The organism is Nonomuraea sp. NPDC049028 (genome assembly GCF_043197735.1).
GTDB lineage: Bacteria > Actinomycetota > Actinomycetes > Streptosporangiales > Streptosporangiaceae > Nonomuraea.
The window spans coordinates 445,100-500,291 of sequence record NZ_JBICTR010000007.1; the positions used below are offsets into that span (position 1 = coordinate 445,100).

Here is a 55,192-nt window from a genome sequence, read left to right on the forward strand (position 1 = left end):
CGCGCGGCGCTCAACGTCATGCTGTTCTTCAACCGGCGCTACGGAATCTAGGTGATGAGCCATGTACGTCATCCGGCTCGCTGACGGGACCCTGCGCGTGCCGCAGAGCCTGACCAGCGAAGACGGGCGTCTCATCGGCAACGCGTACGTGGAACTCGAACCTGGCGACCCCGACTACGACACGTGGCTTCCGGAGTCCCTGACGGAGGAGGAGGCGGCGGATCGCCGGGAGCGCTGGCTGATCGAGAACGACGACCTGGAGCAGGAGTTCTTGGCCTTCAAGGCGGAGCAGGAAGACGCCTAGGCCGGCCCGGGTCAGAGGTCGAGGGGCCGCTGATGACGTTTACAGACAGGGGGAGACGGCGACCCTGCGGGCAGGATCACCGTCTGATGGAACGTCAAACACGCGGGGACTCGCCCGACCTGTCGGCCGTTAGAACGTCCTCGCCTCGAAGAAGGGCATGCACTTCCGACTCGCGGAACCGACGATGCCCCCCGGGGGTGCGGATACTGCTGATGCGACCTGCCGCGGCCCAGCGTGTAACCGTCTTTGGGTCTACCCGGAAGAGGGCGGCAACCTCTCCTGGGGTCAGCAGACGCTCGCTGCTACTCTCCACCAATCTCTCCCCCTCGCATCCCGCTTCCTGCCAGCGGGCGGACAGGTAACCAGTGTGTCGAGCGAAGCCTGATTTATCCGTGGTTTTCGACAAAGATCACGGGTTGTTATCAGCTGACTGCCCGATTGTTATATGATAGAGCCTCTTTGGGGCTCTCGTGGGTGTTTCTTTACGAAACACCCTAACTGGGACACTAGCAGTGCTGGCGCCCGATGCGAAGAGCGACCGTGTCACACAGGGCGAGTAACCTCGATCTGTGCATCCCGTTCTCGTATACACCGCGTCGCGGATCGGCCTGTTTGTCGTGACACTCGGCGTCCTGCGACTGCTTGGCCTGCAAAACCCGATGCTACTGATCATCGTGTCTTTCTTGATCAGCGGCATCGCCAGCTACGTCTTGCTCTCGAAGCAGCGTGACGCTCTTAGCACTCGCATCAGCGACAAGATCGACCGGCCCAAGCCGCAGAGCGACTAGGGCAGGGGGAACATGCCAATCCGGGCATGGTACTCCCGTCCGAGTCTCGTTGTGTCGCTACCAACGAGTAGTCCGCCGCTGTACGCCAGAAATGCCTTGACCCCGATCCCGCGCTCCCTGCCAGGATTCCAAGTCAGCGCCATTCCGGTGACTGGATGAATGGCGGCGATGCCCTCGCGGGGCACCGCTCCAGGCCCGGCCGAGTCGTGGCCCAGCGGATTGTTCAGCCATCGCTGGTGGCCGCCGACGTAGACCGCCGCGCCGGTCACCGCCACTGCGTAGAGTGAGTCTCCGCCGGTCTTGTTGACCCAGGTGGGCGTGATCCGCTCGCCCCTGCTGTACGTCTCGAACCTGGCCGTGCTGTCGCACAGCCGCTTCCCGCGCACCGGTCCGCCGGTGGTGACGACGGCGAAGTAGCTGCCGTCGGGCGCGAAGTCCAGGCCGCGTACGTAGGAGGGGAAGGCGTCCATGCAGGTGGGGACGTACGCCTCGGTACGCCAGTCGGCCACCTTGGCGCCGCCGCCGCGTACGTCGATCAGCCCCAGCTGCGGCCTCGACAGCCCGTCCAGCGTGGTGAAGTTGCCGTCGACCGCGAGCCGTTCGGCGGTCAGGGCCAGTGCGTAGACCCGCAGCGTCGGCGTCAGCGGCGCCCCCGGCGTGATCGCGAACGCCGGGTCGGTCGCGCCGGTCGTCGCGTCGAGCCTGGCCAGCGCCGCGCGCGGCCTGGTGAAGTCGCCGCCCGCGTAGAGCTGCGCGCCACGCCTGGCCAGCGTGGTCACCATCCCGCCGGAGACGCCGGGCCTGAAGTCCCGTACGGCCGAGCCATCGAAGAGGTTGAGCCTGGCCAGCGCCCTGGTCGGCGTCCCGTTGACCGCGGGGAAGTCGCCGCCTACGTAGACCGTGCCGCCGTCGCCGGGGGCCAGGCTGTAGACGGGCCCGCCGACCTGCGGCGCGAAGTAACGCAGGATGTGCCCCGTCGCGAGGCTGTAGGCGAAGACGTTGTCCCGGGTGTAGGTGTGGGTCCGTGAGGCGTCGGCGACCTCGCTGAACGAGCCGCCGACGACGACCGTGCCGCCGACCAGGGTGATGGAGTTGACGATCCCGTCGAGCACGTGCGGAGTGGTGTCGACCGGGTCGGCCGAGACGACGCGCGAATGAGCGACCGGGGTCGTCGCGAGGATCGCCGCAAGGGCGACACGTACCAGCATTCGCAAACTTCTAGCAGACATTGGGTAATCACGCGGCTACTTTCTGTTGATTGTCGCGATGGTCATAGGCTTGGGCCATGACGCGTGCTCAGCTGGACAAGCAGCCGGATCAGGTCGCCGCGATGTTCGATCGCACGGCCCGGCGCTACGACTTGGTCAACGATGTGATCTCCCTGGGACAGGTGCGCTTCTGGCGCAAGGCGGTGGCCGCCGCCGTCGACGCCGGGCCCGGCGAGATCGTGCTCGACCTGGGGGCGGGCACCGGCACCTCCACCGACGCGTTCACCACGCTGGGCGCCCGCGCGATCGCCTCCGACTTCTCCCTCGGCATGCTGCGCACGGGCGTGCGCCGGCACGGCGGCAACGCGCTGAGCGGTGACGGAGTCCCGTTCATCGCGGGTGACGCGCTGCGGCTGCCGTTCGCCGACGACGCCTTCGACGCCGTGACGATCTCGGTGGCGCTGCGTAACGTGCACGACACCTCGCAGGCGCTGCGGGAGATGCTGCGCGTGACGCGGCCGGGCGGGCGGCTGGTGATCCTGGAGTTCTCGCACGTGAAGGTCAACGCCTTCGATCTGGTCTACCGCGAATATCTGATGAAGCTGCTGCCGCGAGTGGCCACGGTCTTCGGGTCCAATGACGACTCCTATGCCTATCTGGCCGAGTCGATCCGGGACTGGCCCGACCAGCCGACACTCGCGCGCACCATCCAGGAGGCCGGCTGGCAGCGGGTCGCCTGGCGCAATCTCACCATGGGGATCGTCGCGATCCACCGGGGATTCAAGCCCGCGTAAGCCCGTTCAGTGCTGCTCGATAGCCCGTTCTGTGCGGCGCGTAACCCCGTTCCGCGCTGCTCGATTAGGCGAGATGCCATTCACGCCGTCAAGTCCGCGATCCGGTCGGGGTTCCGTGTCCGGAGATATCGTTTATCGCGGGAATTATCCGTGAGGGCGGGCCGACCTACGGCGGGTTCGGCAACGCGGCGCTGGGCGAGGATGGTTCTCGACTAATTCCCGGCCGTACTGGTGTAGCGTTTTGCTTACGGAGCGTGACCGCACTGCTGTAACCCGCGTCACATTTCTCGCGATAGGCTCGGATATAACCGTGACGCTACGAAGGAGTCTGCCCGGTGGGCCCGATGCTCTGCTTCACGCCCGATGAGTGGCGCGCCTTCATCGAGGGTGTGCGCCGCCGCGAGTTCGCGGTCTGATCTCCTCGTGGCGACGACGCAGGGCCCTTCGTCTCGGACGGAGGGCTTTCGTTTGTGCGAAGACCGGCCCCCGACTGCCACTTTGTCCAAGAAAAGGGTTAGACTGCGGGCCGACAAGTTTGTGAAGGGGTTCACAAAGGAACGAAGGCGCCACACCCCGAGGCCTTCGAGCGTGTAGGACAGGACAGTCCAGTGACCGAGCCACCAGCCACACAGGCTGACGCCGATGTCATCGTCGTCGGCGCCGGTCCCGCCGGTTCCGCAACCGCTTTTTACCTCGCTCAGGCCGGCCTCGACGTGCTGCTCCTGGAGAAGACCAGGTTCCCCCGGGAGAAGGTCTGCGGCGACGGCCTGACCCCCCGAGCGGTCAAGCAGCTGCTCAACATGGGCGTCGACATTGACGCGCCCGGCTGGATCAGGAACAAGGGCCTGCGGGTCGTGGGGGGCGGGCACCGCTTCGAGCTCGACTGGCCGCAGCTGGAGCGCTTCCCCGACTTCGGCCTCGTGCGCACGCGCAAGGACTTCGACCAGATCGTCGCCGCCAACGCCGTCAAGGCCGGGGCGCGGCTGATGGAAGGCGTGAACGTCACCGGGCCTGTCCTCGACGACCGCAGCGGGCACGTGGTCGGAGTGACGACCAAGGACGGGCCGACCTACCGCAGCCGTCTGGTGGTGGCCGCCGACGGCAACAGCACCCGGCTGGCCCTGGGGATGGGACTCCACAAGCGTGAGGACCGCCCGATGGGCGTGGCCGTACGCACCTACTTCGAGAGCCCGCGTCACGACGACGACTACCTGGAGACGTGGCTGGAGCTGTGGGACGACAACACGCTGCTGCCCGGCTACGGCTGGGTGTTCGGCGTGGGCGACGGCACCGCGAACGTCGGACTGGGCCTGCTCAACACCAGCGACCAGTTCAAGAACATCGACTACCGCGACCTGCTCAAGCGGTGGTGCAAGGCGATGCCCGCCGAGTGGGGCTTCACCGAGGAGAACATGCGGGGCCCGATCCGCGGCGCCGCGCTCCCGATGGCCTTCAACCGCCAGCCTCACTACACCCGCGGCCTCGTCCTCGTCGGTGACTCCGGCGGCGCGATCAACCCGTTCAACGGCGAGGGCATCGCCTACGCCATGGAGACCGGCGAGATCGCCGCCGAGACCATCGTCAAGGCGCTGCGCCAGACCACCCCCGCGCAACAGGAACGCATCCTGCGCACCTATCCTCAGGTGTTGAAGGACGCCTACGGCGGATATTTCACGCTTGGCAGGTGGTTCGTCCAGGCGATTGGGAAGCCGGGAGTCATGAGCTTCGGAACGCGGCATGGGTTGCCACACCCGAGGCTGATGCGCTTCGCGCTCAAACTCCTTGGTAATCTCACCGACCGGCGAGGGGATGCGTCGGACAAGATCATCAATGCACTCTCGAAGGTCGCGCCACCAGCATGAACCTCAGACTCACCCATAGATCAGGCTGCGCGCCCGCGCGCGTGGCGACTCCAGAGGAGGCGTAGCGATGGACCTTTACGTGCCCATCCTGGTGCTCGCCGTTCTCGCGGGGGGCTTCGCGATCTTCTCGGTCGCCATCGCTCCCTTCACCGGTCCCAAGCGCTGGAACCGCGCCAAGCTTGACGCCTACGAATGCGGCATCGAGCCGACGCCCCAGCCGGTCGGTGGCGGACGGTTCCCGCTGAAATACATGATCACCGCGATGCTCTTCATCGTGTTCGACATCGAGATCATTTTCCTTTACCCCTGGGCAGTCTCCTTCGCGCCGCTGAAGAACGACGCGGGCAGCGTGCTCTCCTCGGGCCTCGGGGTGTTCGCGCTTGTCGAGATGCTGCTGTTCATCGTCACCGTGCTCGTCGCCTACGCGTACGTGTGGCGCCGCAAGGGTCTGGACTGGGACTAGAAATGGGACTTGAAGAGAAACTCCCCAGCGGGTTCATCCTCAGCACGGTCGAACAGGCCGCCGGCTGGGCGCGCAAGAACTCCGTATGGCCGGCCACATTCGGCCTCGCCTGTTGCGCCATCGAGCTGATGGCCACCGGCGGCCCCCACTACGACCTGGCGCGCTTCGGCATGGAGCGCGCTTCGGCGTCTCCCCGGCAGGCCGACCTGATGATCGTCGCCGGCCGCGTGTCGCAGAAGATGGCTCCCGTCCTGCGGCAGATCTACGACCAGATGGCCGAGCCCAAGTGGGTCATCTCGATGGGCGTGTGCGCCTCAAGCGGCGGCATGTTCAACAACTACGCCATCGTGCAGGGCGTGGACCACATCGTCCCGGTCGACATCTACCTGCCCGGCTGCCCGCCGCGGCCGGAGATGCTGATCGACGCGATCGTGAAGCTGCACGACAAGATCCAGAACATGAAGTTCGGCGCCCACCGCGCCAAGCAGATCGACGAGCTCGAGCTGCAGGCGCTGCGTACGCTGCCGCTGATCGACCAGGGGGCCGCGAAGTGACCTCGCCCGACAACCTCCCCGAGGTCCCCTCCGCCGAGGTCCCCGAGGTTCCGGCGGTCGTGGAGCCGCCCGTCGCCCGGCGCGGCATGTTCGGCACGACCGACTCGGGTGACACCTCCGGCTACGGCGGTCTCGTCGTACGGCGGGCCCCCCAGCTGTCCACGTCCCGCCCCTACGGCGGCTACTTCGACGAGCTGGTCGACACGCTGGCCCTCGACGACGCCATCGAGCGCGTGGTCGTGGACCGGGGCGAGCTCACCCTGCACGTGAAGCGGGAGCGGCTCGTCGAGGTCTGCCAGAAGCTCCGTGACGAACCGGCCCTGCGCTTCGAGCTCTCGCTCGGCGTCTCCGGGGTGCACTACCCGCACCTGAAGGGTGAGGAGCTGCACGCGGTCATCCACCTCTGCTCGATCACCCACAACCGGCGCGTCCGCGTCGAGGTGAGCGCCCCCGACGAGGACCCGCACATCCCCTCGACCGTCGGCGTCTTCCCGGGCCACGATTGGCACGAGCGCGAGGCGTACGACTTCTTCGGGATCGTCTTCGACGGCCACCCCGGCCTGACCCGCATCATGATGCCGGACGACTGGGAAGGTCACCCGCAGCGCAAGGACTACCCGCTCGGCGGCATCCCGGTCGAATACCGCGGCGCCACGATCCCCGCGCCCGACCAGAGGAGGTCGTACGCGTGAGCGTCATCGAGCTGGGCGTAGACGAACTAAGTGAGGTTCACTCGTGAGCACCGGATATGACGAGGCGACCGAGGGCAAGGTCTACTCGGTCACCGGCGCGGACTGGGACGAGGTCGTCAGCGGCGTCCGTGAGTCCGACGACGAGCGGCTGGTCATCAACATGGGCCCGCAGCACCCGTCCACGCACGGCGTGCTGAGGCTGGTCCTGACCCTCGACGGTGAGACGGTCACCGAGGCGCGTGGCGTCATCGGCTACCTGCACACCGGCATCGAGAAGAACCTCGAATACCGGACGTGGACGCAGGGCACCACGTTCGTCACCCGCATGGACTACCTCTCGCCGATCTTCAACGAGACCGCCTACTGCCTGGGCGTCGAGAAGCTGCTTGGCATCGAGGACCGCGTCCCGGACCGGGCGCAGGCCATCCGCGTGATGATGATGGAGCTCAACCGGATCTCCTCGCACCTGGTGGCGATGGGCACGTTCGGCATGGAGCTCGGCGCGACCACGCCCTTCCTGTTCGGCTACCGCGACCGCGAGCTGATCATGGACCTGTTCGAGTACATCACCGGGCTGCGCATGAACCACGCCTACGTCCGCCCCGGCGGTGTCAGCGTGGACCTGCCGGCGGGTGCGGTCGACAAGATCGGCGAGTTCCTCAAGATCATGCCACAGCGGATCAAGGACATCCGCAAGCTGCTCGACGAGAACCCGGTCTATCTGCGCCGCACCAAGGACGTGGGCTACCTCGACCTGACCGGCTGCATGGCCCTGGGCATCACCGGGCCGATCCTCCGCTCGGCCGGACTGCCGTGGGACCTGCGCAAGTCGCAGCCCTACTGCGGCTACGAGACCTACGACTTCGAGGTGGCGACCGAGCGCGGCTGTGACGTGTTCTCCCGCTACCTGGTCCGGATGCGGGAGATGGAGGAGTCGCTCAAGATCGTCGAGCAGGCTCTCGACCGCATCGCCGGGCCGCTCAAGGGCGACCCCGTGATGATCGAGGACAAGAAGATCGGCTGGCCCGCGCAGCTCGCGCTGGGCCCCGACGGCTTCGGCAACTCGCCCGATCACATCGCGCACATCATGGGCAGCTCCATGGAAGCCCTCATCCACCACTTCAAGCTGGTGACCGAGGGATTCCGGGTGCCGGCCGGGCAGGCGTACGCCTCGATCGAGTCGCCCAAGGGCGAGCTCGGCGCGCACGTGGTGAGCGACGGCGGCACCCGCCCCTACCGCGTCCACTTCCGCGAGCCGTCCTTCTGCAACCTGCAGGGCTTCCCCGCCATGGCGGAGGGCGGCCAGGTCGCGGACGTGATCGCCGCGGTGGCATCTATCGACCCCGTCATGGGAGGTGTGGACCGGTGACTTACTCACCGGAAGTCCGAGAGCGTCTCGAACGAGACGCCAAGGAGATCATCGGACGCTATCCGAAGACGCGGTCGGCACTGCTGCCGCTGCTCCACCTCGTGCAGTCCGAAGACGGTCATGTCTCCGACGACGGGCAGGAGTTCTGCGCGGAGATGCTGGGCCTCAGCAAGGCCGAGGTCGTCGGCGTCGCGACGTTCTACACCATGTACAAGCGCAAGCCGGCCGGTGACTACCACGTCGGCGTCTGCATCAACGCGCTGTGCGCCGTCATGGGCGGCGACCAGATCTGGGAAGAGCTGTCGGAGCACACCGGCGTCGGCCACGAGGAGACCACCGCCGACGGCAAGGTCTCGCTCGAGCGCCTCGAGTGCAACGCGGCCTGCGACTTCGCCCCGGTCATGATGGTCAACTGGGAGTTCTTCGACAACCAGACGCCAGAGTCGGCCAAGCAGCTCGTCGACGACCTGCGCGACGGCAAGGACGTCCGGCCGACCAGGGGGCCGAAGAAGCTCTGCACCTTCAAGGAGGCCTCGCGGGTGCTCGCGGGCCTGCCCGACGACCTGGCGGGCGACGGCCCGTCGGCCGCGGGCCCCTCGCTGGAGGGCCTCAAGGTCGCCAAGGCCAACGGATGGAAGGCCCCAGAGGCATGAGCACGACTCTCACCCCGGTCCTGACCGCGAACTGGGACCAGGCCAACTCCTTCACCCTCGCCGGCTACGGCGAGTATGAGGCGGCCAAGAAGGCGCTGGGGATGGACCCCGACGCGGTCATCCAGGCCGTCAAGGACTCGGGCCTGCGCGGCCGCGGCGGCGCGGGCTTCCCGACCGGCATGAAGTGGGGCTTCATCCCCCAGGGTGACGGCAAGCCGCACTATCTCGTCGTCAACGCCGACGAGTCGGAGCCGGGCACCTGCAAGGACATCCCGCTGATGATGGCCAACCCGCACTCGCTGGTCGAGGGCGTCATCATCACCGCCTACGCGATCCGGGCCAACCACGCCTTCATCTACGTACGGGGCGAGGTGCTGCACGTCATCCGGCGGCTGCACGCGGCCGTGCGCGAGGCGTACGAGAAGGGCTACCTCGGCACCGACATCCTCGGCTCCGGCTACGACCTCGAACTCGTCGTGCACAGCGGCGCCGGGGCGTACATCTGTGGCGAGGAGACGGCGCTGCTCGACTCGCTCGAAGGCTTCAGAGGTCAACCGCGGCTCAAGCCCCCGTTCCCGGCCGTGGCGGGCCTGTATGCCTCGCCTACTGTTGTGAACAACGTGGAGTCTGTGGCCAGTGTTCCCTCAATTGTGACCAACGGGGCCGACTGGTTCGCCGGGATGGGCACCGAGAAGTCCAAGGGCTTCGGCATCTTCTCGCTGAGCGGCCACGTCACCCGGCCCGGCCAGTACGAGGCGCCGCTCGGCATCACGCTGCGCGAGCTGCTCGACATGGCGGGCGGGATCCGCGAGGGCCACGAGATCAAGTTCTGGACCCCGGGCGGCTCGTCCACCCCGATCTTCACCGACGAGCACCTGGACGTGCCGCTCGACTTCGAGTCGGTCGGCGCCAAGGGCTCCATGCTCGGCACCCGCGCGTTGCAGATCTTCGACGAGACGACCTGCGTGGTCCGTACGGTGCTGCGCTGGACGGAGTTCTACGCCCACGAGTCGTGCGGCAAGTGCACGCCGTGCCGCGAGGGCACCTACTGGCTCAAGCAGGTGCTCAAGCGCCTGGAGAAGGGCCAGGGCACCGAGGAGGACCTGTCCACGATCACCGACATCGCGGACAACATCCTGGGCCGCTCGTTCTGCGCGCTCGGTGACGGCGCGACGAGCCCGATCCACTCCTCGGTGAAGTACTTCCGCGACGAGTACCTCAAGCACTTCGAGGTCGGCGGCTGCCCGTTCGACGCGAAGAAGTCCACTCTCTGGGGTGACCAGTGACAACAACCGCCGTAGAGACCAGCCTGGTGACCCTGAGCATCGACGGGTTCCAGGTCAGCGTCCCGAAGGGCACCCTGATCATCAGGGCGGCAGAGCTGCTGGGCATCCAGATCCCGCGCTTCTGCGACCACCCGCTGCTCGACCCGGCGGCCAACTGCCGCCAGTGCCTGGTCGACATCCCCGACGCCGGCAACGGCCGCGGCTTCCCCAAGCCGCAGCCGTCCTGCGCGATCGAGGTCGCCGAGGGCATGGTGGTGCAGACCCAGCTCACCTCGCCGGTCGCCGAGAAGGCGCAGCGCGGGGCGATGGAGCTGCTGCTCATGAACCACCCGCTGGACTGCCCGGTCTGCGACAAGGGCGGCGAGTGCCCCCTGCAGAACCAGGCGATGTCCAACGGCCAGGGCGAGTCCAGGTTCCAGGAGCAGAAGCGGACCTTCCCCAAGCCGCTGCCGCTGTCCTCGCAGGTCCTGCTCGACCGTGAGCGCTGCGTCCAGTGCGCCCGCTGCATCCGCTTCTCCGACCAGATCGCCGGCGACCCGTTCATCGACTTCTTCGAGCGCGGGGCCAAGGAGCAGGTGGGTGTCGCCGACGGCAAGCCGTTCGACTCCTACTTCTCCGGCAACACGGTGCAGATCTGCCCGGTCGGCGCGCTGACCGGCGCCGCCTACCGGTTCCGGGCCAGGCCGTTCGACCTGGTCTCCACGCCGAGCGCGTGCGAGCACTGCGCCTCCGGCTGCAGCCTGCGCACCGACCACCGGCGCGGCCGGGTCACCCGCCGCCTGGCCGGCAACGACCCGCAGGTCAACGAGGAATGGAACTGCGACAAGGGCCGCTGGGCGTTCTCCTACGCCACGCAGCCCGATCGGCTCAAGACGCCGCTGGTACGCAACGAGGACGGCGTGCTCGAACCCGCCTCGTGGCCCGAGGCGCTCAGCGTCGCGGCCCGCGGCCTGGCCGCCGCGCGCGGCAGGGCCGGGGTGCTGGTGGGCGGCCGGGTCACCGTCGAGGACGCCTACGCCTACGCCAAGTTCGCCCGGGTCGCCCTCGGCAGCAACGACATCGATTTCCGCGCCAGGCCGCACTCCGCCGAGGAGGCGCAGTTCCTGGCCCACGCCGTGGCCGGCAGGGGCATCGAGGTCTCCTACAGTGACCTCGAGAGCGCCCCTGCCGTGCTGCTCGTCGGGTTCGAGCCCGAGGACGAGTCGCCGATCGTCTTCCTGCGCCTGCGCAAGGCGTGGATGAAGAAGGGCCTGAAGGTCACGGCGATCGCTCCGTTCGCCACCAACGGCCTGGCCAAGATGGGCGGCACGCTCATCCGCACCGCGCCGGGCGCGGAGGCCGACGCGATCGGCGAGCTGGTCGGCTCGCTGGCCGAGGGCACGATCGTGCTCGCCGGTGAGCGGCTGGCCACTGTTCCGGGTGCCCTGTCCGCCCTCGTACGCCTCAGCACCGCGTCGGGCGCCAAGCTCGCCTGGGTTCCGCGCAGGGCCGGCGAGCGGGGCGCGATCGAGGCGGGCGCGCTGCCGAACCTGCTGCCCATCGGCCGCCCGGTCGGCGACGAGAGCGCCAGGGCCGAGGTCGCCAGGGCGTGGAACGTCGGCTCGCTGCCCGACGCGCCGGGACGCGACACCACGGGCATGCTCCTCGCGGCGCTGGAGGGCAAGCTCGACGCGCTGGTCGTGGCCGGTGTCGACCCCTACGACCTGGCCGATCCCGCCGCGGCGCTGGCCGCGCTGGAGAACACCCCGTTCATCGTCAGCCTGGAGATCCGCGCCAGTGCGGTCACCGACCGGGCCGACGTGGTCCTGCCGGTCGCCGCCGTGCAGGAGAAGGGCGGCACGTTCGTCAACTGGGAAGGCAGGGGCCGCTCGTTCGGGGCCCCGCTCAGGGTGCCCGGCCTGCAGAGCGACCTGGCCGTGATCAGCAACCTGGCCGACCGGATGGACGTCCACCTGGGCCTGCCCGACGCCGCGGCCGCCCGCCGCGAGCTGAGCGCGATGGGCTCCTGGCGCGGCACCCGCGTCGCCGCCCCCAGCACCGCCACCCGCTCGCAGCTCGCGCCGCGGACCGGCGAGGCGCTGCTGGCCAGCTGGCACCTGCTGCTCGACGACGGCCGCCTGCAGGACGGCGAGCCGTACCTCGCGGGCACCGCCCGGCCGGCCGAAGCGCTGGTCTCGGAGGCCACCGCAGCGGAGATCGGCGTCGTCGACGGCGACAAGCTGGTCGTCGGCGGTCAAGGACCCAACGCGGTCACGTTGCCGGTGCGCGTCGCCGACCTGCCGGACCGGGTGGTCTGGGTGCCGGCGAACTCCGGCGGCTGCTCGGTCACGCGCGATCTCGGCGCGGCGGCCGGCGACATCGTCACGATCGGGAGCGCCTCATGATCCCTGTTCTCCTGACTGATCCGACTCTTGCCGATTTCGGCAAGGATCCGCTCTGGATCACCATCATCAAGGCAGTGATGCTGTTCGCCTTCCTGATGCTCTGCATCCTGTTCGGCGTCTGGTTCGAACGGAAGCTGATCTCCAGGATGCAGAACCGCTTCGGCCCCAACCGGGCGGGCAAGTTCGGCCTGCTCCAGTCGGTGGCCGACGGCATCAAGATGGGCCTGAAGGAAGACCTCTTCCCGCGGACCGTCGACAAGCTGCTCTACCTGATGGCCCCGGTCATCATGGTGATCCCGGCCTTCCTGGCCTTCTCGATCACCCCGTTCGGGCCGATGGTCAACCTGTTCGGCGTGCGGACGCCGCTGCAGCTGGTCGACCTGCCGGTGGCCGTGCTGTTCATGCTGGCCATGGGTGCCATCTCGGTCTACGGCGTGGTGCTGGCCGGCTGGTCGTCGCGCTCGCCGTACGCGCTGCTGGGCGGGCTCCGGTCGGCGGCGCAGGTGGTCTCGTACGAGATCGCGATGGGCCTGTCGTTCGTCGGCGTGTTCCTGTTCGCGGGGACGCTGTCGACGTCGGAGATCGTCAAGTCGCAGGCGACCGGCGGCGAGCTGTGGGGCATGTCGATGCCCTCCTGGTACGTCGTCCTGCTGCTGCCGTCGTTCCTGATCTACGTGTTCTGCGCCTTCGGTGAGGCCGCGCGTATCCCGTTCGACCTGCCCGAGGGCGAGGGCGAGCTGGTCGGCGGCTTCCAGACCGAGTACTCCTCGTCGCTGAAGTTCGCGCTGATCATGATGGGCGAATACCTGCACACCTTCGTCGCCTCGGCGATGGCCATCACGCTGTTCCTCGGCGGCTGGCGGGCACCGTTCCCGATCACGTGGTTCTGGGCCGGCGCGAACGAGGGCTGGTGGCCGCTGCTGTGGTTCTTCGTCAAGTTCGTGCTGGTCTTCTGCTTCGTGGTGTGGGTGCGGGCCTCGCTGCCGCGCGTCCGCTACGACCAGCTCATGTCGCTGGGGTGGAAGGTTCTCATCCCGGTCAACCTGGCGTGGATCATGCTGGTCGCCACGATCCGGACCGTCATGTACGTCAAGAACGGCGAAGCCGGCTTCCAGGGCAGCCTGGCACCCGTCATGGTGGTCGCGGTGGTCGTCATCGTCGGCGCGCTCGCCATCTGGGCCCGGTTCGACACCGTGAACCAGCGCCGCAAGGAAGCGAAGAAGGCGGAGGTCGAGGCGGAGTTCGAGGAGCTGTCCAACGAGCCAACGGCCGGTGGCTTCCCTGTGCCGCCGCTCGACCTGCCGCACTACCACGGGGTGCAGCACAAGGAGATTCCCAGTGGGACTAACTGATTGGCTGAACCCCGTCAAGGGCTTCGGGGTCACCTTCCACACGATGTTCAAGAAGCCCGTCACGGTGAACTACCCGGAGGAGAAGAGGCCTACGGCGCCTCGCTTCCACGGGCGGCACCAGCTCAACCGCTGGCCTGACGGGCTGGAGAAGTGCGTCGGCTGCGAGTTGTGCGCCTGGGCGTGCCCGGCCGACGCCATCTACGTGGAAGGTGCCGACAACACCGACGCGGAGCGCTTCTCGCCGGGTGAGCGTTACGGCCGCACCTACCAGATCAACTATCTGCGGTGCATTCTCTGCGGTCTGTGCATCGAGGCGTGCCCGACCCGGGCCCTCACGATGACCAACGAGTACGAGCTGGCCGACACCAACCGCGAGAGCCTCATCTTCACCAAGGAGATGCTTCTCGCGCCCCTGACCCAGGGGATGGAGCAGCCTCCGCACCCCATGCGGCTCGGGGACACCGAAGAGGACTACTACCGGCTGGGACGGACCAATGGGTGAGACCATTACCTTCTGGGTGCTCGCCGTCGTATCCGTCGGTGCGGCACTCGGCATGGTGTTCAACCGGAAGGCCGTCTACTCGGCGCTGATGCTCGGCACCGTGATGCTCTGCCTCGCGGTCCTCTACGCCGTGCAGGACGCGCCCTTCCTGGCCGCGGTGCAGATCATCGTCTACACCGGCGCCGTCATGATGCTCTTCCTGTTCGTGCTCATGCTGGTCGGCGTCGACTCGTCCGACTCGCTGGTGGAGACGCTGCGGGGCCAGCGCTTCTGGGCCGCGATCGCCGCCGTCGGCTTCGCCGCGCTCGTCATCCTGGCCATCGGCAACGCCGTCTTCGCCAAGGAGGCCGGGCTGGCCTCGGCGATCGGGCAGGCCGGTTACATCCGCTCGCTGGCGCTGCTGCTCTTCACGAAGTACGTCTTCGCCTTCGAGATCACCTCGGCGCTGCTGATCACCGCCGCGCTCGGTGCGATGGTGCTGGCACACCGCGAGCGGCTGACCGTACGGCCTTCGCAGAAGGACCTGTCCCGCGCCCGGTTCCTCGGCGATCGCCCGTCGCCGCTGCCCGGACCCGGCACCTACGCCAGGAGCAACGCCATCGACATGCCGGCGCTGCTGCCCGACGGCTCGGTCGCGGAGAGCTCGGTCAACCGCTACATCGCGCGGTTCGACGTCGAGCAGGGTCATCTGCCCGAGGATCCGAAGCTCGCCGAGGCCATCAAGCACAGGGCCGCCGTCGAGTCGGCTGAGGAGGAGTCCAAGTGACCACTCATTACCTCGTCCTGTCGGGCCTGCTGTTCGCCATCGGCGCGATGGGCGTGCTGATCCGGCGCAACGCGATCGTGGTGTTCATGTGCGTCGAGCTCATGCTCAACGCCTGCAACCTCGCGTTCGTCGCCTTCGCCAGGCAGAACGGCAACCTCGAGGGCCAGATCATCGCGTTCTTCGTGATGGTGGTGGCCGCGGCCGAGGTCGTGGTCGGCCTGGCCATCATCGTGACGATCTTCCGAACCCGCAGGTCCGCGTCGGTAGACGACGCCAACCTGCTGAAGTACTAGAGGTGACTGGTGGAATCTCCTGCTGAGATCGTCCAGCACACCGCCGGCGGCATGATCGGGGCCTCTTGGCTGATGATCGCCTTCCCGTTGCTGGGTGCGGCGATCCTGCTGATCCTCGGACGCATGACGAACCGGTGGGGCCATCTGCTGGGCGTGGCCATGTCCCTCGCCTCGTTCGTCGTGGCGGTGCTGACCTTCTTCGAGCTCATCGGCCTACCGGAAGAACAGCGCCGTCAGGCCGTACATCTGTATGAGTTCATTCCCGGCATGGTCGACATGGGGTTGCTGATCGACCCGCTGTCGATCAGCTTCGCGCTGCTGATCACGGGTGTCGGATCGCTGATCCACATCTACTCGATCGGCTACATGTCGCACGATGCCGAGCGGCGCCGGTTCTTCTCCTATCTGAACCTCTTCGTCGCCGCGATGCTCCTGCTGGTGCTGGCCGACAACTACGTCGGGCTGTTCATCGGCTGGGAGGGCGTGGGCCTGGCCTCGTACCTGCTCATCGGGTTCTGGCAGTTCAAGCCCTCGGCGGCCGTCGCGGCCAAGAAGGCGTTCATCGTCAACCGCGTCGGTGACTTCGGCCTCCTGGTCGGCATGTTCATCATTCTGGCCACCTTCCACACGCTGACCTTCAGCGAGCTGGGCAAGCAGATCGCCGAGAACCCGCCGTCCGGCGGCGCGGTCACCGCGATCGGCCTGCTGCTGCTCCTCGGCGCCTGCGGTAAGTCGGCGCAGCTCCCGCTGCAGTCGTGGTTGCTGGACGCGATGGAGGGCCCGACCCCGGTCTCGGCCCTCATCCACGCCGCGACCATGGTCACCGCCGGGGTCTACCTGGTGGTCCGCTCCGGTGCGTTCTTCTTCCCGCCGGACTCAGCGCAGGCGCTCGCAGTCTCGATCGTCGGCGCGGCCACGCTGCTGGCCGGTGCCATCATCGGTTGCGCGAAGGACGACATCAAGAAGGGCCTGGCCGGCTCGACGATGTCGCAGATCGGCTACATGATGCTCGGCGCGGGCCTCGGCCCGGCGGGCTACGCCTTCGCGATCGGTCACCTGATCACGCACGGCTTCTTCAAGGCCGACCTGTTCCTCGGCGCCGGCTCGGTCATGCACGGCATGAACGACGAAGTAAACATGCGGAAGTACGGCGGGCTGCGCAAGCACATGCCGATCACCTTCGCGACGTTCTTCATCGGCTACCTGGCGATCATCGGCTTCCCCCTGCTGTCCGGATATTTCACGAAGGACGGCATCATCGAGACCGCCGTTCACCACCAGCCGATCCTCGGCTGGCTGGCCGTGCTCGGTGCGGGCATCACCGGCTTCTACATGTCGCGGATGGTCTTCATGACCTTCTTCGGCGAGAAGCGCTGGGAGAAGGACGCGCACCCGCACGAGTCGCCCGCCGTGATGACGTGGCCGCTGATGATCCTGTCGCTCGGCGCGCTCTTCCTGGGCGGCTACCTGATCCTGAGCAACAGGCTGTACGACTTCCTCAAGGTCGCCGTGGGCACCGCGGAAGAGCGGCCGGAGTTCGACTTCACCAGCACGGCCGGCCTGGTCACGCTGGCGCTGGTCGCTGTCGGGGCGGGCTTCGCGTGGGTCAGGTACGGCAGGGCCGAGGTGCCCGCCGTGGCGCCGCGCGGCTCCTTCCTCACCACGTTCGCCCGTCGTGACCTCTACGGCGACGCGCTCAACGAGTCCCTGTTCATGCGCCCCGGCCAGTGGCTGACCCGCTTCGCGGTGTACTTCGACAACCGCGGCATCGACGGGCTGGTCAACGGCCTGGCGGCGGGCATCGGCGGGACCTCGGGGCGTCTCAGGCGGATCCAGACGGGCTTCGCCAGATCCTACGCGCTGTCCATCCTGTTCGGTGCTGCCCTCCTGGCAGGCGCCCTGCTCCTCGTTGGGAACATCTGATGTCACCCTGGCTCCCGATACTCATGGCGGTGCCCGTCCTGGGCGCCATCGTGGTGGCCCTGCTTCCCAAGGGCAGTGACAAGCTGGCCAAGCAGGCCACGCTGCTGGTGTCCCTGGTCGTGCTGGTGCTGACGCTCGTGATGGCGGTCCAGTTCAAGACGGGCGGCCCCAGGTTCCAGTTCCAGGCGGTCTACGACTGGATCCCGAGCTTCGGCGTGAAGTTCGGGGTCGGCGTCGACGGCATCGCGCTCGTGCTGATCGCGCTGTCGGCGGTGCTGGTGCCGATCGTGGTGCTCGCCTCCTGGCACGACGCCGACGGCACGCAGAGCGCCGACGGCACGCTGATCACCCCGAAGCGGTCGGTCAAGACGTACTTCTCGCTGCTGCTGGTGCTGGAAGCGATGATGATCGGTGTCTTCGCGGCGACCGACATCTTCCTGTTCTACGTCTTCTTCGAAGCCATGCTGATCCCGATGTACTTCATGATCGGGTCGTACGGCGGCGCGCAGCGGTCGTACGCGGCCGTCAAGTTCCTGCTGTACTCGCTGTTCGGCGGCCTGCTCATGCTGGTCGCGGTCATCGCGCTGTACGTGGTCGCGGGCAAGGGCACGTTCATGTTCCCCGAGCTCGTCGGCGTCATCCAGGACCCCGCGACGCAGAAGTGGCTGTTCGCCGGCTTCTTCATCGCTTTCGCGATCAAGGCGCCGCTCTGGCCGGTGCACACCTGGCTGCCCGACGCGGCCGCGCAGGCTCCGGCCGGCGCCGCCGTGCTGCTCGTGGGCGTGCTCGACAAGGTCGGTACGTTCGGCATGCTCCGCTTCTGCCTGGAGCTGTTCCCCGACGCGGCCAAGGCGTTCACGATGCCCATCGTGGTCCTCGCGGTCATCAGCATCATCTACGGCGCGATCGTGGCCATCGGGCAGACCGACATGAAGCGGCTCATCGCCTACACGTCGATCTCGCACTTCGGCTTCATCGTGATGGGCGTGTTCGCCATGTCACAGGTGTCCCAGTCCGGCGCCGCGCTCTACATGGTCAACCACGGCTTCGCCACCGGCGCGCTGTTCCTGGCCGCCGGGTTCCTCATCGCCCGGCGCGGCTCGCCGCACATCGCCGACTACGGAGGCGTCCAGAAGGTCGCCCCGCTGCTCGCGGGCTTCTTCCTGATCGCCGGTCTGGCCGGGCTCTCGCTGCCGGGGCTGTCGTCGTTCGTCAGCGAGTTCATGGTGATGATCGGCACCTACACCAGCTCTGCCTTCGGGTCCGGCGCGCTCGCGGTCGCGGCGATCGTCTCCGCGCTGGCCGTGATCCTGGCCGCCGTCTACATCCTGTGGATGGTGCAGCGGGCGCTCAACGGGCCGACCGCCGAGCCGGTGAAGGCCTTCAAGGACCTGAACGTGCGCGAGATCGTCGTCCTGGCGCCGCTCATCGCGCTGATCATCGGCTTCGGCTTCTTCCCCAAGCCGCTGCTCGACGTGATCAACCCCACGGTCACCCAGACGCTGGTCAACGTGAAAGTGGACAACCCGGCTATCGCTGAGAAGGGGGCCGGCCAGTGAACGACGCTGTCGTGGCGCCGACCATCGAATACGGCACGCTGGCGCCGATGCTGCTGGTCTTCGGCGCGGCCGTCGTCGGTGTGCTCGTAGAGGCGTTCGCGCCGCGCTACATGCGCAAGTCGATCCACGTACCCCTCACCCTGCTGTCCCTGGCCGGCGCGTTCGCGCTGGTCATCGTGCAGGTGGTCAAGGGCGCCGTGCCGACGGCGCCGGTCGCCATGGGCGCGGTCGCGGTCGACGGACCCTCGCTGTTCATCTGGGGCGTCATCCTCGTCCTGTCGTTCGTCTGCGTGCTGATGATCAACGACGAGGGCCACTTCGTCGCCTCGGCGGCGGCCGTGCCCGGCAGCGCCGACGAGGAGGAGGCCGAGGCCGCCGGTGGCTCGCACACCGAGGTCTACCCGCTGGTCCTGTTCGCGGTGGGCGGCATGCTGCTCTTCCCCGCCTCGCACGACCTGCTGACCATGTTCGTCGGCCTTGAGGTCATGTCGCTGCCGCTGTACCTGCTGTGCGGCCTGGCCCGCCGGCGCCGCCTGCTGTCGCAGGAGGCGTCGATGAAGTACTTCCTGCTCGGCGCGTTCTCCTCGGCCTTCTTCCTGTACGGCACGGCCATGATCTACGGCTACGCCGGGACCGTGTCGTTCACCGGCATCAACAAGGCTCTGGCCACCGGCTCGCTGCTCGACCCGATCCTGCTGCTCGGAGTCTCGCTGCTCGGCGTCGGCCTGCTGTTCAAGATCGGCGCGGCGCCGTTCCAGGCGTGGAAGCCGGACGTCTACCAGGGCGCTCCGACGCCCATCACCGCGCTCATGGCCTCCGGCACGCTGGTCGCGGCCGTGGGCGCCGTGCTGCGGGTGTTCTGGGTGGCGCTGGGCAACCTGGACTGGGACTGGCGTCCGGTCATGTGGGCCGTGGCGGCTCTGACGATGGTGGTCGGCGCGATCCTGGCGATCACGCAGACCGACATCAAGCGCATGCTGGCCTACTCCTCGATCGCGCACGCGGGCTTCCTGCTGATCGGCGTCATGGCCACGTTCGACAAGAGCGCGCAGAACGCCAAGTCGCTGTCGGCGATCATGTTCTACCTGCTCGTCTACAGCATCACCACGGTCGGCGCCTTCGCGGTGGTCACGATGGTCCGCGACCCCGGCGGCGAGGCGGGCCACCTGTCGCGCTGGGCCGGGCTGGGCAAGCGCTCGCCGATCCTGGCGGGCATCTTCGCGTTCTTCCTGCTGGCCTTCGCCGGCATCCCGCTGACCAGCGGCTTCTTCGGCAAGTACGCCGTGTTCGCCGCCGCGCTGGCCAGTGGGTCCGAGGCCGGTGACTCGCTCGGGGGCTGGATGACCGGGCTGGTCGTGCTGGGCGTCGTCGCCTCCGCGATCGCCGCGTTCTTCTACGTGCGCGTCATCGTCCTGATGTTCTTCAGCGACCCGGCGGCCGACGGCCCCTCGATCGCGGTGCCCAGTATGGGGACCGTGGCCGTCATCGCCATCGCGCTGCTGATTACGGTAGGAGTCGGGCTCTTCCCGCAGCCCATGCTCGACCTCGCCAACCAGGCTGCATCCGGCCTGTTCATCAGATAAGGGGATCTGTATGTCCGCGCCTCCCGTGGTTGACCTTCCCATTGAGGACGAACGGTTGGCGCAGGACGTGGCCAACGGACTGGCCGCCGTCGAGAAGCTGCTGCGTTCGTCGGTGGAGAGCGAGGACGCCTTCGTCACGGAGGCGTCCAAGCACCTCATCGAGGCCGGGGGCAAGCGCTTCCGTACGCTGATGGTGCTGCTGGCGGCCCAGTTCGGGGATCCGTCGGCGCCGGGAGTCGTGCCCGGCGCCGTGGTCATCGAGCTGACCCATCTCGGGTCGCTCTACCACGACGACGTCATGGACGAGGCTCCGGTACGCCGGGGCTCGCCGTCGGCCAACGCCCGGTGGGACAACACCGTGGCCATCCTCACCGGTGACTACCTGTTCGCCCAGGCGTCCGACCTCCTGGCCGACCTCGGGCCGGAGCTCATCCGCGTACAGGCCCAGACCTTCTCCCGCCTCGTGCAGGGTCAGATCCGCGAGACCATCGGGCCGCGCGGCGAAGAGGACCCGGTGGCGCACTACATCAGCGTGCTCGCGGACAAGACCGGGTCCCTGATCGCGGCCTCCGGCCGGTTCGGGGCGCTGCTGTCCGGGGCGCCTTCCGACGTCGAGGAGCGGCTCAGCCGGGCGTGCGAGGCCGTCGGGGTGGCCTGGCAGCTGGGGGACGACCTGCTCGACGTGGCGTCCACCTCGACGGAGTCGGGCAAGACGCCGGGGACGGATCTTCGGGAGGGTATCCGGACGCTGCCGGTCCTCTACGCTCTGGCCTCGGACCCGTCCTCGCGGCTGGCGGAGTTGCTGTCGGGGCCGGTGGCCGAGTCGGACCTGGACGAGGCGCTGACGCTGCTGCGGGCGCACCCGGCCATGGGACAGGCGCGGGCCGAGCTGGATGCCTGGGTGAACCGGGCTCGTACCGACCTTTCCAGCCTCCCAGACATCCCCGCCAAGAACGCATTTCTGGCGCTATGTGACTACGTTGTCGAGCGTTCTGGGTGATCTCCGGATCGCGGCCCGTGTGGCGCGGGCCGTACGGATGCTGTCGTAAGTGAAGACGGCCAGGGCCAGCCACACGATCGAGAACCCGATCCAGCGGCTGGCCGGCATCGTCTCCTTCGCCACCAGCACCCCGCACAGGAACTGCAGGACCGGCGCGATGTACTGAAGCAGGCCGATCGTGCTGAGCGGCACCCGGATGGCGGCGGCGGTGAAGCACAGCAGCGGCACCGCCGTGATCACGCCCGCCCCGACCAGGAGCGCCGCGTGGCCGATCCCCTCGGTTCCGAACGTGGACTGCCCGGTCAGGCTGAGATAGAGGATGTAGCCCAGCGCGGGGGTGAGCAGCACCAGGGTCTCGACGGTGAGGCTCTCGGCCGCGCCCACGTTCGCCTGCTTCTTGACCAGCCCGTACAGACCGAAGCTGACGGCCAGCGCGAGCGCGATCCACGGCGGCCGGCCGTAGTCGATGGTCAGCACGAGCACGGCGAGTGTCCCGAACCCCACCGCCACCCACTGCAGCCGCCTGAGGCGCTCCTTGAGCAGCACAACCCCGAACAACACGCTGATCAGCGGATTGATGAAGTACCCCAGGGCGCTCTCGACCACCTGACCGGCGTTGACGGCATAGATGTACACGCCCCAGTTGACGGTGACGATCACGGCGGCCAGCGTCAGCAGCGCGAGCTTCCTGGGCTCCTTGAGCAGCTCTCTCATCCAGGACCAGTGGCGCCGCACGGCCAGCACCACCAGGACCGCGACCAGTGACCAGGCCATGCGGTGCGCGAGGATCTCAACGGCTCCTGACGGCTTGAGCAGCGGCCAGTACAGGGGGAACAATCCCCACATCGTGTAGGCGGCAGCCCCGAACAGCACACCGCGCCTCAGGTCAGGCATGTAGTCCAGTTTCGGGCATTACCACCTTTAAACACAAATGCGTATTGCTGTACGGAAATATTTAGGGCTTCTAAAAGGTGGCATAGCAGTCAGCAGGTGGTGCGATGGGTTGGCTGTTCGGCGGCATCAAGACATCGATGGTCAGTCCGGCGGACGCTCTGACGAGGCGGTCCCGCCAGCGTCGTAGTCCGGTGTCCTGCGTCATGCCGCCAACTTGGACGGACACGTCTCCGGCCGCAGGATCCCGACCGGCCGCCGCTAACTCAGCGCCGTCGACAGCCACTTGCCGCTTACTCGTACGTAGAGGCGTCTGTTGGTCGAGTCGACCGCAAGTGTCCCGTCGACCGGAGTGTGCGTGAATGAGGCGTCGCTGACCGCGCCCGCGACCATCCGCAGCGGCGGGTTCGGCTGGTTCTTGGTTGGGATGGTACCGCCGGCCTGCCCTCCGATGTTCGCGTAGCAGTTCTCCACCCGGAAGTCGCCGGTGCTTGAGGCTTCGTAGTAAATGTGAGTGCCGGTCGGCTTTGTGGAGTAGCGCCCCACGACGTTACGCAGGACGGCGGTCGAGCCGGAGCCGGAGTAGAGATCGATCCCGGAGTTGACGGTCGCCGCCGAGCTGTTGGCGATCAACACGTTCTCCAGGGCGCTGACGCTTCCCGCCCAGGCGATGATGTTCTGCGCAGTGGAATACCCGGAGGCAAAACCACCCGCGTAAGCGTAGATATTGGACGCATAGACATGCCTACAGGACGCGTCGACCTTCAGATGAGGACCGCCCTGCATCCTGGAGGTTTCGAATTTGCAGTCTGTCAGATAGATCCCATTGGGATTATTGTTCTTCGCGGTGCCCTGGGTGATCCACAAGGCACCGGTGCCGAATGCCTCCATGCGGCATCCGATGAAATGGATCTGGTTGACGTTGTCGGCACTGTATCCCCAGCCGGTCATGGCCGAGGAGTTCCGAAGCCACACGTTGGGCTGCGTAGCGCTGTTCGCTGTGCCGGTGCTCTCCTCGATCGCCAGATTGTAGAACCTGGAGTCCCAGAACTCGACGGCGTCGATGCACAGGTCGTTGTTGCTCGACATGAAAACATCACGAAAGTAGGAGTTGTCATTGTAGTAAAGCTCGAGCAGCAACCCGGTCTTGCCATTGCCGTTGAACCCGAGGTTTTCAATCGAACAGTAGCGCCGATGTTTCGACCCGCTCGTGTCGGTTGGGGCTCCGGACATACGCAACAGGATGCCGTTCGCCTTCTTGACCAGCGTGGAGGCCTTGCTGCTCGCGCCGACCAGCCGGATTCCGTTGCCACCGATGGACAAGGCCGGGACGCCGGCCGTCGGGGTGACCGCGTACGCCCCCGCGGGGAAGTACACGGTTCCGCCTCCAGCGGCCACCGCTGCATCGATCGCGGCCTGGATCTTCGGGGTGTCGTCATCGGCCCCGTTGCCGAGCGCCCCGTAGTTCTTGACATTGAACCAGTCCAGCGGGGCCGTCTCCGCCGCCGCAGACGGGGTTTTCGCGATCATGGCGGCACTCGCCAGTCCTGCGGCGGTGCCCCACAACGCTCTACGCCCCATGCTCGGAATCTTCGGCTCCGTCACGCCACAGTCCTCCCTAGAGATCAACTTGAGGATTAAATCAGCTCTAGACCGATCCGCACGCAAAATCAGGACGAACCGGGCGCATTTTCGGCCGTTCTCAGAACTGTCACAACGGACCATAATCGTGAGCCACTGATCGTCGCAGGGTCGTGACCTGTCACGGAGGACGCCAGGCTGTTCTGCCGGATGCGAGCGGCATCATCGGCCGAGCGACCCTGAATGGCGGGTGGACCGGGCGAGCGACGACGAGGCCGGTCTCTGTCAGTCGGCTGCGACTTGTAGGCCGATGGATGCGGTCGTGTCCGAGGAGTCGTTCAGGCCGACGTGCACGAGATAGTCCTCCGCGATCTCGGCCACCTGTGCGCGAATTACCCTGGCCATTCTCGCCCTGGCCTTCCTCGCCGCCATTGCCGCCGCCCAACCGCAAGGCGACGAGGAGCACATCGAACTGACCCTGCCCGAGATCCGCCGACTGCCGGCCGTTCTCATCCTGACCCGCTACCGCACCACCCGGCAGGTTCTGCACTGGTCGCACTGGCGCCGACGGCATCAAGCCACCGTCCGATCGAGGGGCAGGCGCGGACGGATCGCCACGATGGGGTAAGCGCTGGTGATGACCAGCCGCGGAACGGACAGGACGGTCATGGCGTCCATGATGACCTTGGCGACGGCTGCCGTGTGGTGCGGGCCGTGGCGGCCGGGAGGGCCGATGGCGGCGATGACCGCTGCCACACCCGCTATCGCCCGATGAACGGTGTCCGGGTCACGAGCGTCGCCGATCACGACGGCCGGTGGCCCGGCGGCGTAGCGGCGGCTCTTCGTGACAAGATCTTCCAGGGCCTGCGGACGCCGACCGCAGGCGGTGATGTCGTGTCCACGGCTTCGCCTACGACCCGGCTGCCGACGCCGCCCGTCGCCCCGAAAACGGTGATTTTCATGTGTCGTTCCCTACTCGCTGAGATCGGCGAAGACGCGCCGCTTGAGCGGGGGCACCGCGTCGAGCAGGCACAACGCGGTCCTCGTGACAGCGAGGCCGGCGCGGCTGTCCATCGACGTCTGCCGCTTGAGCTCGGCGAGCGAAGCGCGGACGGCGGCGAAGCCGTACTCGGTCATCTGCGCCTCGTACTCGCCGATCACCTCCAGCACCGGCTGTTCCCCGCGAGCGGCGGCAGGAAGGAGGCGGGTGAGCAGCGCGGCGTCGCGCAAGGCGGTGTTGGCACCGGTGCCGCGCGCCGGGGTCATGGCGTGTATGGCGTCGCCGAGCAGGATGATCGCGCTGGGGGACCACCGCGGGACCGGTACGGAGCTGCGGATGGCCGTCGCAGTCACCGTCGCCGAACGGGTACTGCGGAATCGGTGGGACGGGCGTGGCCTGCCCGGTCGGCTTGACGTTGGGTGAGGCCTGAGCAGTCCGTTACGGGACGCCTCAGGGCCCCCGGCGGTCTTCGTCGGCGACCTGGCGTGCGGGCTGGACGGCTCGTGCCGACCTACATCGCCGGTTCCACGCGGGCAGCGGTTACGAGGGCGGTCGTCACCGAGGAGTGCGTCCGGCGATGAGGCCGGGTAACGTGCGCCGTGCTCGCACAGCCGCCGCTCCACCGCCGGTCTGGCCCGCCGGTCGCTGTTCGTGGCGACGCAGGATGTGCACGGACAACCTGGCAGGACAGTGACTCGATCAGTACCAGATCGCCGACGTACCGCCATCAACTATCTCAACAGACACGTGATCCAGATCGTGGTGCGCGATCCTCAGCTCACTGCCTGCTTCACCAGCGTGCTGATCTGCGCCTCCACCTCGACGGTCACCTCGGTCAGGGCGAAACCGGCAGCCCACATCGAGCCGTCGTCCAGGTTCGCCTGGTCGCTGAACCCGAGGGTCGCGTAGCGTGCCTTGAATTTCGCCGCAGGCTGGAAGTGGCAGACGATTTTGCCGTCCAGCGCGTAGGCGGGCATGCCATACCAGAGCTTCGGCGCGAGGGCCGGGGCGCCGGCGGTGATGACGGTATGGATGCGCTCGGCCATGATCCGGTCCGATTCCTGCATCTCGGCGATTTTGGCGAGTACGTCCCACTGATCCTGCGCTGCCTTGTCCGCACGTGAGCTGCGGCGCACTGCCTTCTTCTGCTCTTGGGCGTGCTCCTTCATCGCGGCCCGCTCCTCAGCCGTGAACCTTTGGTAGGCGCTGCTTTCAGTGCTGCTCATGGCGAATCTCCTCCTTGAGGATCTTGATTTCGGAATTTGGATAAGGGCCTCACGGTCCTGCTGCTGAGATGCCCCACCGCGTGTCTCAGGCGGATGCCGTCTCCCATACGAACCCGTCAGGGTCGGTGAAGGGTCCGGCATCGCTGCCGATCACGATCCGGTGTGATCCGGTGCCCTCCTGGGAGACGCCGGTATCCTTGGCGAGGGCGCGGCGCGGGTAGAGCGCCAGCGTGGCGGCCGATGACGGGGTGTCGAACTCGACGTACTTGCCGCCGAAGCTCTTCGCCACACTCAGGCCGCGCTCGACGTAGAACCGCTTGCTCGCCTTGACGTCCGCGACTCCTAGCAGGAGGGCGACCTGGTCGATCTGCCGGGCGGCAGGTTCGGTGTCCTTCTTCTTCGAGGTCGCGATCTTGCAGATCGTCCCGTCAGGGGCGTGTACGACGCCGCCATAGCCCCAGAATCCCTTCGTGGCCGGCTTCAGCGTCGTGGCGCCGGCGTCGAGGGCGGCGCCGAGAAGGGCATCGACGTTGCCCGGCTGGGAGACCACGATGGACAGCGCGAACCCACGGAAGCCGGTCGTCGGTGCATCCGAGGCGCGTACGTTCACGAAGGGCCCAAGCCCGAAGGCCTGATAGAAGGCGTCCGAGGCCGTGGGGTCGTGAACTTCCAGGGTGACGGTTTCGAGGGAGGTCATGGCAGGTCCTTTGAGCGAGATGGGTTTGTCGTGGCGGATGCGGCAGGGACGGGTCCGCTGCTCACCGGTCCTGGATCAGCCCGAGGACGTTTCCGTCGGGGTCGATGACGGTGGCCACGAGGCGGTCGCCGCCGACCTCGTGCGCGGCCTCCTTCACGGTGGCCCCCACGGCGATCACCTCGGCCAGCTTCTCCTCGATGTCCGGCACGTGCCAGTAGGCCACCGGCGAGGTCATGTCCTGCGGTCCACCGCCCGGGACCAGCCCGATGTGCTGGCCCTCGGCATCGAAGCCGACGTAGTAGGGCGAGTCGTGCTGCGGCGGGATGCCGAGCAGCGCCGCATACACCGCTTTGGCCTTGGCCAGGTCGGACACGGGGTGCAGCACGGTCCTGATTCCCCGGGTGGAAGAGCCGATCATGGTCACTCCTGTAGTCGTGGGTCACATCGACCCGTTGTTTGCGGTGTTCCTAGCTTTTCTCCCGGCCTGGCTGGTCCACATCCGTGGTGACCACGGATCCCGGCCACGGATTGACGGCACGGATCGCGCACGGTGGCCACTGCGGATGGGGGATGCGGCAAACTGGGGCGGTGGGAACAGGAGTGGACATCTCGCCGCGGGAAGCCGAGGTGCTGCGACTGGTCGGGGCCCATCTCAGCAATGCCGAGATCGCGGCGAGGCTGGTCATCTCGGTGCGTACCGTCGAGAGCCACGTTTCCTCGCTGCTGCGCAAGCTGGGGGTGCCGGATCGGCGGGCGCTCGCCCAGCGTGCGCCCAAGTCGGCCGACGCTGCCCCGTCGCAGCCGGCAGCGGTTCTGCCGGCCCCGCTGACCTCGTTCGTCGGCCGGGTGAGTGAGCGGGCCGAGCTGGCCGGGATGATCAAGGCATACCGTCAGCTGACCGCGGTCGGTCCCGGCGGAGTGGGCAAGACCCGGCTCGCGTTGACGGTGGCCGCGGAAGTAGCCGGCGAGTACTCCGACGGGGTGTGGTTCGCCGACCTGGTCCCGGTCACCGATCCGGGCATGATCGCCACTGCGGTCGCCGGGGCGCTCGGCCTCGGCGAGCAGCCTGGACGCGACATGACCGACTCCGTGGTCGCCGCGCTGGCCGACCGTCATGCGCTGCTGGTGCTGGACAACTGCGAGCAAGTGGTGAACGGGGTGGCGCTGTTTCTCGAGCGGCTGCTGGCGACGTGCCCTCGGGTGACGGTGCTGGTGACCAGCCGGGCACGGCTGATGGTGCCGTTCGAACGGGTGTATGAGGTTCCGCCACTGTCGCTGCCCGGCGACGGCGAGTCGGACGCGGTTGCGTTGTTCATGGAGCGGGCGGCGGCGGTCGGTCGGCCACTCGACCCTCCACTGCGCGACCAGATCGCCGCGATCTGCGAGCGGCTGGATGGAATGGCGCTGGCGATCGAGCTGGCCGCCGCCCGGTATCCCGCGCTCGGGCTGGACGGCATCACCGCCGCCCTTTCCCATCCGCTGCGGATGCTGACCGGCGGCTCTCGTGCCGATCAGCGGCACCGGTCGGTGCGGGCGGCGCTGGACTGGAGCCATGCCCTCCTGGAGCCGGCCGATCGGGCGCTGCTGCGCCGGGTGTCGGTGTTCGTGGCGCCGTTCACCGCGGCTGCGGCGGCGGAGGTGGCCGGGTCCGAGGAAGGCCTCGTCGCCGACGGACTGGCCCGGCTCGCCGAACAGAGCCTGCTGGTGGTGACCGTGTCGCAGGGCGGGACGGAGTACCGGGCGTTGGAGACCATCCGCCAGTACGGCACGGAGCGGCTCGCCGAGGCCGGTGAACTGGTCGACGCTCGGTCCCGGCACCTTCGCTGGTGCCTGGCCAAGGCCGTCGCCCTGGCGGTGGTACGAGCGGACTGGCGGGCCCGGTTCGACCTGGTGGCCGACGACCTCCGCGCGGCCCTGGCGTGGGCGGCCGACCGGCCGGAGCTGCGCACGGACGCCTGCGATCTTGCCCAGCACCTGGCGGAGCTGACCTTCACCCGTAACCTGACTGGAGAGTCCCAGCGGCGCTATGAGCAGGCGGCCGCGCTCGCGACCGATCCCGCCGCCGGCGCGTCGATGCTTCGGCAGGCCGCGGCCGTGGCCGGCTGCCGGACCATTGGTGATGACATGTACCGCCTCCGCCGCGCGGCCGCGGAGGCCGCCCGCAGCTCCGGTGACGGCGCCGGCGCCGCCGCCGACCTGGCGACCGCCGCCATTATCGCGTTCCGGTTCTCGACCACGTTCGTGCGGCTCCCGCCCCGAGAGGAGGTGCTCGCGCTGATGACCGAGGCGCGGGAGCTGGCCGGCGACGATCCGGCCGCGCAGGCCGCGGTGGCGCTGGCTGAGGCCGCGGTGCTCACCGACGCGTTCGGTGCGGCCCAGGGCCCGCCCGGCAACGCCGTACCGGAGACGATCGCGCGCGCCGAGCACGCGGTCGAGCTCGCCCGCCGGACCGGTGACCCGCTCGCCGAGTCGGCCGCACTCGACGCGCTCACCGGCGCTCAGAGCTGGGCCGGCGACACGTTCGCCACCGCGGCCACGGCCCGGCGCCGGATCACGTTCCTGTCATCTCTGCCGATCTCGCCGGCCGGCACCCACGAGCTGATCGACGCGCTCGGTATGGTCACCGAGGCCTGCCTCGGCGCGGGGGATGTCTCAGGTGCCCGCCGATGGGCACGCCGGCTGGCCGACCATCCATCGCTGGCGGAGGTCGGTCACCGTGCTACGTGCCGGCTGCTGATGGTTGACGCGCTGGCAGGAAACGTTGACGAGGTGCTCACCGGCAGCGTCCGGTTCCTCGATGCGTGGCGGCGGGCAGACCGCCCCGCCCGCTCGCTCCTCCGCCCGGCGGTGGCCGCTGTGGCGATGATCCACGGCCTCCGCGACGACCATGACGCCCGGCGCGAATGGCAGCAGGTCCTGGATCAGCTCGGCACCCCAACAGGGCATACCTACGGCTACAAGGCGGTCTTCGACGCGATACTCCTGCTGCACCGCGGGCAGGCACCGGAGGCGCTGGAGCGGATGACCCTCGAGCCCAGGCAGGTGTGGAAGTGGGTCACCTGGATCTGGCACCACTGGTATGTCGCGCTACGCACCGAGGCCGCCGTACTCGCCGGGAGCCCCGACGCCCGCGACCGTCTGGCCGAGGCCCGAACGATCGTGGCTGGCAACCCGGTCGCCACAGCCTTTGTGGAGCGAGCCGGAGCCCTCCTCGTCGGCGACCAAGAGGCGCTGCTCGCCACGACGGATGCGTTTGACGCCGCCGGCTGCCGCTACCAGTCCGCACGGACCATGGTGCTCGCCGGCGACGACCATGCCGAGCGCGGCGCGGCCGCGCTGGCCGATCTCGGCTTCGCCCCGATCGCCCTGTCCCGGCACCCACGATGACCTCAGAGTGGTACGGGGTTGAGGAACGAGCAGGCAGCCGTTGCGGTGACCCGTCGCGCGTCGGACGGTCATCGGTCCGCGCTGCGGCTCGGGAGCGGTCGCGGTCAGCACTGCCACGCGAGGACCGGCATTTTGCTACTTCGGGTAGTAAACTGAATCCATGAGCATGCCAGAGCGAGAGTTCGCCCCGGGAGAGGGCCCGGCCGCCAAGGTCAGTGTGTCCCTGAGAACGGGCAATATTCGCGCTGTCCGAGAGCGAGTCGGGGCCCGCGGGTTTTCCGCCTACGTCGATGCCGCTGTGGAGCGTCAGATCGAGCGGGATCTCCTGGAGGAGGCCTTGCAGGCGAATGAGGCCGCTTCTGGGCCGATCCCGCGGTCCTTGCGTGATGAGGCGGCGGAGTTGTTCCGCCGTGTGAAGTCGGCGCCCGAACTCCAGGATGAGGACGGATGGCGCGCGCACGAAGCCGGTTGAGCGCGGGCACCGTCGTGCTCGATTGCGAGGGGCTCGTGAAGTGGTGCGAAGCCGACCAGCGAGTGACAGCGTTCGTACGGGAGGCGCAGGACAACGATTTTCGAGTCGTGGTCAGCGCCATGACACCGATCGAGGCGCAAGACGTTCGGGTCAAAAGCGATCGGCTCCGGTGGTATCTGTCCCGGTTGAAGATCGAGCCGGTGACCGAGGACATCTCCTCGCGAGCGATCGAGCTTCTTCGAGATGCCCGCCTGCACGGTCACAAGTACGCCATCGACGCTGTTGTCGCGGCCACAGCACTGCGCTCGGTGCGCCCCGCCGTCATCCTGACGTCTGACGAGGACGACATGAACAAATTGTGCGGCCAAGCAGTGCAGGCAGTCGCTGTCTAGGCTGCTTGAGAGCCGTGCGGGGGTCTCCGGACCTGGTGCAGGAGGTGAACCGTCCGGCCACACCTGCGGCCCTCCGCGGGTCGGTCCCCGCCCACCGCCGAGCCGCCTCGCGGTCAGCCCTCCGTGCGGGCGGGCAGCCGCCATCCCGGACGCGGGAAGTGGCAGGTGTAGCCGTTCGGGTAATGCTGCAGGTAGTCCTGGTGCTCGGGCTCGGCCTCCCAGAAGGGGCCGACCGGCTCCACCTCGGTGACGACCTTGCCCGGCCAGAGCCCGGAGGCGTCCACATCGGCGATCGTGTCCTCGGCGATCCGCTTCTGCTCGTCGTCCACGTAGTAGATCGCCGAACGGTAGCTGAGACCGATGTCGTTGCCCTGGCGATTCTTGGTGCTCGGGTCGTGGATCTGGAAGAAGAACTCCAGGATCGCGCGGTAATCGGTCGTCTCGGGGTCGAAAAGGATCTCGATGGCCTCCGCGTGCGTCCCGTGGTTACGGTACGTCGCGTTCGGCACGTCGCCTCCGGTGTATCCGACCCGGGTCGCCGTCACGCCCGGAAGGCGGCGGATCAGCTCTTCCATCCCCCAGAAGCATCCGCCCGCCAGCACGGCCCTCTGCGTCTGCGTAGCCATTACGGCCCCCTCCCAGATCCGTCAGTTCGGTCGTTCGGGCCGGCACACCACCGGCATCCCATGCCCGCTCTTCTCAACGCGCGAGGGTTCCACGCGATTCCGTGCCCGCGCGGTGGCAAGCCACGGACAAGGAGCCGGCGCGGTGGGTCGCGGCAACGGCAATCCGCACGGTCGCTCCGTCGCGGTGAACGGCCATCCGAAAATTCGCTGGCCGCCTGAGCCGACCGCCCCTCACGCTGTAGACCATGGATCAACCCCAACGCGAAATCCGTGCCGCCTATTCGAACTCAACGATCACCGTCTACCAGGCGTACGACCCGCAAATCGGCCTGCCCGCCGTCCGCGACGGCCGTTTTCCCGCCGCGTGGAAACGGAACAGGATGACGTGGATCAAGCCGTCGTTCCTGTGGATGATGTACCGGTGCGGCTGGGGCGCCAAGGCAGGACAGGAGACCGTTCTCGCCGTCGAGATCAACCGTGACGGCTTCGAATGGGCGCTGCGGCACGCGTGTCTGTCGACCTACGCTCGCGACGTACACCCCGACCGCGAAACCTGGCAGCGTCAGCTGAAGCGCGCCCCCGCCCGCGTGCAGTGGGACCCCGAGCGGGGCCTGCGTTTGCAGCCTCTTCCCTACCGATCCCTGCAACTCGGCCTCTCGGGCGAGGCCGTACGACGCTACGCCGACGAATGGACGGTCGCCATCCGCGACATGACCCCGCTCGCCCACGAGATACACGCCCTCGTCAGCGGCGGTGACCTGGACTCCGCCGCCCGGCTGCTGCCCCAGGAACGCTCATATCCCGTTGGAGACGAGCTTCTTGCTCACCTACGGGGGTGACACCTCCTCGGCGTGCTGATCGCCTCGGGCGACCGGCAGCTGTCCGACCTGCGGATCGAGCGGTTCATGCGCGGGATCATGCTGGCCGCGCGGCCGCGGTGGGCGCGCTGATGGGAGCCGTCCAGGCGACCGGGCTCGCCAGCCACAGCCTGGGCCGGTCAGAGGAGGAGGCTGTGGCTTCCTGGCGTCACGCCATCGACCTGATCATGCGGGGCCTGAAGTCCCTGTGATCACCCATGACACCTGATCCGGCAGGCGGCTGAGAATCTGGACACGGCCCGTTTCCCTCTTCTCGACGTAGGGTTGATGTCGTGCGGTTTCTTCGTGGGGTTATCGCCGCAGTCGTCCTCTACTTCGTCGTCTTCTACGCTGTGGGACTCGTGTTCGGTAGTGATCCGATCTTCATTCTCCTCGTGTGGGCCGCAGCAGTTGGCCTGCTCTTCGCGATCCCACCTGCCAGGAGAATGGTGATTGGTCTGCGGCGCACCTAACTGGGGTCGGTCCAATATGAGTGACGCGTTGGGATATTGCGGCAAAACGGCTACTGCGGGATCGGCGGGACGGGCGTGACCTGCCCCGTCGGTCTGACAATCAGCGACGGGGAGTAATGATTCGCCTTACGCGGCGTGGCAGTGAGACGGAGGCTCTGGCCGGAAGCCTCACTCCCGACGAACGTCAGATGATCAGGGTCCTCGATCTTCAGCGCCTCGCCGTGGAGAAAGAGGGCCGGACGCCCGAACAGGCGGCGCAGACAAGGGATCCAATCTATGGCGTTCTCTCCTCTTTCTCGATATGGGAGGACTTGATCAACGACATGGAGGAGGGGTGGCCAGGCCGGGACTTTGGCTACACGTACCTCAATGACCTGACTGTCCGGGATGGTCTGGAAGAGTATTGCGAGGCTCTGCAAGGAACGGCTCACACGAGGCTCACCCGCACGCTGGATCGCCTCGACGAGCGCTATCGCGCCGTGACGCACGAGGACGGCGGCGCTCAGCTCGCACGGTACTGGCGGCCCCTCGCAGTGGGGAACGAGACCCGATGGTGGTGGACTCGAGCGCCGAACGATCTACCGCCGGGGTGGGTTCGCTAGCAGTTACGGCGACAACCGTCTCGCCGGGTGAGCCGTCCCTCCAGATCCGCCGCCTTGTGTTTCCGGGAGGCCATCCCTCTGGGGCGGCTGCTCAAAATTTCCTGGAAGAATCGCACGCTTGCGGGCAAGCAAGGGTGTGATCACTGCTCCTGGCGTCTTCGAGGCCATCTTCGAAGCCCATTACGAGGAGATCTGGCGCTACATCGGCCGCAGGCTCGCCCTCGACGTAGCCGAAGACCTGGCGGCGGAGACGTTCCTCATCGCCTTCAGACAGCGCGACCGCTTCGACTCGGCCGTAGGCGAGGTCAGGCCGTGGCTGTACGGCATCGCCACCAACCTCATCGGCCGGCATCGGCGTGCCGAGGTGCGGAGGTACCGTGCCATAGCCCGGACGGGGCCGCCACCTGACGACGAAGGACACGATCAGCGGATCGTGGACTGGCTCACCGCGAAGGTGACGGTCGACCGGCTGGCGGGGGCGCTGGCGCGGCTGTCACAGGGGGAGCGCGATGTGGTGCTGCTCATCGCGTACGCCGGGCTGAGGTACGACGAGGTGGCGGCGGCGCTCGGAATCGCCCCGGGGACGGTCGCGTCCCGGTTGAGCAGGGCCAGGACCAAGCTTCGTGAGGGGTTGGAATGAACGAGTTCCAGGTCATCGACTCGCTGATGCCCGACACGCCGACCCCGTCGGCCGGCCAACTGGCGGCGGCGCGGGCGCGGGTATTCGCAGCCGCACCGATTCCTCCTGCGTCCAGGGCACGGGTGCGCAGGAGGCCGTGGACGGGCATGGCGCTCGTGGCGGCGGCCGTGGCGCTCGTGGTCGGCGCCGTGACGGTTCTCGTACCTCGGCCTGCGGTGCAGCCTGTCGCGGTCACGCCCATGCAGAAGCTGGAAGCCGCGGCCGCCAAGCTGGCGGCGACACCGGAGGCGAAGGGTCGTTTCTGGCGACGTGACATCGAGGACGTCATGCGGACGAAGGACGAGTACAACTACAAGGCCGAGGTACGGGCCATACAGGTGGAGACACGGGCCATGGAGGTGCTCGCCTTCGGGCCCAACCGCGAGGTCTACGGCTGGCGCGAGCCGATGTCGTCGAAACCGTACACGGCCGAGAGCCTGAAGACGTGGCGACGGGACGGCTCGCCCAAGCTGTGCCCCGCGCGGGGGTGCGACAAGAACATGCCCGCATACGGCTCGGTGTACCTGGATCAGGGGCTGGAGCTCGCCGATGGGTTGAAGCCGACGATGACGGAACTGCGGGACCTCCCCAAAGAGCCAGCGGCGCTCAGGGCGCGGCTGCTGTCAAGTTACGACCCTCAGGGTGCCGATGAACGCGAGCCATGGCTCGCGGGGGCCGCCAGGCAGCTCATCAACTCACCGGCGACGCCCGGCACCAGGGCTGCCGCTTACCTTCTCCTGGCGAAGGCGCCGGGCTTCAAGGTGGTCGACGAGGTTCCCGGCACGTTCGGGCTCAACGGGCTGGCTCTCCAGTACCAGGGAGGTCAGCTGGTGATCGACTCCAGGTCTGGACAGTTCCTCGGGACGCAAGGGCTGAGTCCCGAGGGTGTTGCGTGGGATGCCAGGATCATCAGGAAGGTGGGCTGGAGCGATGTGCGGCCGGTGGCGCCTCCCAAGTGTCGCGGCTGTACGGGCCGGCTTTAGAACGCGCGCACCGGATGGGTTGCCTTTCGAAGTGATCGTCACACGTGGCTCAGGCCCGAAGGAGCCCAGCGAGGTTAGGAGCCTCCAGGTGCTAGATGCCTGGTCAGACGGCTAAGAGGCCGGCGATCAAATCCCGAGCCTAGAACCGTCTGGTCAGGATAAGCTCGATCGCTTATATCAGAATGTGTTCTGACGTAAACCCAACGAGTGAGCACTAGCCATGCCGACGCAGTGACGTTTTCTGACTTGTCGAGGAATCCCCGAGCGGTCGCCGAGCGCGCGGCACGCCTGGGGCGCGTGCGTGTCACACATCGGGATGCTCCGGACTTCTACCTGACTGCGGCGGACCGTGAAGAGGAGCGCGAACAGACGCTGGCCACCGCGTCCCGGCTGTTCCTTGCCTTGATCAAGCATGATCCCGCCGCGCGTGCGCTGGTCGTAGCAATGCCGGAGGTCTTCCCGTGGGTTCGCCACCTGTCCTCGGACGAACTGCGTGCTTTTCACTCTGGAACTGGTCGAAGCGCTCTCCGACGCGGCCGAGCTGGATGTCGATGCCACTACCCGGGAGGACATCGCGGGATGGCGGGCTATCGCCAGAGTCAAGGCCGACCCTGCGCATTACGTCGAGGCACGCAAACCCACGAGCGGTGACTTCGGGCCGGTGCAGGTTTCGGTATGAGCCCGAAGCGCGGGGATCGGGTTATGGTGCCACCGCTGGATGGCGAGTGGGATGTCCGGTTCGGCACCGGGCCTGTGTCGCTATAAAGACGAAGCGCACACGGCGGCCGAGGCGTATGACGCGGCTCGTCTGGCCTTCCAACTCGGTCGTGCTGTACGGGAGATCGCGGTTGGAGTCAGTGCGAGCTGGCCGAAAGAGCCGACATGACTCAGCCGGCGGTGGCCCGCTTCGATGTCGGTGGGACTGTGCCGACGTTGCCGGTCCTGGAGCGTTTGGCCAAGGCTATGGACGGGAGGACCCGGCGGTCTTGGCGTTTGATACGAGGCCTCGCCCCCCGCGCGGGCTCATCCGACGAGCCGTTTGCGCCAATCCAGGGGTGCGACGGTTATGGCCTGGTCGGGGTGGCCGTTCCACTCCACCGAAAGGCCGGTTTCTGTCAGCGTGGCCACGACCTGCCGGCCGATGGATACGGTCGTGTCCGACGAGTCGTCGAACCCGCCGTACAGGAGTGACAGTCCGTGTCCTGCCGCGGCGGAGTCCGTGCACTGCGTGTGGAAATAGACGAAGCCGCGGGCATCCGTTGTACCTGCCGCTCCGATCTCCGCTTGGCCGCACGAACGGCAACAGGTGAAGTTCTCCCGAGCGGTGATACCTGCGGCTTCCAGGGCCGTGAAGGCTCTGGTGAGTCGTTCCGGGTCCGTCTCGCCTTCCCAGACGGCCTGCTCCTCGACACGCTCCAGCCACATCCGATCGGCCAGTCGCCGTGCCTGCTCGGCAGACACTGGTCGGTGGTCCCCTGACACGAGATAGTCCTCCGCGACCTCGGCTACCTGTGCGCGAGTCGCGTACCCGCCCACGATCACCGTACGGATGCGCGCCTCGAGCTTTTGCCGATCATCTTCGTCAAGTTCAAGCGGAGGTGTGGGCTCCGGGCGGCCCAGGTCCAACTGCGTCCAATCCAGCCCGGAATCCCAGTCGTCCTCCAGACATGCCCAGCCGGTGATGGCCTCGATCACCAGGTCAGACGTGTCGAGCGTTACTTGGTAGTGCTGGTTCGGCGCACCGTCGCGGTGCTCCAACGTGTAGTCGCTTCCCTCCTCGTGCCAGACCTGCACGAAGATGTCGGGCAGGTCGGGAATCCGCTGGACGACCAGAAAACGGTCGCGCTGCTGGCCGAGTCGGCGAACCAGTTCGGCGAGTTCTTCCGCAGCCACCCGGACGTGTCGGCTGCCGTCCTCGGTGCACACTGTGATCGCGAGCATGCCGACCATGTTGACACGGCTCGCGGGGGTGCTGATGAGTATGGGACAGACCTGGAGGTGAGCCGATGGGCACAGCCAGCGGCGGCAGTCGTCGGTTTCAGAAGAGACCCAGATGGCCGATCATCCTGTGGGCCGCTTCGATGATGGATTCGGCGGCGGTCAGAGCCTGGTCTGCTTCCGCCTGGTCCACTGACTCATCGGGAAAGATTGGGGTACTCGAGTTCGTTTCTACGGCGGCGCATACTGCCGAAGGGCTCGAAGGCGGAGCCGAACTGGCGCATCATGGCCTGTTGGATCGCGTAGTGGCCGCCGGTCGTTGTGGAGCGTAGCCCCTGTTGGGCGAGAAGGCCTGCACAGGCAAATCTTGCGGCGTCGTAAGCCAAGGTGTAGGCCGAGTTCGGGTCGGATTCCAGGAGTTCCCGCGCACTTGACAGGACGACGCCAGCCTTTTCCAGCCACCCTGCCCCATCGGCGGCGTCGCCCTGGATGCGCTGAAGTTCCTTTGCGGTGAGCATGCGCTCGATATCTGCTTCGCCGCGCGTCCACCTCATCATTGATCATGCTCCTCTCGATCTGCCCTGGACACGGTGAGATCAATGGTGGGACTCGCCTTGATCTGGCGGATCAATGCGTCGGACGCCGCCTCCCAGCGTCGGTTGGACGCCAGGACTGGGTTGACCGGCATGCCGAGACGCCCTTGAGCGCGGTCCGCTGCGGCATAGACCTTTGCTCGATCTGCGTCCCCGACCACCAGTACGTCGATGTCATGTGGTGGCGGCCCTGTCTGTCCGTGGTGGCGGGCTGCCCAGGAGCCGAAGATGAACAACAGTTCGGTCTTCGGGATGGAACCGAATTCTTCCGCGATAACGACCTGAGGGCCGTAGAGGTAGCTCAGGATTTCCGTCAATGGTCTCGTGACGGGGTGACTTTGATCGATGCTCAGCACTCGCGCTCGGCCGACTGCCGTAGCGGTGAGGAGCCCGGCTTCTTCCAGGCGGCGGACTTCCGGGTGCAGGGTCGACGCCCCGACACCCAACTCGCGGGCGAGGTCAGCCAGTGTCCAGCTTCGATCGGGGCGAAGGTACAGGGCTGCCAGGAAGCGTGCTTGGGTCTCGGTACGGAAGATGGGCAGCGCCGGTGGCCTGACACTTCGCATGTTCCGAATATATCTTCGTGATTATCGAATCGTCCACTGAGCGCACTTGATCCATCGCTCACTGTGGCAGATCCCACGCCTCGGGGTATCGGTGATTACAGGGGGCAGTGCTGCCAGCTGTGATCACTCCGGGCGCAGAGGAAACGCTGTCGTCAGCATCGCCTATGCGACTGGAGGCATGTGATCCAGCGGTGTCGCCTGCCCGGCGGCTGTGGCGCGTGTCACACCGATCGCATGTCACGGATCGACGGGCTGCTTGCATCCCGTGGTTGTCCGTACCAAGCGAAAGGTACAAAGATGACCACACAGCGCAAGGCAGGCACAACGACCCCCCACCGCGTTCTGATCCTGGGGGCGGGGTATGCGGGTATGGCCGCGGCGATCCAGCTAGCAGCTCGGACCAAGGGCCGCGAGGACGTACAGGTGACCCTGGTGAGTCCGCAGGAGCGGTTCACCGAGCGGTTGCGGCTGCACATCTCGGCGACCGGGCAACAGGTCGCCGAGATGAACATCCCGGAGTTGCTGGAGGGCACGGGCGCGCGGTTCGTGCGCGGCTGGGTGACGGCGATCGAGGCAGACGCCAAGGTCGTGCGGATCGACGACGACCGCGTGCTGCGCTACGACACGCTGGTGTACGGGCTGGGGAGCGTGGCCGACACGGTGACGGTGCCGGGTGTGGAGGAGTACGCGTACACCCTCAACAGCGCCCACGACGCCGAGGTGCTGGCCGAGCGGCTGGCTCGGCTCGGTCGCGGTACGGTCGTGGTCGGCGGCAGCGGGTTGACCGGTGTCGAGTCGGCCGCGGAGATCGCTGAGCGGCACCCCGAGCTGACCGTCGTGCTGCTGGGCCGGCAGGAGCCCGGCGCGGCCATGAGCCCCAAGCCGAAGGCATATCTTCAGTCCGCGCTCACGCGCCTGGGTGTCCAAGTGCGTAGCGGGATCGAGGTGGCGAAGGTGCTGCCCGACTCCGTCGAACTGGCGGGCGGGGAGAGCGTCGCCGCCGACGTCGTCCTGTGGACGAGCGGTACGCGAGTGTCGCCGCTGGCGGCCGCCGCCGGTCTGACCGTCGACGAGCGCGGCCGTATCGTCACCGACGCGACGCTACGGTCGGTGTCGCACCCGGATGTGTACGCCGTGGGCGACGCGGCCGCGATTCGCCAGGGCTACGGCGTCATGCATGGCACCTGCCAGGGCGGCATGCCGACCGGTGTACACGCTGCGGTGTCGATCGTCCGTGCGTTGGACGGGAAGCGGACCAGGCCGTTCCGCTTCGGCTACTACCACACGCCGGTGAGCCTGGGACGGCACGATGCGGTCGTCCAGTTCACCCACCCCGACGACAGCCCTCGACGGGTGCATCTGACCGGCCGCATGGCGGCACGGTATAAGGAGGCGGTGACCGCTTCGCCCTGGCCGACGTACGGCCGTATGAAGAAGATGCCGGCCTCAGGTGCGTTCTGGCCCCGTGGCGGCCGCTTCACCCGTGTCCGAGGTGTGCGATGACCAGCCCGTACGGGGAGCACGACCAGCAGGTGTTCAACCAGCATCGCAATCTGCTGTTCTCGGTGGCCTATCGCGTCCTCGGTACCGTGGCCGACGCCGAGGACGCGGTACAGGATGCCTGGATCAAGTGGTCGGCCGACGACCGTTCGCAGGTGGCCGACCCCAAGGCCTATCTGGCACGGATCGTGTCGAATCTGGCCCTGCAACGGCTGCGCTCGACCCGGTACCAGCGCGAGACCTATGTGGGGCCGTGGCTGCCCGAGCCGATCCTCACCAGCGGCGACACCGCCGATGACATCACGGGCGCCGAGTCGGTGTCGACGGCGATGCTGGTGGTGCTGGAAACCCTGAGTCCGCTTGAGCGCGCGGTGTTCGTACTGAAGGAGGTCTTCGACTTCAGTCATGCCGAGATCGCGCAGGCGGTGGAGCGTTCCGAGACGGCGGTACGCCAGGCCGCGCACCGCGCTCGCGAGCACGTACGGGCCCGGCGGCCGCGCTTCACCGCCGACCGGTCGCGGCAGCGCGACGTCACGGAGCGCTTTCTCGCCGCCGCGACCGGAGGCGACATCAACACCCTTATGGAACTGCTGTCTCCGGACGTCACGCTGTGGACCGACGGGGGAGGCAAGGTCCGGCAGGCTCTGCTTCCGGTCGTGGGCGCCCAGACGGTCGCCGCCTGGTTCGGCGCCATCGGCAAGGCCACGTACCAGGGTGTCGCGCCCGGCGACATGAACGCCGAACTGGTCGAGATCAACGGCGGGCCGGGCATGGTGTTCAGCGGTCTGGGACGCGTCATCGCCACTGTCACCTTTGATTTCGACGCTGACGGCCGCATCACCGCCATCCATAACATCGCCAACCCGGACAAACTTCGGGCCATCGCTGAGGGGGCCATTCGCACGCTCTGAGGTCCGCGCCGGATCGCGCTATCCGAGGTCACGTCGGCGGAGCGCGGCCAGCCCCACGGCGGTGAGCGAGGTGGCGACGACGGTCAGCAGGATCAGCGGCGTCATGGTGAATTCGGCGACCGGGAGCCCGGGGGTCTGCGCGTACGGCGACACCGTCAAGATCGACGGGTCGGCGTGCAGCAGTTCCACCGCGAACTCGAGCACGAAACACAACCCGAGCGCGACATAGGCGACGATCGCGGCGAGCCGCGGCAGCAGGCCGTACACCAGCACCGGAACGGCGGCCAGCACCAGGACCGAAGGAAGGCGTGTCAGGCTCGCCCCCAGCAGCCGGGCGATCTCGCCGCCCGCGTCTCCCGTGGAGAGCCCATAGACCAGACCCATCCCGAGGCCGAGCCCGGCGAGCACGATCGCCGACCCGGCCGCGACGACGGCCAGGTGACCGCCTGCCCAGCGCAGCCTGCCGATCGGGCCGGTCAGGATGACGTCGGCATGGCCGGAGGTCTCCTCCGCCCGCAAGCGCAGGGTCGCCTGAATCGCGTAGACCGTGATGACCTGGCTCATCAGGTAGATGACGAAGGCGAAGAAGCCGTCGGCGGGACGGCCGCCGCCACCCATCCGCTCGATCAGGCCCCTGAGAGCCTCGCTCGCGTTCAGTTGCTCGGCGGCGCTCCGCGCCACGCCGCCCAAACCGGCGCCGAACGCGGTGGACGCGACGGCCCAGGACAGCAGCGTGCCCCGCTGCAGCCGCCAGGCCAGGGCAAACGAGGTACGCAGGCCCGGCGCCGCCTCGGCGGGACCGAGCCGGGATGGGAGGATGCCGGCCCCCAGGTCCCGGCGTGCGGACATCCGGTACGCGCCGGCCACCAGCAGCAGGGTCAGACCGATGACCGGCAGCAGCGGCCAGTAGTGGTCACCGGCGAAGGGACGCATGCGCTGGGTCCAGCCGAACGGCGACAGCCAGGACACCCAGGAACTCTGCTCGAGGTCCGCGACCGCGCGCACCGCGTACAGGATGGCCATCGCGGTGGCGGCGAGGCCGGCGGCGGTACGAGCGCTTTCGGTCAGCTGGGCCGCCAGGCCCGCGAGCGCGGCGAAGACCCAGCCGACGGCGGCGACCGACAGCCCCATCACCAGGGCGCCCTGTGCAGGCAGCCCCTGGCCCATGAGCCCCAGTGCCACGACAAGGGCGGTGATCAGCCCGGCGGCGAACGCCACGGTCAGCGCGGCCGTCAGTGCCGCGTGCCTGCCGACCACGGTCGAGCCCAGCAGTTCGCTACGGCCCGCTTCCTCCTCTCCGCGAGTGCTGCGGATCACCAGGAACAGGCTCGCCAGTGCGATCAGCAGGGCGGCCTGCCCCCGTACTCGCCACGCGGCGAGCCCTGCGGCGGACGAGTCATAGATCGGGCCGATCATCATGAGCTGTGTCGGGTCGCCGTTGGTCGTGTGGAGGAACGCCTGGCGCGCCTCCTCCGTGGGAAACGCGGCGGCCACCGAGCCGGCCACGCCGATCACGAGCAGCGCCACGAGCCCGTACCAGACCGGTAACCGCACCCGGTCGCGCCGCAGGATGAGCCGGATCAGTCCGCCGGTGCCGGTGAGAGTGTTCATCGCTGTGCCACCGCGTGCTTTCCGTTCGAGCCCGCGCCGGACAGATCGTCTTCGTAGTGGCGCAGGAACATCTCCTCCAGCGTCGGTGGCTGGCTGACCAGGCTCCGCACACCTACCTTCACCAGCTCGCGCAGCAGCGCGTCCAGCGCGTCGCCGTCGACCTGGCAGCGCAGCCGGTTGCCCTGCGTCCACAGGCTGTGTACGCCCGCCGAGCCGGCGAGTTGGGGAACGGGCCCGGCGAGCTCGGCCGCGATTGAGGTGCGGGTGAGGTGGCGCAGCTCGCTGAGGGTGCCCGTTTCCACCGTGCGGCCGTGCCGGATGATGCTCACCCTGTCGCACAGGGCCTCGACCTCGGCGAGGATGTGGCTGGACAGCAGCACGGTACGGCCCTTGCGCCGCTCTTCCTGGATGCTCTCCTGGAAGACCGCCTCCATCAGCGGGTCGAGGCCGGAAGTGGGCTCGTCCAGGATGAGCAGGTCGGCATCCGAGGACAGCGCCGCGACCAGGGCCACCTTCTGCCGGTTGCCCTTGGAGTAGGCCCGCCCCTTCTTGCGTGGATCCAGTTCGAAGCGGTCGAGCAGTTCGGCCCGGCGCCGGGGATCGATCCGGCCGCGCATCCGGCCGAGCAGGTCGATCGCCTCGCCACCGGACAGGGTCGGCCACAGGGTCACATCACCGGGTACGTACGCCAGCCGCCGGTGCAAGGCGGTCGCGTCTCGCCACGGATCGCCGTCCAGCAGCCGAGCGGTCCCGGAGTCCTGACGCAGTAGGCCGAGCAGGATCCGGATGGTCGTGGACTTACCTGCCCCGTTCGGCCCGAGGAATCCGTGCACCTCACCGGTCCGGACCGTCAGGTCCAGACCGTCGAGTGCCCGAGTCCGGCCGAAGGTCTTGACCAGACCGGACGCGGAGATCATGTTTGCCATACTTCGGACACTACATGAATTTCACGAAATTCGTGAAACATCAGTTAGTCTGTAGCCTGTGGCCATCAGAGCCGACGCGCAGAGGGTGTGCATGACCGAGAGAGCCGACGACGAGATCGGCATGACCAAGAGAACCGGGGACGTGCGCACGGCCGACGCGCTGCGGTTCCTCGAACGGTTCGCCGTGATCATGTCCGACTCGGGTTACCCGCGTATGGCGGCCCGCGTGCTCGCGGCGCTGCTCATCGCCGACGACGGCCGGCGCACCGCCGGCGAACTCGCCGACGTACTGCACGTCGGCCCGTCGGCGGTCTCGGGCGCGGTGAAATATCTGATGCGGGTCGGGATGGTGACCCGCGAGCGGGACCCCGGTGAGCGCCGTGATCATTACCGCGTCGACCAGGCGGCGTGGTACAGGGCGGCGGCCTCGAGTGACGAGGTGTTCCGTCGTTTCGAGGAGGGCGCGCGCGACGGAGCCGAGGTGCTCGGTACGGACACGCCCGCGGGCGCCCGGATGGACGAGACTCGGCGTTTTTTCGCGTTTCTCCGGAGCGAGGTCCCCCAGCTGCTGCACAAGTGGAACGAGTTGAACGCTCAGCCTGCAGAACGATCAGGCGGCTCGGCCCGGTCCGGCTCCTGACGCGCACTTGATCGTCGGCCTGGTTGGCCGATCGGCCTGCGACCACGCGGCAAGCTACGACGCGAATGTGCTGTACGGCAACACGATGAGGTGCGGCCCGCGCCGATGGCGAAACGCGGGACCACCTCCGCATGCCGACCGATCATTTCAGCGCGCTGAACTGCGGGGAGATCTCGGACTTCTTGCCGAGCTTGAGCAGCGTCTCGGTCACCCGGCCCTTCAGGTCGATGATTCCGATGCCTGCCGCGGTGGAGATGAGCAGGTGCTTCTCGTCGTACCAGCCGAGAGTGGTCGGCCGCGCGCCCGCGACGACGGGCAGTCTCGTCACGGCCTTGCCGGTCGACGCGTCCCACACGCAGGCGGCCTTCTCCAGTGGCAGGCAGGCGGTGACGAACCGCTTGCCGGAGGGGGAGAAGACGCCGCGTCCGTTACCGCCCGGCCGGCCTCGTACCTGGTATTCCTTGGTGGCCTTGCCCTGCAGGTCGTACAGGCGGACGGTCGTGCTGCCGAGCCTGCCGTGCCTGACCAGGAAGCGGGTACCGTCGTTGTTCCACTCGAAACCGCCGACGGTGACCAGCGCCTTGTGGATCTTGATGAAGCGGGGCGTGAAGTCGGGCAGGTCGACGATCAGGACTCCTGCCGAGCGGTCGTCCTGGCGGGCCAAGGAGACGGTGAACAGCAGCTTCTTGCCGTCCGGCGACCACCTGGGCCAGCGCATCCGGGGATACTGGGTGCCGCCGTTATCGGTCTCGGCGGGGGTGTAGTCCGTGAGCTGGATCGCGACGTCCCGGCTCTTGCCGGTGGACCGGTCGAGGATCCGCAGGCGGCTCTTGCCCGGCTCTTCCCGCGACTGCAGTCGCGCGACCGTCCAGCGTCCGTCGGGGGAGACCGCGAAATCCCCGTAGTCGCTCTTGATGAACCGCCGTCGGTCCGGCTGCCATGTCCACAGCGTGAACGGGCCCCCGTGGTTTCGCATGTCGACGGTGGTGTAGGACGTGAGCTGGATGGGGCGGCCGTTCAGGTCGGCGACGACCGCGGCCTGACCCTTGCCGAACTGGCCATCTCCTGTCCGTTCCGTTACGCCAGGTAACGAGCCCCGGGTCGGCTGGGGCGGGGGTGTGGCGGCGGTGGCTGTGGCGGTGGTGAGCACCAGTGCGCCCACCAGGCCGGACACGAAACGGCCGATCATGTGATCTCTCCTGGCTGTCGGAAGGAAGCCTTACCAAGATCAGAATAGGGTCCGCCCCGACCCGCCGTGGCGGCTCATTGCGAACTCCGCCACCAAGCCCCGCATGGATGTCCTCGGGCCGAGCTGTCGAGCGTGCGGGTGGTGTGTCAGTGGTCGCGTCAGGACGGCGACGGCCCGGTATCAGCACGGTCGGCGATGCTCAATCCCATGAACGGTCCAGCGCTTGCGAACTGGGCCACACCGAACTCAGATTCAGCAGGAGCACACACAATGCAGAAGTTCGACACCCCCGCCGCGATCACCACCGTCCTGGACATCCCCGCCGGGCGCGTCCAGTTCATCGCGGCCGACCGGGCCGACACCACCGTCGAGGTGCTGCCCGCCAACGCCTCCAAGGGCCGTGACGTCAAGGCCGCCGAGCAGACCACGGTCGAATACGCCGACGGCGTCCTGCGGATCGAGACCGCGCAGAAGAACCAGTACCTTGGCCCCACCGGAGCCATCGAGGTGACGGTCCAGCTGCCCACCGGTTCCCGCGTCGAGGCGAAGTCGGGCAGCGCCGAACTGCGGACCGTCGGCCGCCTCGGCGACGTCACCTTCGAAGGCGCGTACCACCAGATCAAGCTGGACGAGACCGCAAGCCTGCGCCTCACCGCGACCGACGGCGACGTCGAGGTCGGCCGGCTGGGCGGCGCCGCGGAGATCAGCACCGCGCGGGGCGACATCCGGATCGCCGAGGCCACCGGCGGCAAGGTCGTGCTCCGCACCGAGTCCGGCGACATCTCGATCAGCGCCGCCGCCGGCGTCTCGGCCTCCCTGGACGCCGGTACCACCCACGGCCGCATCGCCAACACCCTCAAGAACGACGGCACCGCCGAGCTCGACATCCACGCCACCACCTCCAGCGGCGACATCACCGCCCGCAGCCTCTGACTGAGAGTTCTGGACGCTTCCCCGGCCCCGAGGTCGCACCCCACGCCCCTCGCGTGGCCTGGGGGAAGCGCGTATTACGCCTGGATTGGCTATTCCGGTCGGGCCCAGTACGTTGATCTTCCTCATCGTCAAGGTGAGCGATGTTCACGATCCGGGGGTCGCCGAATGCTTCTCAAACGCCTTGTCCTCTATGTCGCGGCGGGGGTTCTCGTCGCCAACGGGCTCGATGCCCGTCCCGTGGCGGCGGAATCGCTCGATCCATGTTCCGGTACGGCGGTGTCGTCCGAGCCGCTGAGCTGCGGCGCGCCATCGGACCTCTTCCCCGGCGCGCGGCTCGGGTTACGGACGGGTCCCCAGGCGAACGGGGCCCGGCTCACGGCGGACCAGGCCGACGCGGCGGCGGAGGCGGCGACGGCCAAGGTCCTCTGCGATGGCGACGGGGAGAGTGGCAAGCGCGTCGAGGTCCTGTACGTCCGCGAGTCCAGCATGCCCGACCGTTTCACCCAGCTCATGCCGATGTTCCAGGCGTGGCTCGCCAACGCCGACGACGCGTACAACGACGCCGCCGCGGAGGGCGGCCAGAGCCGGCACATCCGCTATGTGACGGAGGCGGTCTCCGGGGGTTGCCAGGTCGCGGTACGCCAGGTCACGGTGCCCGCCGACTCGCTGGCCACCTTCGACAGTGGCATCACCGCGGTGAAGGCGCTGGGATACGACAAGGCGGACCGCAAGTACCTCATGCTCACCGAGGCGACCGTCGAATGCGGGCGGGGCGGGCGGTACAACGACGATCGTCCCGACGCCGCCAACTACAACAATCGCACCACCTACGCGCGGGTCGACGCGATACCCAACTGTTTCGGCGCCAACGCGATCGCCCACGAGCTGGGCCACACGTTCGGCGCGGTGCAGCCGAGCGCGCCGCACTCCTACAGCGGGCACTGCACGGACCAGTTCGACCTCATGTGCTACGGCGGTACGCCGTCCTGGGACTGCGTGGAGTGGAACGACTACCGGGTTCCCGACTGCAACCGCGACGACTACTTCAACGTCAGCCCGGAGGCGGACAGCTATCTAGCCACCCATTGGAACAGCGCGGACAGCGACTTCCTCATCAAGGGCGCCGCCGCCGACGTCGTAGGCCATCCCACGGTCGGCTTCACGTACGCGATCACCAGCGTGTCCACCGGCGGGGCCATCGAGCCGATCGACGGCTCCACGACCGGACTGGTCAGGCTCAGTCAGCGCGCCCGGACCAACGGGGCGAGCCAGAAGTGGATCATGGGTTACAAGACCGGCCTGCAGTTCATCAACGCGAACAGCCGGATGTGCGTGGACAGCGCCTACAGCGGCACCACCTCGGGAACCCAGGTCCTGCAGTACGGCTGCAACGGCCAGGACGGCATGCGGTGGGCGTACCTGCCGCAGGCGGACGGCAGCTATGCGATCATCAACTGGCTGTCCGGTCTGGCCCTGACGGTCACGGGCGCGTACCCGGCCCCGCTGGAGCAGCGGCCCTACACCGGGGCGACCAACCAGCGGTGGAAGTTCAACCGGATCACGGATCCCGGCCCGCAGGACGGCGCGAAGTACTACCTGACAGGCATCGGCAACCGCGAGAACGCCGAGGTGCTCAACGGCGCGCTGACCTCCGGAGCGGTGGTCACGCATAAGGCGCACTCCGGCGCCACGCGTCAGCAGTGGACGTTGCGCAAGGCCGCCTCGGACACCTTCCCCGCCCGCCTCGTCAACGTCAACAGCGGCCTGTGCCTGGACCTGAAGACGCCGAGCGACGCGGCCGGAACTCAGATCGTCCAGTCGACCTGCACTGCGAGCAACACGCAGATGTGGACTGTACGGCGTGCGGCTGACGGCACGTACGTCCTCGTCAACGTCCACAGCCAACGCGTGCTCAACATGACGACCGGTACGTCGTCCGCCCTGGACCAGCAGGTCCTGGCCGGCAACAACGCCAACCACTTCTGGGCGCTCAAGCCGATCTAGCCTGGTCCGCCCGGTCCTTGGAAGCCCAGGTCAGCGGTGTGACCTGGGCTTCCCGTGGGCGAAGACAGCAAAGGACCTGATTTGCGAAGATTTCCAGATGGGAATCGACATGAGCGCACAGGGGCCTCTGGCGGGCAGGGTAGCGGTGGTGACCGGAGTGAGTCGCCGGGCCGGGATCGGCTTCGCCCTGGCCCGTGAACTGCTGAGCGCCGGGGCGAAGGTGGTGGCGCAGTCGTGGACCCCACACGATGCCGATCAGCAAGGGTGCGATCCATCAGATGACGGCCAGTCTCTCCGACGCGCTCGCTGATCGGGGCATCACCGTCAACACGGTCAACCCTGGGCCGGTGGACACCGGCTGGGCCGGTCCCGAGCTCGCCCGGCACATTGGCCGTGCCCTGCCTTCGGGCCGGTGGGGGAGGCCAGATGAAGTCGCCAAGGTGGTCCGTTGGCTCGCCTCGGACGATGCCGCCTGGATCACCGGCCAGGTGATCAATTCTGAGGGCGGGTTTCGACGTTGGGTGGAGTGAGGGCTGTCGGCCGAAATGTCGTCGACAAGGCCGTTGCCGACCGCCTATGGTGCGGACCGTGACAGACAGCCCCAGCATGCGCCAGTGCGACTGCGGTGCGAGTGCCGGCCCGCTGGGTGTGTGCGTCGACTACTACCACGCGATCCTGGCTGAAGAGCAGGCCGATCCGCAGATGTACAGGTGGCACGCGCCCGTGGTGTGCGCGTACCTCCTGCAGCATCCTTCCAGAGCCAATGAGAAGTACCTGGACGGCCAGTTCCGCCAGCTGCAGTTGTACGTGGACAAGGGCCTCGACGCGCTGCTTCGCGTCGCGGCTCATCAGGTGGCGCGGAACAAGCATGGGGTACGGTCGGGCTACGACATGGCGCCGCTCGAGGAGTACGCGCCGCTCCCGCAGGCCGGATCTCCCGGGCGCTTCCGCGCTACGTTCTGCGGCTTGCCCGTCAAGGGTGGCAGCTTCGTGTCCGATGGGCATCTGGCGTACGGACGCCACATCGAAGCCATCGCCGAAGCGACTGTGGAGTCCTGGAGATCCGTCCAGACCTGACGGACAGCCCGCAAGATCAACCCATCCCATGCCCAGATCCGGGACGTACGAGAAGTGATTCATGAAGCGCTACATCCTGACCGGCACGCCTGGAGCCGGGAAGACCGCCATCCTGCGTTGGCTGGAGTGCGACGGCTACACCGTCGTCGAGGAGGCGGCGACAGATGTCATCGCCCTGCGGCAGGCCCAGGGCGAGTCCGAGCCGTGGACGAAGCCGTCCTTCGTTGAGGCGATCGTCACCTTGCAGCGCCGACGGCAGGAACAGGCCGCGGCCCTCCCCGGCGAGGTGCAGATCTACGATCGATCGCCGGTCTGCACCTACGCCCTGGCCACTTATCTCGGCCACTCCGTCTCGCCGGCGCTGACCCGCGAACTGGAACGCATCGAAGCGCAGCAGATCTACGAGAAGAAGGTGCTCTTCGTACAGAACCTCGGATTCGTCACGCCGACCGACGCGCGGCTGATCACGTTCGAGGAGTCGCTGCGGTTCGAGCGGGTCCATCAGGACGCCTATGCCTCACTCGGGTACGAGTGTGTGCTGATCGCTCCGGGCGTGCTGCCGGACCGGGTGGCGGCGGTCAAGAAGCAGTTCGGTTCCTAGCGCCAAGGATCAAGGGCGTGCTTGCCACGGGTCCGGCCTGCTTCGAGTTCCTGAAGCACCGCCGGCCCGTCGCCCAGGGGGTGGACCTGGGGGGTGCCGGGCGGGTACACGCCGTGGGCGATGAGCGCCCCGATCTCCGTGAACAGCGATCGGTAGATCGATGGGGCGGCGCTCGCCAGCGCACCGATGTGCAAGCCCTTCACCTGCGCGTGGTGGGTGAAGACCAGGTCGTGCGTGGTCAGACTGGCGTCGCCGGAAGCGGCGCCGAACACGACGACGCGCCCGATGAAGGGTTTGGCGACCGACAGACTGGTCTTGAACGTGGCCTGTCCTACCGATTCAAGGACCAGGTCGACTCCGCCGGTCAGACGGGTGATCTCCTCGGCCAGGTCCGGGCGCGTACTGTCCAGAACCTCCTCGGCGTCGAGCGCTCGAACGACGTCGTGCTTGGCCGGTGAGGCTGTGGCGATCACCCGCGCACCGTAGTGGCGGGCGAGGCGCACCGCGGCCTGCCCCACTCCTCCTGCCGCCGCGTGGATGAGTACCGTGTCACCTGGCTTGATCTCACCCAGCGGCCTCAGCGCCGCCAAAGCGGTCGCCCAGTTCAGCACCATGCCGAGGGCTTCGGCGTCCGTCCAGCCGGACGGGACGGGCAGCACCTCTGCGGCCGGCAGCGCCATGTACTGCGCGAAGGCGCCAGGGCCGGCTCCGATGACGTGGGTACCGAGCGGAAGTGGGGCCTCGACGTCAGGTCCGACGCCCACGATCTCACCGGCGGCCTCGAATCCCGCGACGTAGGGCGCCTGAGGCCCTCCTCCGTAGGTTCCACGGGTCTGCATGACGTCGGCGAAGTTGACCCCGGCCGCGCCGACTCGGATCAAGTACTCGCCCGGGCCCGGGGTGGGGCGATGACGGTCGCTGGTGAGGATCAGATCCTTCGGCCCGCGGTGCGACCGCTGAAGCAGTGCCCGCATCGTCTGGTGGTTGGTCTCCATACGCCGAAACGTAGGAGCCTCACACTGGCGTGAGGGTCAAGCCATGGTCACCGGCGGGCCTCGCGCAGGTAGGCGTCGAGTGCCGACTGCTGGGCGGTGAGAGCGGCGATGCGAGCGGTGAGCCGATCACGATAGCTCTCCACCTCATGCAGGAAAAGCGGATCCGGGTCAGCTTCCGGTCCGTCGGTGAGGTGGGGCAGGGCTGCCTTGACCAGCCGTACGGGCAGCCCGGACTCCAGCAGCGAGCGAATAGCGTGGACCCGGTCGATGGTCGACTGGCAGTAGTCGCGGTATCCGTTACTGCACCGACCAGGGACGATCAAGCCTTCATCCTCGTAGTACCGCAACGACCGCACACTCACGCCGCTGGCGCTGGCGGCTTCGCCGATCTGCATGTCTCAGACAACGTGCCGACGCTCCGCGAGCTTCCGTGAGCGTTTCACCGGCATCGCGTGGCTCACCGGCCGGGCCTTCACAGCGGCGAGCCGAGGCTTGACCGGGGGTCAGCGGCCGCTGCCCGCTACGAGGCCGGAGTAGTTGGCGAGCACCTTGACCTGGTCTGGTTTGCCGCTCTTCGCGGGGATGTGGGCGGCGACCTGGAACAGATCGGTGATCGTCATGTACGTGTAGTACTTGCCGCGCAGGATTCCGCTGTCCTTCTGGAAGACGTAGTTACGCTCCGGGCCCTGCCGCACGTCGTAGCGGATCGTGCGCTCGATCGTGGTGAAGGTCAGCGCTCCGCCGTCGGTGGTGCGCAGCGTGTACGACGGATAGCGGGTGGCCGGGCGGGCGGTGGACGAGATGCGCGCGTACTGGTTCATCCTCTGGCGAGTCTTCGCCGCCCCGGTGGTGATGCTGTCGGCGGCGAAGAGGCTCTTGTCGGCGGCGGTGCCCTTGCTGACCATGTGGGCGGCGTACTTCTTCGCGAAGTCGGCGGGCGACATCAGCAGGCCGGTTCCGTCCGTGGGGCCGACCGCCGTGGCGACCCCCGAGGCGTCAGCGGCGATCGCGGGCAGTTCATCGGTGGTGGTGCCGTCGAAGGTGTCGGGGGAGTACATCTGCCGCCAGCCGTCCCCCTGCCGGGCGAAGAGCAGGTACGTCGGCTCCTTCGAGGTCGTCGGCTTGCGCTGCCAGTGGGCCGTGGCCAGGAACCAGGGCTGCTGCCCGGCGGCCGGCGCGCGGAACGCGGCGCCCGTGTAGCCGAACGGCTGGTACTTGATGGTCTTGCGCAGGATGCGGCTGGAGGCGTAGCTGGCCTTGTCGATGGCGAAGCTGGAGCCGCCCTCGTAGCCGGCCAGGAGTTCGTCGCTCCGGGCCTTGTTGGCGGCGTTGTTGCGCTTGACGTAGTCCGCGAGGACCGAGGTGGCCTCCTGGTCCGAGACGGCCCGAGCCGGCTTCGGGGCACTGCTCGCACTGGGTTTGCCCGTCGCGGCAGGGTCCGCCTTCGTGCCGCCCATGCCCGGCAGGGCGGGCAGGGCGGAGCATCCTGCGAGCAGACACCCTGCCGTGACTGCGCTGATCGTCCAGCAGTACCGTCGCACTTTCCGTACCTCTAACCACTATGGGACTAAAGGGCACAAAAGTAGCAGTAGTGATGTCGGGTGCACGATTGGGGACCGCAGTTCGGGCAACCCGTCACGGCTCCTTCGCGGGGCGTGAGCGCTCACAAGAGGCTGTTGGCCGGGCGGATGGGGACTCTATAGAGTCTGGCCAGAGATGAGCACGACTCCGGTCCGGAGGAGGGGGATGTCCATCAAGCCGCTGTCCCTGCCGCAGCCACCTCAGAAGGCGCCGGAGTTCGGGCGGGACGCGCTGATCGTCTGCGAGAGCCTGGTGCGGATCTACCAGTCCGGGTCGGTCGAGGTGCAGGCGTTACAAGGGCTGGACCTGCTCGTTGACAGTGGCGAGATGGTCGCCGTCGTCGGGGCGTCGGGGTCGGGCAAGTCGACGTTGCTGTCCATCCTCGCCGGGGTCGACGCCCCCACCGCCGGGCGGGCGCGCGTCGACCGGTGGAACCTGCTGGCGATGTCCCGGGCCGATCGTGTGCACTACCGGCGGCGTACCGTCGGATTCGTCCGGCAGCAGACGGCCAGCAACCTCGTGCCCTACCTGACCGCGCGGCAGATGGTCGACCTGCCGATGACGGCGGCCCGCACACCGGCCCGCAGGCGCCGGGCCCGCGCCGCCGAACTGCTGAGCGCCCTCGGCGTCGCCGACTGCGCCGACCGGCGTCCCGCGCAGCTGTCCGGCGGGCAGCAGATGCGGGTCGCCATCGCGGTGGCCCTCGCCAACGAGCCGCGCGTCCTGCTGGCCGACGAGCCGACCGGCGAGCTGGACACCGCCACCTCCGCCGAGGTCTTCGGGACGTTACGAGAGGTCAACCGCCGGCTCGGCGTCACCGTCGTCATCGTGACCCATGACTCCGCGGTCAGCGGCCAGGTCGAGCGGACCGTGGCGATCCGCGATGGACGCACCAGCAGCGAGGTACTACGCCGCACCGCCACCGGCGCCGATGGCGACACGCACATGATCGCCGAGGAGTACGCCGTGATGGACCGTGCCGGACGGGTCCAGGTGCCACGCGACTATCGGGAGGCGCTGGCGCTGACCAGACGGGTCCGACTGGCGCTGGAGGCCGATCATGTCGCGATCCGCCCCGACTTCGACGGACCCGATCGCGATGTGGTCCGCCCCGACCTCGACGCGGCCGATCGTGATGTAATCCGCCCTGATCTCGACGCGGCCGATCACGTCGCGATCCGCCCTGACCTCGATGGATCCGCGTGAGCGCCGGTCCGGCCGACAGGCCGCTGCTCGCCGTGCGTGGCGTCCATCGGCGCTTCGGCAGCGGGCCGACCGCCGTCCACGCTCTGCGGGACGTGTCGTTCGACCTCGCCGCGGGCACCATGGTGGCCCTCATCGGCCGGTCCGGATCCGGGAAGACCACATTGCTGAACGTCATCGGCGGTCTGGACCGTCCGGACTCCGGGACCGTACTCGTCGACGATACCGACGTGACAGCCCTCGATGAGGACGGCCTGTCCCGGTTACGGCGGGAGAAGGTCTCCTACGTGTTCCAGACGTTCGGCCTGATCCCGGTGCTGTCGGCCGCGGAGAACGTCGGCGCCCCATTACGGCTGGCGCGCCTCCCGGCGGCGGAACGCGAGCGTCGGGTCGAGCTGTTGCTGGAGCTGGTGGGCCTGGCCGACCACGCCCAGCAGCGTCCGGGTGAGCTGTCCGGCGGCCAGCAGCAGCGGGTGGCGATCGCCCGGGCCCTGGCCGCCTCTCCCCGGCTGCTGATCGCCGACGAGCCGACCGGGCAGCTGGACGCCGAGACGGGTCTGTCGGTGATGGCGCTGTTGCGCGGAGTCGTGGAGTCCGAGGGCGTGACGGCGCTGGTGTCCACGCACGACCCGACGATGCTCGCGCTGGCGGACCGGGTGATCCAGATCAACGACGGGCGGCTGGACGGGCGGGACGCCTCATGATCGTCCAGAGCCGCACGTGCTGAGGCTGCTCGCCCACCGAGCCCGCGCGCAGTGGCCGCTGCTGGCCGCCCTCCTGGCGGTCGCCATGGTGGGCCCCACGCTGCTGGGCGCCTGCGCACTCCTCGTCACCCGCACCGCCGAGCAGGCGCTGGAGGCCGCCGCGTCCCGCGCCACTCCCGACCAGGTCGACGTCACCGCCTACACCGTCACCATCCGCGGACCGGACGCGCGATCCGTCGCCGCCGACACCCGCCGCGTGCTGACCTCGGCGCTGGCTCCGTTCGCCGCGACGACGGCCGCGCGCGCGTCGTCGGTGATGCGGTCGCTGCCGACGACGCGCGCGGGTGGCGACGGCGTGCCCGCTGAGACCTACCTGTCGAGCGTGGAGGATCTGCCGGCTCGCGCCGCGTTGGTCACGGGACGCTGGCCGCGGGGCGCGGCCGACGCGGCGCACCCCGCCGTGCCGCCGAAGGCCGACGCGGTCCGCCGTGCCGTGCCGCTGGAGGCCGTCGTGCTTGAGCCCACCGCGCGGCTGCTCGGCCTCACCCCCGGCAGACGCGTCCGCCTCGGCGCGGAGCTGGGCGACGACCCCGCCCGGACGGTCGACGTAACCATCGTCGGCGTCGTACGCCCGCTGCCGGGTACCGGCTGGGACCGCGACCCTCTCGCCGCCACCGGCTACGACCTCGCCTACCGCGACGGTCGCTCCGTGCGGCCGGTCCACGCGTACGGGCCGTTCATCGTCGATCTCGCCGCCCTGCTCGCCGGCGGCTCCACCATCGACCGGCTGGAGATCACCGCCCATCCCGACCTGTCCGCCCCCACCCGCCGCGGCCTCGACACCGTCGCCGAGGCCGTGCTCGGCGCCGACCGCATATTGGCGCGTACTCTCGGCGACCGGGTGCGGATCGAACGCGTCGCCTCCCGGTTGCCGTCGACCCTGCTGTCCGCCCGCGACCAGCAGCAGGTCACCGCTGCGGCCGTACTCACCGTCGCTGTCCTCGGCATCGTCCTGACCG

59 protein-coding genes (2 of these 59 cut by a window edge) are annotated in these 55,192 nt (G+C 67.9%); 40 read left to right on the forward strand and 19 right to left on the reverse strand.

The annotated features are described in order from the left end of the window. Positions 1 to 51: the 3' portion of a hypothetical protein gene (locus tag ACGFJ2_RS29295; protein WP_393473567.1), read on the forward strand. It extends 1,404 nt beyond the left edge of the window; only the last 51 of its 1,455 coding nucleotides appear in the window; its start codon lies beyond the left edge, outside the window; its stop codon occupies positions 49 to 51. 10 nt (positions 52 to 61) lie between these two features. Beyond that, complete coding sequence (locus ACGFJ2_RS29300) at positions 62 to 304, forward strand: hypothetical protein (RefSeq protein WP_225298934.1); 243 nt, start codon at positions 62 to 64, stop codon at positions 302 to 304. A gap of 94 nt (positions 305 to 398) precedes the next feature. On the opposite strand, the gene ACGFJ2_RS29305 is transcribed toward ACGFJ2_RS29300, so the two are convergent. After that, positions 399 to 617: a BldC family transcriptional regulator gene (locus tag ACGFJ2_RS29305; protein ID WP_225298932.1), complete on the reverse strand. Its 219-nt coding sequence runs from the start codon at positions 615 to 617 to the stop codon at positions 399 to 401. 256 nt (positions 618 to 873) lie between these two features. On the opposite strand from ACGFJ2_RS29305, the gene ACGFJ2_RS29310 reads away from it, so the two are divergent. Continuing rightward, positions 874 to 1,092, forward strand: coding sequence for a DUF4229 domain-containing protein (locus ACGFJ2_RS29310; RefSeq protein WP_357954675.1), 219 nt, complete (start codon positions 874 to 876; stop codon positions 1,090 to 1,092). Here ACGFJ2_RS29310 and ACGFJ2_RS29315 read toward each other — a convergent pair. Beyond that, on the reverse strand, positions 1,089 to 2,300 hold the full coding sequence (locus tag ACGFJ2_RS29315) for a hypothetical protein (RefSeq protein WP_357954677.1): 1,212 nt from the start codon (positions 2,298 to 2,300) through the stop codon (positions 1,089 to 1,091). The genes ACGFJ2_RS29310 and ACGFJ2_RS29315 overlap by 4 nt on opposite strands. Positions 2,301 to 2,377: 77 nt before the next feature. Between ACGFJ2_RS29315 and ACGFJ2_RS29320 the strand changes: the two genes are divergently transcribed. The 18 genes from ACGFJ2_RS29320 to ACGFJ2_RS29405 all read left to right on the forward strand — a co-directional run bounded on the left by ACGFJ2_RS29320 (position 2,378) and on the right by ACGFJ2_RS29405 (position 21,335). Further along, positions 2,378 to 3,094 (forward strand): demethylmenaquinone methyltransferase, encoded by a 717-nt coding sequence (locus tag ACGFJ2_RS29320; RefSeq protein ID WP_357954679.1) that lies wholly within the window; start codon positions 2,378 to 2,380, stop codon positions 3,092 to 3,094. Positions 3,095 to 3,429: 335 nt separating this feature from the next. Beyond that, positions 3,430 to 3,510 carry a DUF397 domain-containing protein gene (locus tag ACGFJ2_RS29325; protein ID WP_357955000.1) on the forward strand — a complete coding sequence of 27 codons (81 nt, stop codon included), beginning with the start codon at positions 3,430 to 3,432 and terminating at the stop codon, positions 3,508 to 3,510. 192 nt (positions 3,511 to 3,702) lie between these two features. Further along, complete coding sequence (locus tag ACGFJ2_RS29330; protein ID WP_357954681.1) at positions 3,703 to 4,956, forward strand: geranylgeranyl reductase family protein; 1,254 nt, start codon at positions 3,703 to 3,705, stop codon at positions 4,954 to 4,956. Between the two features lie 67 nt (positions 4,957 to 5,023). After that, positions 5,024 to 5,419 (forward strand): NADH-quinone oxidoreductase subunit A, encoded by a 396-nt coding sequence (locus tag ACGFJ2_RS29335; protein WP_214640645.1) that lies wholly within the window; start codon positions 5,024 to 5,026, stop codon positions 5,417 to 5,419. A 2-nt stretch (positions 5,420 to 5,421) separates the two neighbouring features. Next, on the forward strand, positions 5,422 to 5,973 hold the full coding sequence (locus tag ACGFJ2_RS29340; protein WP_219529166.1) for an NADH-quinone oxidoreductase subunit B family protein: 552 nt from the start codon (positions 5,422 to 5,424) through the stop codon (positions 5,971 to 5,973). Beyond that, entirely contained in the window at positions 5,970 to 6,665 is a 696-nt protein-coding gene (locus ACGFJ2_RS29345) for an NADH-quinone oxidoreductase subunit C (protein WP_393473573.1), read from the forward strand. The genes ACGFJ2_RS29340 and ACGFJ2_RS29345 overlap by 4 nt, the downstream gene beginning before the upstream one ends. Positions 6,666 to 6,708: 43 nt before the next feature. After that, positions 6,709 to 8,034 carry an NADH-quinone oxidoreductase subunit D gene (locus tag ACGFJ2_RS29350; RefSeq protein WP_357954683.1) on the forward strand — a complete coding sequence of 442 codons (1,326 nt, stop codon included), beginning with the start codon at positions 6,709 to 6,711 and terminating at the stop codon, positions 8,032 to 8,034. Beyond that, complete coding sequence (nuoE, locus tag ACGFJ2_RS29355; RefSeq protein ID WP_357954685.1) at positions 8,031 to 8,687, forward strand: NADH-quinone oxidoreductase subunit NuoE; 657 nt, start codon at positions 8,031 to 8,033, stop codon at positions 8,685 to 8,687. Before ACGFJ2_RS29350 ends, nuoE begins: the two co-directional genes overlap by 4 nt. After that, entirely contained in the window at positions 8,684 to 9,973 is a 1,290-nt protein-coding gene (nuoF, locus tag ACGFJ2_RS29360) for an NADH-quinone oxidoreductase subunit NuoF (protein WP_219529170.1), read from the forward strand. Before nuoE ends, nuoF begins: the two co-directional genes overlap by 4 nt. Continuing rightward, the gene (locus tag ACGFJ2_RS29365; protein WP_393473578.1) at positions 9,970 to 12,357 is read left to right on the forward strand and encodes an NADH-quinone oxidoreductase subunit G; all 2,388 of its coding nucleotides are present in this window, start codon (positions 9,970 to 9,972) and stop codon (positions 12,355 to 12,357) included. The genes nuoF and ACGFJ2_RS29365 overlap by 4 nt, the downstream gene beginning before the upstream one ends. Further along, positions 12,354 to 13,709, forward strand: a complete 1,356-nt coding sequence (gene nuoH / locus ACGFJ2_RS29370; protein ID WP_357954689.1) for an NADH-quinone oxidoreductase subunit NuoH — start codon at positions 12,354 to 12,356, stop codon at positions 13,707 to 13,709. Before ACGFJ2_RS29365 ends, nuoH begins: the two co-directional genes overlap by 4 nt. After that, positions 13,696 to 14,211: an NADH-quinone oxidoreductase subunit NuoI gene (gene nuoI, locus ACGFJ2_RS29375; RefSeq protein ID WP_357654965.1), complete on the forward strand. Its 516-nt coding sequence runs from the start codon at positions 13,696 to 13,698 to the stop codon at positions 14,209 to 14,211. The genes nuoH and nuoI overlap by 14 nt, the downstream gene beginning before the upstream one ends. After that, positions 14,204 to 14,977 carry an NADH-quinone oxidoreductase subunit J gene (locus ACGFJ2_RS29380; protein WP_357954691.1) on the forward strand — a complete coding sequence of 258 codons (774 nt, stop codon included), beginning with the start codon at positions 14,204 to 14,206 and terminating at the stop codon, positions 14,975 to 14,977. Before nuoI ends, ACGFJ2_RS29380 begins: the two co-directional genes overlap by 8 nt. Continuing rightward, positions 14,974 to 15,270 (forward strand): NADH-quinone oxidoreductase subunit NuoK, encoded by a 297-nt coding sequence (nuoK, locus tag ACGFJ2_RS29385; RefSeq protein ID WP_214640635.1) that lies wholly within the window; start codon positions 14,974 to 14,976, stop codon positions 15,268 to 15,270. Before ACGFJ2_RS29380 ends, nuoK begins: the two co-directional genes overlap by 4 nt. A gap of 51 nt (positions 15,271 to 15,321) precedes the next feature. Next, positions 15,322 to 17,193 (forward strand): NADH-quinone oxidoreductase subunit L, encoded by a 1,872-nt coding sequence (gene nuoL, locus ACGFJ2_RS29390; protein WP_393473988.1) that lies wholly within the window; start codon positions 15,322 to 15,324, stop codon positions 17,191 to 17,193. Further along, positions 17,193 to 18,752 (forward strand): NADH-quinone oxidoreductase subunit M, encoded by a 1,560-nt coding sequence (locus ACGFJ2_RS29395; RefSeq protein WP_393473583.1) that lies wholly within the window; start codon positions 17,193 to 17,195, stop codon positions 18,750 to 18,752. The genes nuoL and ACGFJ2_RS29395 overlap by 1 nt, the downstream gene beginning before the upstream one ends. Positions 18,753 to 18,799: 47 nt before the next feature. Continuing rightward, positions 18,800 to 20,335 (forward strand): NADH-quinone oxidoreductase subunit NuoN, encoded by a 1,536-nt coding sequence (nuoN, locus tag ACGFJ2_RS29400; protein ID WP_393473991.1) that lies wholly within the window; start codon positions 18,800 to 18,802, stop codon positions 20,333 to 20,335. A 10-nt stretch (positions 20,336 to 20,345) separates the two neighbouring features. Beyond that, entirely contained in the window at positions 20,346 to 21,335 is a 990-nt protein-coding gene (locus tag ACGFJ2_RS29405; protein WP_357954698.1) for a polyprenyl synthetase family protein, read from the forward strand. On the opposite strand, the gene rarD is transcribed toward ACGFJ2_RS29405, so the two are convergent. The 7 genes from rarD to ACGFJ2_RS29440 form a co-directional block, all read right to left on the reverse strand. Next, a complete protein-coding gene (gene rarD / locus ACGFJ2_RS29410) occupies positions 21,303 to 22,229 on the reverse strand; it encodes an EamA family transporter RarD (RefSeq protein ID WP_393473587.1) in 927 nt (308 codons plus the stop codon). The two genes, ACGFJ2_RS29405 and rarD, sit on opposite strands and share 33 nt — an antisense overlap. A gap of 258 nt (positions 22,230 to 22,487) precedes the next feature. Beyond that, positions 22,488 to 23,831: a glycosyl hydrolase family 28-related protein gene (locus ACGFJ2_RS29415; protein ID WP_393473590.1), complete on the reverse strand. Its 1,344-nt coding sequence runs from the start codon at positions 23,829 to 23,831 to the stop codon at positions 22,488 to 22,490. Positions 23,832 to 24,380: 549 nt separating this feature from the next. Continuing rightward, positions 24,381 to 24,698, reverse strand: coding sequence for an NAD(P)H-binding protein (locus ACGFJ2_RS29420; RefSeq protein ID WP_393473994.1), 318 nt, complete (start codon positions 24,696 to 24,698; stop codon positions 24,381 to 24,383). A gap of 81 nt (positions 24,699 to 24,779) precedes the next feature. Next, positions 24,780 to 25,160 (reverse strand): FAD-dependent oxidoreductase, encoded by a 381-nt coding sequence (locus ACGFJ2_RS29425; protein ID WP_393473593.1) that lies wholly within the window; start codon positions 25,158 to 25,160, stop codon positions 24,780 to 24,782. 420 nt (positions 25,161 to 25,580) lie between these two features. Next, positions 25,581 to 26,033 carry an iron chaperone gene (locus ACGFJ2_RS29430; protein WP_393473596.1) on the reverse strand — a complete coding sequence of 151 codons (453 nt, stop codon included), beginning with the start codon at positions 26,031 to 26,033 and terminating at the stop codon, positions 25,581 to 25,583. A gap of 85 nt (positions 26,034 to 26,118) precedes the next feature. Further along, positions 26,119 to 26,730 carry a glyoxalase gene (locus tag ACGFJ2_RS29435; RefSeq protein WP_393473599.1) on the reverse strand — a complete coding sequence of 204 codons (612 nt, stop codon included), beginning with the start codon at positions 26,728 to 26,730 and terminating at the stop codon, positions 26,119 to 26,121. 61 nt (positions 26,731 to 26,791) lie between these two features. After that, on the reverse strand, positions 26,792 to 27,148 hold the full coding sequence (locus ACGFJ2_RS29440; RefSeq protein WP_393473602.1) for a VOC family protein: 357 nt from the start codon (positions 27,146 to 27,148) through the stop codon (positions 26,792 to 26,794). Between the two features lie 170 nt (positions 27,149 to 27,318). Here ACGFJ2_RS29440 and ACGFJ2_RS29445 point away from each other — a divergent pair, with 170 nt between their 5' ends. The 3 genes from ACGFJ2_RS29445 to ACGFJ2_RS29455 all read left to right on the forward strand — a co-directional run bounded on the left by ACGFJ2_RS29445 (position 27,319) and on the right by ACGFJ2_RS29455 (position 30,981). Beyond that, positions 27,319 to 30,117 (forward strand): ATP-binding protein, encoded by a 2,799-nt coding sequence (locus ACGFJ2_RS29445; protein WP_393473604.1) that lies wholly within the window; start codon positions 27,319 to 27,321, stop codon positions 30,115 to 30,117. Between the two features lie 160 nt (positions 30,118 to 30,277). Beyond that, entirely contained in the window at positions 30,278 to 30,589 is a 312-nt protein-coding gene (locus ACGFJ2_RS29450) for a hypothetical protein (RefSeq protein ID WP_393473607.1), read from the forward strand. Beyond that, positions 30,565 to 30,981: a PIN domain-containing protein gene (locus ACGFJ2_RS29455; protein WP_393473610.1), complete on the forward strand. Its 417-nt coding sequence runs from the start codon at positions 30,565 to 30,567 to the stop codon at positions 30,979 to 30,981. Before ACGFJ2_RS29450 ends, ACGFJ2_RS29455 begins: the two co-directional genes overlap by 25 nt. Positions 30,982 to 31,094: 113 nt before the next feature. On the opposite strand, the gene msrA is transcribed toward ACGFJ2_RS29455, so the two are convergent. After that, a complete protein-coding gene (msrA, locus tag ACGFJ2_RS29460; RefSeq protein ID WP_357954715.1) occupies positions 31,095 to 31,607 on the reverse strand; it encodes a peptide-methionine (S)-S-oxide reductase MsrA in 513 nt (170 codons plus the stop codon). Positions 31,608 to 31,852: 245 nt separating this feature from the next. Here msrA and ACGFJ2_RS29465 point away from each other — a divergent pair, with 245 nt between their 5' ends. The 5 genes from ACGFJ2_RS29465 to ACGFJ2_RS29485 all read left to right on the forward strand — a co-directional run bounded on the left by ACGFJ2_RS29465 (position 31,853) and on the right by ACGFJ2_RS29485 (position 35,880). Next, positions 31,853 to 32,446 (forward strand): DUF4291 domain-containing protein, encoded by a 594-nt coding sequence (locus ACGFJ2_RS29465; protein ID WP_393473615.1) that lies wholly within the window; start codon positions 31,853 to 31,855, stop codon positions 32,444 to 32,446. Between the two features lie 679 nt (positions 32,447 to 33,125). Then, entirely contained in the window at positions 33,126 to 33,539 is a 414-nt protein-coding gene (locus ACGFJ2_RS29470; RefSeq protein WP_393473618.1) for a hypothetical protein, read from the forward strand. 118 nt (positions 33,540 to 33,657) lie between these two features. After that, positions 33,658 to 34,179 (forward strand): RNA polymerase sigma factor, encoded by a 522-nt coding sequence (locus tag ACGFJ2_RS29475; RefSeq protein WP_358546511.1) that lies wholly within the window; start codon positions 33,658 to 33,660, stop codon positions 34,177 to 34,179. Further along, a complete protein-coding gene (locus tag ACGFJ2_RS29480) occupies positions 34,176 to 35,201 on the forward strand; it encodes a CU044_5270 family protein (RefSeq protein ID WP_393473621.1) in 1,026 nt (341 codons plus the stop codon). The genes ACGFJ2_RS29475 and ACGFJ2_RS29480 overlap by 4 nt, the downstream gene beginning before the upstream one ends. Before the next feature lie 493 nt (positions 35,202 to 35,694). Further along, a complete protein-coding gene (locus ACGFJ2_RS29485) occupies positions 35,695 to 35,880 on the forward strand; it encodes a hypothetical protein (protein ID WP_358434328.1) in 186 nt (61 codons plus the stop codon). Positions 35,881 to 36,224: 344 nt separating this feature from the next. On the opposite strand, the gene ACGFJ2_RS29490 is transcribed toward ACGFJ2_RS29485, so the two are convergent. The 3 genes from ACGFJ2_RS29490 to ACGFJ2_RS29500 form a co-directional block, all read right to left on the reverse strand. Beyond that, positions 36,225 to 37,142 carry a DUF6891 domain-containing protein gene (locus tag ACGFJ2_RS29490; protein ID WP_393473625.1) on the reverse strand — a complete coding sequence of 306 codons (918 nt, stop codon included), beginning with the start codon at positions 37,140 to 37,142 and terminating at the stop codon, positions 36,225 to 36,227. Between the two features lie 194 nt (positions 37,143 to 37,336). Further along, a complete protein-coding gene (locus ACGFJ2_RS29495) occupies positions 37,337 to 37,696 on the reverse strand; it encodes a hypothetical protein (protein ID WP_393473628.1) in 360 nt (119 codons plus the stop codon). After that, on the reverse strand, positions 37,693 to 38,298 hold the full coding sequence (locus tag ACGFJ2_RS29500) for a helix-turn-helix domain-containing protein (RefSeq protein ID WP_393473631.1): 606 nt from the start codon (positions 38,296 to 38,298) through the stop codon (positions 37,693 to 37,695). The genes ACGFJ2_RS29495 and ACGFJ2_RS29500 overlap by 4 nt, the downstream gene beginning before the upstream one ends. Before the next feature lie 297 nt (positions 38,299 to 38,595). Between ACGFJ2_RS29500 and ACGFJ2_RS29505 the strand changes: the two genes are divergently transcribed. Together ACGFJ2_RS29505 and ACGFJ2_RS29510 are read left to right on the forward strand one after the other, a co-directional pair. Continuing rightward, positions 38,596 to 39,801: an NAD(P)/FAD-dependent oxidoreductase gene (locus ACGFJ2_RS29505; protein ID WP_393473634.1), complete on the forward strand. Its 1,206-nt coding sequence runs from the start codon at positions 38,596 to 38,598 to the stop codon at positions 39,799 to 39,801. After that, the gene (locus tag ACGFJ2_RS29510) at positions 39,798 to 40,709 is read left to right on the forward strand and encodes an RNA polymerase sigma-70 factor (protein ID WP_393473637.1); all 912 of its coding nucleotides are present in this window, start codon (positions 39,798 to 39,800) and stop codon (positions 40,707 to 40,709) included. The genes ACGFJ2_RS29505 and ACGFJ2_RS29510 overlap by 4 nt, the downstream gene beginning before the upstream one ends. An 18-nt stretch (positions 40,710 to 40,727) precedes the next feature. On the opposite strand, the gene ACGFJ2_RS29515 is transcribed toward ACGFJ2_RS29510, so the two are convergent. Continuing rightward, positions 40,728 to 42,320: an ABC transporter permease gene (locus tag ACGFJ2_RS29515; protein ID WP_393473640.1), complete on the reverse strand. Its 1,593-nt coding sequence runs from the start codon at positions 42,318 to 42,320 to the stop codon at positions 40,728 to 40,730. Continuing rightward, positions 42,317 to 43,246: an ATP-binding cassette domain-containing protein gene (locus ACGFJ2_RS29520; protein ID WP_393473643.1), complete on the reverse strand. Its 930-nt coding sequence runs from the start codon at positions 43,244 to 43,246 to the stop codon at positions 42,317 to 42,319. The genes ACGFJ2_RS29515 and ACGFJ2_RS29520 overlap by 4 nt, the downstream gene beginning before the upstream one ends. 91 nt (positions 43,247 to 43,337) lie before the next feature. Between ACGFJ2_RS29520 and ACGFJ2_RS29525 the strand changes: the two genes are divergently transcribed. Then, positions 43,338 to 43,886: a GbsR/MarR family transcriptional regulator gene (locus ACGFJ2_RS29525; protein WP_393473646.1), complete on the forward strand. Its 549-nt coding sequence runs from the start codon at positions 43,338 to 43,340 to the stop codon at positions 43,884 to 43,886. 142 nt (positions 43,887 to 44,028) lie between these two features. On the opposite strand, the gene ACGFJ2_RS29530 is transcribed toward ACGFJ2_RS29525, so the two are convergent. Continuing rightward, entirely contained in the window at positions 44,029 to 45,075 is a 1,047-nt protein-coding gene (locus ACGFJ2_RS29530; RefSeq protein WP_393473649.1) for a TolB family protein, read from the reverse strand. 270 nt (positions 45,076 to 45,345) lie between these two features. On the opposite strand from ACGFJ2_RS29530, the gene ACGFJ2_RS29535 reads away from it, so the two are divergent. From ACGFJ2_RS29535 to ACGFJ2_RS29555, 5 genes are all read left to right on the forward strand, one after another. Beyond that, positions 45,346 to 46,008: a DUF4097 family beta strand repeat-containing protein gene (locus tag ACGFJ2_RS29535; RefSeq protein ID WP_393473652.1), complete on the forward strand. Its 663-nt coding sequence runs from the start codon at positions 45,346 to 45,348 to the stop codon at positions 46,006 to 46,008. Between the two features lie 165 nt (positions 46,009 to 46,173). Next, positions 46,174 to 48,012, forward strand: a complete 1,839-nt coding sequence (locus tag ACGFJ2_RS29540) for an RICIN domain-containing protein (RefSeq protein WP_393473655.1) — start codon at positions 46,174 to 46,176, stop codon at positions 48,010 to 48,012. Between the two features lie 248 nt (positions 48,013 to 48,260). Further along, positions 48,261 to 48,542, forward strand: coding sequence for an SDR family oxidoreductase (locus ACGFJ2_RS29545; RefSeq protein ID WP_393473658.1), 282 nt, complete (start codon positions 48,261 to 48,263; stop codon positions 48,540 to 48,542). A gap of 58 nt (positions 48,543 to 48,600) precedes the next feature. Continuing rightward, entirely contained in the window at positions 48,601 to 49,089 is a 489-nt protein-coding gene (locus ACGFJ2_RS29550) for a DUF5946 family protein (protein ID WP_357954751.1), read from the forward strand. Between the two features lie 61 nt (positions 49,090 to 49,150). Next, positions 49,151 to 49,690, forward strand: coding sequence for an AAA family ATPase (locus tag ACGFJ2_RS29555; protein WP_357954753.1), 540 nt, complete (start codon positions 49,151 to 49,153; stop codon positions 49,688 to 49,690). Here ACGFJ2_RS29555 and ACGFJ2_RS29560 read toward each other — a convergent pair. From ACGFJ2_RS29560 to ACGFJ2_RS29570, 3 genes are all read right to left on the reverse strand, one after another. Then, positions 49,687 to 50,685, reverse strand: coding sequence for an NADPH:quinone oxidoreductase family protein (locus ACGFJ2_RS29560; protein ID WP_393473662.1), 999 nt, complete (start codon positions 50,683 to 50,685; stop codon positions 49,687 to 49,689). The genes ACGFJ2_RS29555 and ACGFJ2_RS29560 overlap by 4 nt on opposite strands. A gap of 47 nt (positions 50,686 to 50,732) precedes the next feature. After that, the gene (locus ACGFJ2_RS29565; RefSeq protein ID WP_357954758.1) at positions 50,733 to 51,080 is read right to left on the reverse strand and encodes a MerR family transcriptional regulator; all 348 of its coding nucleotides are present in this window, start codon (positions 51,078 to 51,080) and stop codon (positions 50,733 to 50,735) included. Between the two features lie 108 nt (positions 51,081 to 51,188). Then, positions 51,189 to 52,142: a hypothetical protein gene (locus tag ACGFJ2_RS29570; protein WP_393473666.1), complete on the reverse strand. Its 954-nt coding sequence runs from the start codon at positions 52,140 to 52,142 to the stop codon at positions 51,189 to 51,191. 289 nt (positions 52,143 to 52,431) lie between these two features. Here ACGFJ2_RS29570 and ACGFJ2_RS29575 point away from each other — a divergent pair, with 289 nt between their 5' ends. The 3 genes in view from ACGFJ2_RS29575 to ACGFJ2_RS29585 are tightly spaced (at most 16 nt apart) and all read left to right on the forward strand, a layout consistent with a single transcriptional unit that may run on beyond the window. Beyond that, complete coding sequence (locus tag ACGFJ2_RS29575) at positions 52,432 to 53,472, forward strand: ABC transporter ATP-binding protein (RefSeq protein ID WP_393473669.1); 1,041 nt, start codon at positions 52,432 to 52,434, stop codon at positions 53,470 to 53,472. Beyond that, on the forward strand, positions 53,469 to 54,173 hold the full coding sequence (locus ACGFJ2_RS29580; RefSeq protein ID WP_393473672.1) for an ABC transporter ATP-binding protein: 705 nt from the start codon (positions 53,469 to 53,471) through the stop codon (positions 54,171 to 54,173). The genes ACGFJ2_RS29575 and ACGFJ2_RS29580 overlap by 4 nt, the downstream gene beginning before the upstream one ends. 16 nt (positions 54,174 to 54,189) lie before the next feature. Then, positions 54,190 to 55,192: the start of an FtsX-like permease family protein gene (locus tag ACGFJ2_RS29585; RefSeq protein ID WP_393473675.1), read on the forward strand. 2,327 nt of this gene lie beyond the right edge of the window; 1,003 of the gene's 3,330 nt are visible here — the first part of the coding sequence; it begins with the start codon at positions 54,190 to 54,192; its stop codon lies beyond the right edge, outside the window.

Coding starts and splice junctions, on each gene's coding strand:
- ACGFJ2_RS29300 (WP_225298934.1), top strand. CDS start 62: ATGTACGTCATCCGGCTCGCTGACGGGACCCTGCGCGTGCCGCAGAGC.
- ACGFJ2_RS29315 (WP_357954677.1), bottom strand. CDS start 2,300: ATGCTGGTACGTGTCGCCCTTGCGGCGATCCTCGCGACGACCCCGGTC.
- ACGFJ2_RS29320 (WP_357954679.1), top strand. CDS start 2,378: ATGACGCGTGCTCAGCTGGACAAGCAGCCGGATCAGGTCGCCGCGATG.
- ACGFJ2_RS29335 (WP_214640645.1), top strand. CDS start 5,024: ATGGACCTTTACGTGCCCATCCTGGTGCTCGCCGTTCTCGCGGGGGGC.
- ACGFJ2_RS29340 (WP_219529166.1), top strand. CDS start 5,422: ATGGGACTTGAAGAGAAACTCCCCAGCGGGTTCATCCTCAGCACGGTC.
- nuoF (WP_219529170.1), top strand. CDS start 8,684: ATGAGCACGACTCTCACCCCGGTCCTGACCGCGAACTGGGACCAGGCC.
- nuoH (WP_357954689.1), top strand. CDS start 12,354: ATGATCCCTGTTCTCCTGACTGATCCGACTCTTGCCGATTTCGGCAAG.
- ACGFJ2_RS29380 (WP_357954691.1), top strand. CDS start 14,204: ATGGGTGAGACCATTACCTTCTGGGTGCTCGCCGTCGTATCCGTCGGT.
- nuoL (WP_393473988.1), top strand. CDS start 15,322: ATGATCGGGGCCTCTTGGCTGATGATCGCCTTCCCGTTGCTGGGTGCG.
- ACGFJ2_RS29395 (WP_393473583.1), top strand. CDS start 17,193: ATGTCACCCTGGCTCCCGATACTCATGGCGGTGCCCGTCCTGGGCGCC.
- nuoN (WP_393473991.1), top strand. CDS start 18,800: ATGCTGCTGGTCTTCGGCGCGGCCGTCGTCGGTGTGCTCGTAGAGGCG.
- ACGFJ2_RS29405 (WP_357954698.1), top strand. CDS start 20,346: ATGTCCGCGCCTCCCGTGGTTGACCTTCCCATTGAGGACGAACGGTTG.
- rarD (WP_393473587.1), bottom strand. CDS start 22,229: ATGCCTGACCTGAGGCGCGGTGTGCTGTTCGGGGCTGCCGCCTACACG.
- ACGFJ2_RS29430 (WP_393473596.1), bottom strand. CDS start 26,033: ATGAGCAGCACTGAAAGCAGCGCCTACCAAAGGTTCACGGCTGAGGAG.
- ACGFJ2_RS29435 (WP_393473599.1), bottom strand. CDS start 26,730: ATGACCTCCCTCGAAACCGTCACCCTGGAAGTTCACGACCCCACGGCC.
- ACGFJ2_RS29440 (WP_393473602.1), bottom strand. CDS start 27,148: ATGATCGGCTCTTCCACCCGGGGAATCAGGACCGTGCTGCACCCCGTG.
- ACGFJ2_RS29450 (WP_393473607.1), top strand. CDS start 30,278: ATGAGCATGCCAGAGCGAGAGTTCGCCCCGGGAGAGGGCCCGGCCGCC.
- ACGFJ2_RS29455 (WP_393473610.1), top strand. CDS start 30,565: ATGGCGCGCGCACGAAGCCGGTTGAGCGCGGGCACCGTCGTGCTCGAT.
- msrA (WP_357954715.1), bottom strand. CDS start 31,607: ATGGCTACGCAGACGCAGAGGGCCGTGCTGGCGGGCGGATGCTTCTGG.
- ACGFJ2_RS29465 (WP_393473615.1), top strand. CDS start 31,853: ATGGATCAACCCCAACGCGAAATCCGTGCCGCCTATTCGAACTCAACG.
- ACGFJ2_RS29470 (WP_393473618.1), top strand. CDS start 33,126: ATGATCAGGGTCCTCGATCTTCAGCGCCTCGCCGTGGAGAAAGAGGGC.
- ACGFJ2_RS29480 (WP_393473621.1), top strand. CDS start 34,176: ATGAACGAGTTCCAGGTCATCGACTCGCTGATGCCCGACACGCCGACC.
- ACGFJ2_RS29490 (WP_393473625.1), bottom strand. CDS start 37,142: ATGCTCGCGATCACAGTGTGCACCGAGGACGGCAGCCGACACGTCCGG.
- ACGFJ2_RS29495 (WP_393473628.1), bottom strand. CDS start 37,696: ATGATGAGGTGGACGCGCGGCGAAGCAGATATCGAGCGCATGCTCACC.
- ACGFJ2_RS29500 (WP_393473631.1), bottom strand. CDS start 38,298: ATGCGAAGTGTCAGGCCACCGGCGCTGCCCATCTTCCGTACCGAGACC.
- ACGFJ2_RS29505 (WP_393473634.1), top strand. CDS start 38,596: ATGACCACACAGCGCAAGGCAGGCACAACGACCCCCCACCGCGTTCTG.
- ACGFJ2_RS29510 (WP_393473637.1), top strand. CDS start 39,798: ATGACCAGCCCGTACGGGGAGCACGACCAGCAGGTGTTCAACCAGCAT.
- ACGFJ2_RS29515 (WP_393473640.1), bottom strand. CDS start 42,320: ATGAACACTCTCACCGGCACCGGCGGACTGATCCGGCTCATCCTGCGG.
- ACGFJ2_RS29520 (WP_393473643.1), bottom strand. CDS start 43,246: ATGGCAAACATGATCTCCGCGTCCGGTCTGGTCAAGACCTTCGGCCGG.
- ACGFJ2_RS29525 (WP_393473646.1), top strand. CDS start 43,338: ATGACCGAGAGAGCCGACGACGAGATCGGCATGACCAAGAGAACCGGG.
- ACGFJ2_RS29530 (WP_393473649.1), bottom strand. CDS start 45,075: ATGATCGGCCGTTTCGTGTCCGGCCTGGTGGGCGCACTGGTGCTCACC.
- ACGFJ2_RS29535 (WP_393473652.1), top strand. CDS start 45,346: ATGCAGAAGTTCGACACCCCCGCCGCGATCACCACCGTCCTGGACATC.
- ACGFJ2_RS29540 (WP_393473655.1), top strand. CDS start 46,174: ATGCTTCTCAAACGCCTTGTCCTCTATGTCGCGGCGGGGGTTCTCGTC.
- ACGFJ2_RS29545 (WP_393473658.1), top strand. CDS start 48,261: ATGCCGATCAGCAAGGGTGCGATCCATCAGATGACGGCCAGTCTCTCC.
- ACGFJ2_RS29555 (WP_357954753.1), top strand. CDS start 49,151: ATGAAGCGCTACATCCTGACCGGCACGCCTGGAGCCGGGAAGACCGCC.
- ACGFJ2_RS29560 (WP_393473662.1), bottom strand. CDS start 50,685: ATGGAGACCAACCACCAGACGATGCGGGCACTGCTTCAGCGGTCGCAC.
- ACGFJ2_RS29565 (WP_357954758.1), bottom strand. CDS start 51,080: ATGCAGATCGGCGAAGCCGCCAGCGCCAGCGGCGTGAGTGTGCGGTCG.
- ACGFJ2_RS29570 (WP_393473666.1), bottom strand. CDS start 52,142: ATGGGCGGCACGAAGGCGGACCCTGCCGCGACGGGCAAACCCAGTGCG.
- ACGFJ2_RS29575 (WP_393473669.1), top strand. CDS start 52,432: ATGTCCATCAAGCCGCTGTCCCTGCCGCAGCCACCTCAGAAGGCGCCG.